The organism is Paenisporosarcina sp. OV554, from assembly GCF_003058165.1.
Taxonomy (GTDB): domain Bacteria; phylum Bacillota; class Bacilli; order Bacillales_A; family Planococcaceae; genus Paenisporosarcina.
Genome location: NZ_QBUC01000002.1, coordinates 1 through 57,671, shown reverse-complemented (window position 1 = coordinate 57,671; position 57,671 = coordinate 1). Strand labels below are relative to the sequence as shown.

The following is a 57,671-nucleotide window of genomic DNA, read 5'->3' as shown; positions in this document are numbered from 1 at the left end:
CTGTATGTGAATGATTCATTTATTGTTCCCCCTCATTTTTTCTATAAATAGTGTTCAGGAAAATCGGCATTTTACTTACCGTCTTCCTTGCAAACCTTATTATGCGCTCAAGGTCAAATAAAGAATAGTACGCACTTTAAAGTACTGTAGGCACTTTTTAGTACCTATATCTATTTAAGAGAGGCGGATGTAAAGTGGTATATGGTAACATACATTTAATTAGTTTTTTAGATGTATTCAAATAGAAACTTTAGAACTCATTGATATAGAGGAGGAAACAATATGGCATACAATATTCCCGTCGAAGCAACTCTTGATGTGATTGGTGGAAAATGGAAAGTAGTCATTATGTGTCATTTGATTAAAGAGGAACGACGCACAAGTGAATTAAAAAAGCTCATGCCGGCCATTACACAAAAGATGCTTACTCAGCAGCTACGAGAGTTAGAGGAAGATGGTGTTGTTAACCGAATGGTATTTGATCAAGTACCACCAAAAGTTATTTATTCTTTAACTGACTATGGTTGGTCACTGCGTCCTATTTTGGATGCCATGTGCGCTTGGGGAGAACATCATATGGAGATAGCTGAGGAAGTAGAAAAGATTTAAAAAATAACCAAAACCCCCGGAGTGAAAAATCACTACGGGGGTTTTCCTATATATTTATTTACCAATGGCACCTGACACTTCGTATAAATCCAAATCGATATCAAGATTTTCATTAAGTGCCAGCTTCGCCAGTTGGGTTCCTAAAAAAGGTCCTACTGTTAAACCAGAAGCACCAAGTCCGTTTGCTAGAAGGAGTCCTTCGTAGCCAGGTACTTCTCCGATGATAGGAAGAAAGTTCGGAGTAAATGGTCGGAAACCTACACGTGTTTCAACAAACGTACTGTCCCTTAAACCAGGAGCAATTAACAATGCCTTGCTAAACACTTCATGTACACCTCCTGCAGTGACTCGTAAATCAAACTTTTTGTCATCTTCATGAGTAGCTCCAATTACAACTTGACCGTTATCAAAAGCAAGTATGTACTGATCATTCGGCGGCATCACTACCGGCCAATTTTCCGTTTGTACATCTTGTAAATGAAGGTGCACAATTTGTGCTTTCTGAGCAGTCAATTGCAAATCAATACCAAGTGGTGATAAAAGTACATCTGCCCATGCTCCTGCCGTGACAATCACACAGTCCGCATCGTAACTCTCTTGATTGACTCGGATTCCTGTAACTTTCGAATCGTCATGTTCAATTTCAGCGGATCCGTAAATGAAAGTAGCCCCATGCTTTTTCGCGGCATTGACCAATGCTTGTCGAAGGTCCCTCCCATTTACTCGCGCAGCTCCACTTACAAAAACTGAAGCGAATTCTTCAGAAAGCGGAGGAAATAATGAAACTGTTTCAGACGGTGTGACTTGTCTTACTGTACCGATTTCCGGAGCATCTTGACTCCTTAACACTGCGCGCTCTTCCATCTTCAAAAGTTTCTCATGATCTGTATGGAGACTAATGGCCCCTACTCGCTTATACCCCGTATTCGTCTCTCCATCCTCTTCAAGAAGTCGAATCAGAGTTTCATAATAAGCAGCCCCACTTTTCGCAAGAGAATACCATGCTTTATTGCGTCTTTGCGAGAGCCACGGGCAAATAATGCCTGCAGCAGCATCTGTAGCCTGTCCTGGATCTTGTCGATCCACAACAGTTACTTGTGCACCAGCTTTCGCTAAATGATAGGCTGTCGAAGCTCCTAGAATCCCAGCACCAATTACTATTATTTCTTTCATATAAGCACCTTTTTCAAATAGATTTCTACCTCTATTTTACACAATAAAAGCTTGCTGATTCAAAATGAAGGGTGCGTCAATTGAAAAGCTATAAATCCAATGAAAAAATAGCACAACAAAAACCCAGTGTTACGAATCGTTACACTGGGTTAATTATTGGTGAAAATGAAGACAAATAAGGTAGTCTAGACGTGTAGAACAAGTTAGTTATCCACAAACAACATAGTTGTCTTAAATTACCCTACTTCATCGTACGGAAATATGCCTTGATAATGATTCAATAACTTATCAAGTTCTTGGCTCGACGCCACGACTTTAGCGTGTGTATAACCTAATTGTTTTGCTTTTTTATACATGTCCTTCTTTTTCAAATTAATTTGTTTTAGCAATAAATGTTGTTTATAGACCAACTTTATTCTCATCATGTGTTTGACCTCCAAAGCTTTATAGTTAAGTTAATACATTTATTTGATTTCATTTTTTAGTTAATTCACTCATCTGAAAAAGTTCTTTCCAGATATAAGTATTAACTATTTATCCAGAGATTTACTCCATTAAACATGGTTTTTTAAAAAATATTTATTCTACATGAAAAATATTGGATGATTATATGTACATTGATAGATTAAAAAACAGGCGACTCTGGATATAGGAAGCGGTGTCTTTCTCCGGAGGATTGGTGTCCATCTCCAAGCGAATGGTCGGAAACGTTACACGAGTGGATAGAAACTCAAATTGAATGGATGAAAACCTATAGTAAGTGGACGAAAACCATTCTCAAAGTTCAAAGGTAGCTCTAATAAACAAATACAATAACAGCAAAAAACAGGCAGAGAATATATCTCGGCCTGTTCATTTTATCTATTACAGCTCAGCTATTGCTTCTTTCAGTATTTCATACGAGCGTTTTCTAGCCGTTTGATCGTAAATATACGTCACCGCGATTAATTCATCCAATTGGAATTTATCGAAGAACTTTTTCGCTTGTCCTTGAATTGCTTGTTTATTACCTTTAAATGAATAGACAGACATTCCGCGAACAGCGCTTTCTTCAAAGGGACTCCATAAGCCATCCATCGAATCTACTGGAGGTTGCAAGAAATTCTCTGATCGTCTTACCACATTTAAATAAAATCGATTAGTTGTAGTAGAAAGTTTTTCAGCTTCTTCATTCGTATCCGCCGCAACAACATTTACACAAACCATTACATACGGCTCAGCTAAATACTCAGATGGTGTAAATTGATTGTGGTAGATTTGTAATGCTTCTTCTAATTGAGTAGGTGCAAAGTGAGCAGCAAAAACATAAGGCAAGCCTAATCGCGCGGCTAACGAAGCACTAGAAGTACTTGACCCTAAAATGTAGATTGGTACTTGAGCATCTACACCTGGAAAAGCACGAACCGCTCCTTGTTGATCAAGTGCTTTAAAATAATTTTGTAACTCTACAACATCTTGTGGAAAAGCAAAAGCTGTTTCTTGCGTTGTTCGACGTAAAGCATGCGCAGTTCTCATATCCGTCCCCGGTGCACGCCCTAAACCTAAATCAACTCGCTTCGGATACATCGCTTCTAATGTACCAAACTGTTCGGCTACTACAAGAGGTGCGTGATTCGGCAACATAATTCCTCCTGAACCTACTCTAATCGATTGTGTATTTTCCAACACATGTCCAATTAAAATAGATGTGGCAGAACTAATAACTGTTGGCATATTATGATGCTCAGTTAACCAGTAACGAAGATAACCTAATTTTTCTGTATGTTGAGCTAAATTGACCATATCGCCAATCGCTTCTTTATGAGTATCACCTTCGCGTACTGCGACTAAATCCAGTACGGAAACAGGAATGGAGTTATATTCTTTTGTCATAGTATTATTCCTTTCGTAAATCAAAGTATCTACTCTTGATGGTATAGACCTCAAACCGGATCTTCAAGATATCTGCTTACGAAAAGAGTCCTTTTATAACAAATTTACTCGTTGCTTCAATTCATCTGTCCATTGCCAGTCACTTATTTTAGCGGCATCAGTTACGTGATAAGATTTGCTAGCTCCAACAATTGCAGATGTTACAGCTGGTTGATTTAAAATCCAAGCTAAAGAAAATTGTGATAAATTCACATCATGTTCTTCTGCAGCTTGTTTATATGCTTCCACCTTTGAAAAATTTTCATCCTTGAAATAGTTCTGAATGAGCCTTTCACCTCTAGCAGCTCGACTTCCCTCAGGCACGTCGTCGCGAGATGTATATTTTCCAGATAACATTCCGCGAGCCATTGGACTATACACAAGCAATCCCACATTTTCAGATAAGCAGTACGGTACCACTTCGTTTTCCAATTCTCGTGATAACAAATTATATTGAGATTGAGATGAAACAAAGTGCTCAAGGCCATGCAAATTGCTTATTCCATTTGCTTTAGCTATTTGCCAAGCGGCATAATTGGAACACCCGATATAACGTACCTTTCCTTGGTTAACCAAGGCTGTTAAAGTAGACAACGTTTCGTCAAGTGGTGTTTGGTCATCAAATCGGTGAACTTGATATAAATCTATGTAATCCGTTTGAAGCCTTTGCAATGAATACTCGAGCTCTCGCAAGATATGAAATTTTGACAATCCAGCATCATTCGGATCTTTCCCCATTGGCAACCCAACTTTTGTTGCTAAAACGACTTTATCGCGTCTTCCTTTTAAAGCTCTGCCAATAATTTCTTCAGATTCTCCAGTGCCATATAAAAATTGTTCATCTTGACCCTTGCCATAAAAATTAGCTGTATCTATTAAGTTAATCCCTGCATCCAGTGCGGTATCCAAAATCTGAACAGAGGCTTTTTCATCAATCCATCTCCCGAATGCCATTGTTCCAAGACTCAAATTTGAAACACGTAAACCACTATATCCTAAATTCGAATAAATCATCTAACTCCTCCTTCTAATGTGAACTTTCTATTCGTGTATTATTCAATATTCAGTATGGTAGTCCCTTTAATTGCAGAGCATAAAAATATTCATAATTATACAATTATTTTAGTTAAAACAAGAAAAATATTCCTTAATTGCATATGAAAATTCAGTACTTTCAGATTTCAGCTTATATCTAGACCATTATTGGGAAGAATAACACTTTAATGAAACAATTTCCGTACATTATCGCCTCAATTAGTAGGCATGTTCGTCAAAAAGAATTATAATAAAATGTAATCATGATTCACATGATACTATTTAGTGATTCTTATTATTTAAGCAGGATATAAGATAACATAGAATGAACCACTTTCAGGAGGAAAAATCATGTTAAAAGATGTATTTATGGCTTTATCAAAAAATCAATTGTTGACGAGTGCAGCAAAAAAATACGGTTTGAAGTTAGGTGCACAAACAGTAGTAGCTGGAACAAATGTCGAAGATACAATTAAAAGCATTCGTGAATTGAATGCAAAAGGCATTAGTGCTACCGTTGATAACTTAGGCGAATTCGTTTTTGAAAGATCTGAAGCGTTAAAGGCTAAAGGAAGCATTCTTGAAGTAATTGAAGCTATTCATGCAAATGGTGTAGATGCTCATATTTCATTGAAACCTACACAACTTGGTCTCGATATCGATTATGATTTCTGTTATGAAAACTTACTTGAAATCGTAGCTGCTGCAAGTAAATACGATATGCACATCAATCTTGATATGGAGGATTATGGTCATTTACAACCTTCATTTGATTTAATGGATAAACTTACTGAGAACTACAGCAATGTAGGTACTGTGATTCAAGCTTACTTCTACCGTGCACAGGACGACATTGAGAAATACAAAGATATGCGATTACGCATCGTAAAAGGCGCTTACAAAGAAGCAGTTGAAAATGCGTACCAAACGAAAGAAGAAATTGATGCAAACTACATCAAACTAATTGAGTATCATTTACTAAATGGTAAATTCTCTTCAATCGCAACACACGATCATCATGTAATCAACCACGTGAAGAAATTTGTAGAAGAAAACCAAATTTCAAACGATAAATTCGAGTTCCAAATGCTTTATGGTTTCCGTAAAGATATGCAAGTTGATTTAGCAAAACAAGGCTATAATTTCTGCACATACGTACCGTTTGGCGACGACTGGTACGGATACTTTATGAGAAGATTAGCTGAACGCCCACAAAACTTGAACCTTGTTGTAAAACAAATCTTCAATAAACGTACTAACACTGCAATTGGGGTCTTTGCAGGTGCATTTGCACTAAGCCGTTTGACTTCTAAAAAGAAAAAATAATGTGAAATGCTGTTCTCTTCTGAGGACAGCATTTTTTTCTTTCATTATTTGAAACACAAAGAAGCATGCATCTTCCCTTTCAGGAAATACTGTCTGAAAGAGGAGGAAATGATTGTGGCCAGAAAGAATAAAATTTTAGTTCCTGAAGCAAGACAAGGTTTGGATCAATTAAAAAATCGAGTTATGGAGTCTCAAGGATACGGTTTGAACTCATCTCTAAGTGAGGATGTAAAATACGAAATCGCTGATGAACTCGGGATTCCTTTAAATAGAGAGTATAACGGAAACCTCACATCCAAACAGGCTGGAACAATTGGCGGTCCGATTGGTGGCAATATGGTGAAAGAGATGATAAAGCTGGCGCAAGAACAATTGGCCAGAAAATGAAGGTCTGTTAAAATCTCCATAGTAAATTGAGAATAACCATCATGCCCAGTCAATAGTTGTTTTGGCTGGGATTGTTATTTACATACATAGAAATCAACACAGGTTGTATAATCAAACAAAAATAGAATTCTTCAGGATTGAGCATCCTAACAACATTTACTTTACAGACATATCATTAAAACATGACACTTAAAGGAGAAGATATTTAATGGGAATCCATAGATTTTTCACAAGCATGAATGACTTAGAACGAATTATTCGTTGTCCCGGTAAATTTAAGTTTGAGGAACATAATGTAGCCGCACATAGTTGGAAAGTTTCCCAATACGCCATGTTTTTTGCAACCATAGAAGAAAGAAACGGGGAAACCGTTGATTGGAAATCACTATATGAAAAGACCATCAATCACGATTTCGCGGAAGTGTTCATTGGAGATATTAAAACGCCTGTCAAACACGCATCTCCCGAACTAAAACAAATGATTGCCCATGTCGAAGAAAAAATGATGGAGAAATTTATTTTAGAAGAAATACCTGAAGACTTTCAACCTATCTTCTTTCATCGAATGAAGGAAGGTAAAGACGCTTCCATCGAAGGACGTTTATTAGAATTTGCAGATAAACTCGATCAGTTTTACGAATCCTTTTCTGAATTAAAACGAGGCAATACAGACCCCGAATTCGTTTTAATGTATCAAGAAGCTTTAACGAAATTATTGAATTTGCCCTTGCCTGCAAGTGTGGCATATTTCCGAAATGTTATGTTAGAAGATGTGAAACGTGAAGAGACAGCACTTGATGTAAAGGCATTTACACAAAAAGTACTGAATAGTTAACCGCTCCGGTATTAACTATCGAGATGCTCGATAAAGATCGTACAGACGAAAAAAGACATTCTGCTGACGATTTTTTTCCTATGCACGGTTTTAGTGGTTTGCCATTTCTATGAGCGGTTCTGTGTCGTCTATTCTCGAATTTTTGTCGACTATACGCGGTTTGGTCGCTTCTATTTGCGAGAAAAACTACCATGATCACTGGGTTAGCAGTAGTCTCAAAGTTTATACTTTCTTTTGAAAAAAGCCCAGTTTCCTGAGCTTTTTTTGCATGCAATTAAATTACCGTTACTCTGGATTGTATTCCTTCAGATGTAGGTCTCAATACGACACATTTGTAGTGAGGGAACTGGTCACTCAATCGAGCAGCCACTCCCTCTTCATCCCCTTTTTTCGTCGCGATGAAAAGAGAAGGTCCTGCACCACTAATAGTAGAACCGTAAGCCCCCGCTTCCATACATGCTTGGCGAACGGCTTCAAAATCCGGGAACTTATTTTTTCGGTAAGGTTCATGAAGTGTATCTTTTTCCATCAAGCGTCCTGCAGTTTCCCAGTTACCGCTCACAAGTGCTGCGGATAATACATTTCCAGCTGCACTCCCTCGCGTCGCAACACTATGCTCGAGCGATTGCGGCAACATTCCTCTTGACTCCGTTGTAAGAAATTCCGTCGGCGGCACTAGTATAACCACACCTATTTCCACTTGCGGTACATGGATTACTTCAAGCTCATTCCCGTCAAAATAGGAAATCGTCAAACCACCTAAAAAAGAAGCCGAAACATTATCGGGATGGCCTTCCATTGCGCTACCGATTTTCACTTTTTCTGTCATAGACAAGTCCAATCCAAGTAACCAGTCAGCAATTTCGATGCCCCCAGCAATTGCTGCAGCGCTACTTCCAAGTCCTCTGCCTAGTGGAATATCCGTTTCCACTCGCAGTTTCGCAGGTGAGAGTGAACGATTAAACATTTCAGCAACTGCCAGTGCAGTAGACACGATTAAATTATCTATTCCACTAGTTAAATGTTGATATCCATCATCGCTATATTCAACTGTCCATTCAGAAGCCGGTGAAACGCAAATCGATAAATGAAGGTCCAAAGCCAAACCAATCGAATCGAACCCTGGCCCAAGATTTGCAGTCGATGCAGGAACAGTTACTGAAAATTCTTTCCAACTCATACCTTCACACCCTTTTTCAAATCCTCCCAAAAACGTTCCATATCTTCAGGTACGAGAAATGCTTTGTGCTCATTTACTGCAATCGCAGTTTCTGGATCTTTCAACCCATTTCCAGTTAATATCGCAACGACTGTCGAATCTTTTTGGAGCATTCCGTTCTCCACTTGCTTTTTAATTCCTGCGATTGACGCACATGACGCCGGTTCTGCAAAGATGCCTTCTGTTGAAGCGAGCAGTTGATACGCTTCTAGAATTTCTTCATCCGTTACGGCCAAAATCGTGCCGTTTGATTCGTCGAGAGCTTTTAGCGCAAGGTTCCAGCTAGCCGGATTGCCAATTCGAATTGCTGTTGCGATTGTTTCCGGATTGTCCACAATACGATTCTGGACAATTGGAGCCGCCCCAGCTGCCTGAACTCCTAGTAATGACGGACGTTTTGTGCTATTTTTCAATGCGTATTCGCTAAAACCTTTCCAAGAAGCCGATATATTCCCCGCGTTTCCAACAGGTAAAGCTAGAACATCTGGTACTGTTCCTAACTGATCAATAATTTCAAACGCGATTGTTTTCTGTCCTTCTAAACGGTAAGGATTAACTGAATTAACTAGAGCGATGCCATCTTCTTGACCCACTTCGCGAACCATTTCAAGTGCTTCGTCAAAATTTCCTTTAATCGCCAGAATTTTAGCGCCATACATTTTTGCCTGGGCAAGTTTTCCGAGTGCAATACGACCTTCTGGAATGACCACAATTGTTCTCATGCCAGCTCTCGCTCCGTATGCAGCGGCTGACGCAGAAGTATTACCAGTTGATGCGCAAATAAGAACGGTTTTCCCTTCTTCTTTCGCTTTCGCCACTGCCATGACCATGCCTCGGTCTTTGAAAGAACCGGTTGGGTTAGCACCTTCTAATTTCACATGAAGATCAATTCCCCATTTCTCAGACAAATTTCCGAGATGAACTAAAGGCGTATTGCCTTCCTGCAATGTTAGCTTTGGCGTATCTTCTGTTACCGGAAGCCATTCTTTATATTGTTCAATCAATCCTGGCCAATTCATTCTGATTCATCTCCCTCGATGCGGTAATGGCTAATGACACTTGCCAAACCTTTTAAATCTTCAATCACGTCCAAATGTTGCTGTCTAGAAATTTTATGAGTGACAAGGATAATTTCAGCCATTCCCTCATTTCCCGCTGGATGCTGCTTAACTGATTGAAGGCTTGCATTATGATTGCTGTAAATGGCTGTCAAATTCGATAAAACTCCTACTTCATCTTTAACAAGTAAACGATGGAAGTACTTCGCATAACGACGATTGGCCGATTTGATTACCCGTTCATGCTGAGCAGCGTGCAGTCGTTTACCATTTACTTCAAGAAGCAAATTACGACATGCAGCGATAATATCCGAGACGACTGAAGTTGCGGTCGGTAGAGAACCAGCGCCTGGTCCATAAAGCATCGTTTCGCCAACTGCATCACCATATATGTATACGGCATTAAATTCGTTGTTTACAGAAGCGAGCAAATGCGAATTTGCCAAGAATACTGGTTCCACTGCCACTTCGATCCCACCTTCATTTTTTTTCGATGAGCCAACCATCTTCATTGTATAGCCAAAGCCCTCTGATAGTTCCATATCTCCGTCTCTTATGTCTTTCATCCCTCTAACTAATACGTCGCTAAGATGAACTTCTGTTGAAAATGCGAGAGAAGATAAAATGACCATTTTCCGTGCAGCATCCACTCCGTCGACGTCCGCTGAAGGATCAACTTCCGCGTAGCCAAGTCTCGTTGCTTCTGCCAAAGCGACTTCATAGCTCATATTTTCTTGTCTCATTTTCGTTAAAATGAAATTAGTTGTTCCGTTCACGATTCCCATCAAACTTGAAATCCTGTCTGAAGCTAGTCCGTCTTCTAATGTACGAATTATTGGGATGCCCCCTGCAACACTCGCTTCATAAAATAAATCGCATTTTTTTGCATCTGCCAACTTCAATAATTCGTGTCCATATTCCGCCATGACATCTTTATTGGCTGTCACAACTTGCTTTCCTGCACGAAGCGCGTTTTCAATTGCCTGCTTCGCTTCTTCAATGCCACCCATTACTTCAACAATAATATCAATAGTGGGGTCGTTTAATATCTCATGGACATCCGTTGTAAAAACGTTTGAATCCAGAGTTGTGAATCTTTCCTTATTTTCATCTTTAATCAATACCTTTTTAATGGAAACTGGAACACCCAATTTGTGATGCATATCCTGTTGGTGTTGTTGTAAGATCGTTGCTACTCCACTCCCAACTGTTCCTAGTCCTAATAAACCAATCGAAATTTCATTTTTCATTGATAATTCCCCCCACTATGTGTACACCCTAAAAAAACAATTGTGTTTCCCATAAGTACATTATAGTATTATACTATAAATTAAAACAACCCTTTAAATGAAAGAAAGATGGGAGTTGATAACGATGAAAGTATGTAAATTTGGAGGTACATCTCTAGCAAGTGCACAACAAATCAAAAAAGTGGCGGCCATTCTAAAAGCAGACCCTTCAAGAAAAATTGTCGTGGTTTCAGCTCCTGGCAAAAGGTATGACAACGATGTAAAAGTAACCGATATGCTTATTAGTCTGTCACAAGCTGCACTTTGTAACGAAGATGTCGAAGATTACTTGAGCAACGTAATCGATCGATACGCTCAAATTGCTAATGGTCTTGAGTTGGGTAAGGAAATTCTCGACATTATTGAATTGGATCTGCGCAACCGACTCGCATCGGATAAAGGCAATCCAGGATTATTCTTCGATCAATTAAAAGCGAGTGGTGAAGATAATTTAGCAAAGCTTGTCGCTGTTTATTTAACTTCCATTGGCTTACTTGCAGAATACATAAATCCAAAAGATGCGGGCTTGCTGGTTAATGATTTCCCAGAACGCGTACAGGCGCTACCAGAATCCTACAACAGATTATCGGCTTTAAAGGATAAGTCGGCGATTAGCGTCTTTCCCGGATTCTTTGGTTATACAAGTAAAGACGAACTGCGGACATTTGAGCGAGGAGGCTCTGACATTACCGGCTCGATTTTAGCAGCTGCGATAAAAGCCGACCTATATGAAAACTTCACAGATGTAGATTGTGTGTTTGCGGCCAATCCTAGTATTGTTGAAAACCCTGAAGAAATTCACAAAATGACATACCGTGAAATGCGAGAGTTGTCCTACGCAGGATTCGCGGTTCTTCACGATGAAGCGCTGATGCCTGCATTTAAAGAGTCAGTTCCAGTTTGCATAAAAAACACCAACAATCCGCTAGCTGCGGGAACGATGATTGTCGCAAAGCGAGAGCATTCTTTCCGACCGGTTACCGGCATATCTGCAGACAGTGGGTTCTCCACACTTTTTGTCAGCAAATATTTAATGAATCGGGAAATCGGGTTTGGACGAAAACTGTTGCAAATTCTTGAAGATGAAGAGATTTCATATGAACATACCCCTTCTGGAATCGATAACCTATCCGTCATCTTGCGCAGCCACCAGTTAAACACTGAAAAAGAAGCTCGCGTAGTTCATCGTATAAAAAACGAATTGCATGCAGACGAGGTCAATATCCACAGCAATTTCTCTATGGTCGTTCTCGTTGGTGAAGGCATGAAAAACACAACCGGATTGGCCGCTAGAGCCACAGCAGCTATTTCCCGTACTGGTGCCAATATCGAAATGATCAATCAAGGTTCCTCCGAAGTTAGTCTTGTATTCGGGGTCCTTAAAAAAGACGAAACGAAAATACTAAAAGAGCTTTATAAGGAGTTTTTCTCACCCGTTTTAGTTCAATAAAAGCACCCCACTAGTAGTTATCTCTAGTGGGGTGTTGGTTTTATGTTATATGGGAAGTTATTTGGTGCTCTATGCGCGAATTTTTGTCGACTATGAGCGTTTCTTTGTCGACTATGAGCGAATCACCCAAAAATGTCCTTCTTATTATCACTTATTCACACATGTTGATCCACAAGAATAGAATTACCATCTGGATCTTCAATTGTAAAACTTGCAGGACCTACACTTGATTCATCTGCTTCAGTCAGCATTTGAATTCCTTTTGCTTTAAGCTGCTTTTGAAGGTCTCGAATGTCCGTAAACGAATCGAGATTGTCGGCATTTTGATTCCACCCTGGATTAAAAGTCAGAATGTTATTTTCAAACATCCCTTGGAATAGTCCAATTACGCAACTTTCATTCTTCATAATAAGCCAATTTTGAGTAATTTCCCCTCCAAAGACTTGAAATCCTAGGTCTTCGTAAAATGATTTTGATTTATTAATGTCTTTTACACTTAAACTTACAGAAAATGCTCCTAGTTTCATATTTCCCTCTCCTATCAATTCATAATATTCAGATATTTAATTTTGTGGGTATAGAAAACTTCACACTATTCAAGTATAAATATGTAATTTGAAATACACAACATTCACTAATGATAGCGTCAATACTTGTTTTGATGAAGAATTTAATATGGCAACAATCCGATGATTGACCTGACATGTATTACCACAGAAGTCGTAGAAACTACATCGAAATAACTTAGTGATTAGACGTAAATAAAAAACAAATCTCTGGATGGTTCGGTATTCAAACAGCCGTGTACCTATTTTCACACCATCTCTTTTTTCATTCGAGGAGATGCTGCGAGCACCACACTACCTTTTTGTTCTAATTTTTTTAATGATGCCGATTGCTTCTTTCATCACCTCTAATCCAAGGTCAGCTGCCGCACAACTTGCATAGAAACTTCGCATATCCAGACAAATAAGTTTAAGTAAGGATATGTAATGCTTCCAATGCTACAAAAAAGAAAAAATCTTCCTGGTAACTGCTTATCTTCGAATGGTAAAAAATGAACTTGATTCACTTTTAGGTAGTTAACTCAGCTATTGTTCCTAATACACTTCCTAAAACTTGGCCTTTAAAAGCATCTGGTACAGATTCATTTGTTGGATTTCTATAAACGTATTGATTTAGGTCAGCGTCATAACTAAATCCACTGCTGAGTAATTTTTGTTTTAAAGACTCAGGGAACTGTTTTGACCCAGAAGTTACCTCAAAATAGTCAGTTGTAGCTATATAAAGCTCTACATCATCTAGACTTGAAGATACAATTAATAGATCCGTGTCTCCTTGTAAAATCCATTGTCCTTTAGAATAAATGGATACCTTTGAATGTTCTAAACTAGAAATCCCGTCCAAATTTACTCCGAATATTTGATTGATTAGGACTCTACTCTGAGCTCCTGTTAGAGAATAATCATGAACCTCAATGTAACGATCCATTACTTCATTTTTTGTCATAGCCATAATTTGAGTATCTAATTCGGATGAATTAGAATCAACATTTAATGAAGTACGTAGACTCTCCATGACAGAGGTATTATAGTTGGACAATTGGCTACCATAATTTTTTTCTGATGTGTAATTTAAATCAGCACCAAAAACTTCTTTTACAGCTGCACGTATTTCTTCTCCTCTTACCTTGTTACCAAATGATTTTATATACTTATCCATTACTTCTACTTTATGCATATTTTCTAGTACGCTAGTTATTTTTTCTTCACGGCTCAATCTAATCCCCTCCGTTAATTTATTGGCTATGTTAAAAGATAGTATATCAAATATACTTTCATAATAATTTTCGGAATCGATTAATCATTATTGCCTATCTATCTGGTTATATTTGAGCAAAAAACAAAAGACGATTTGCCCTTTTTTTCAGGCTAAATCGTCTTTTGTTCATCTTTGATTGTTTCGATAAGGCTTAAACTTTCGACTTTGGTAACAATACTTCAACGCTAGTTCCAGAGTTAACCTGGCTCGTTATGTGGATAGAACCTTTGTGTGTTTCAATAATGCTAAAACAAACTGTCATTCCTAAGCCAGTCCCGTTTTCTTTTACACTATAAAAAGGCTCACCAATGTGTTTTAAATGGTTTTCTGCGATTCCGCAACCATTATCCTCAAAATTAATGGAGAAATAGTCCTCATTTTCATCAGCTATTGTAATCGTTATCTCACCATCACTTGAGATTGCTTCTAGAGCGTTTTTCACTATATTGATAAACACTTGTTTTAACTTACTCTCATTACAATATGTATTGAATTGATCTTTATCAATCACGTTTAATTGAATATTATTTAACGATGCTTCAATCGATAACATTTCAACGACGTCTCTCACAACTGTATTTATTTTGTGGTTAGTAAATATAACATCTGTAGGATTTGCTATAACCAAAAGTTCGTTAACAATATTATTAATTCGATTAATTTCATCAACCAACACGTCAATATGTTGATCCAATTTAATTGTTTTCACTTGACCCATTTGTAAAAAACCTTTAATAGTCGTAAGAGGGTTTCGTATTTCGTGAGCAATACCCGCTGCTAGTTCACCTAAAACAGACATCTTTTCTGATTGCCTTAACTTACGCTCAGTTTCTTTTAAAGCAGTAATTTCTCTTCCGATAACTACTAACCCTTTTCTGGAACCATCATCATTAAAAAGAGGCATTTTGAATGAATCAAAAATTTTGCTTGAACCATCTCTCAAAGGAATTGTTTCTTCACAACGACTAACCTTCCCTGCTTTCCACGCTTCTTCGTCTGATTCAATACAGTAAATCAACGCATCGTGATAAAAATCTGTGTATTTCGCCACTTCTCTGTCTGTTTTCCCTTTGTAATCGACGCCTTCTAATTCAAATAACTGAGCACCAAATTTATTTATTTGGAGCCACCTTCCTTCTCCATCCTTGAATGAAATACAGTCGGGCATTGTATCGATTAATAAAGTAAGCTTCTCTTTTTCTTCTTCAATTTGGTTTGAATTTTTTAAATTTCTTAATAAAATAAATATCAAAATAGCAGTGAAGAAAACGAACAATAGGTTTTTGAATATATCCAAGAAAAGCACCTTTTCAGTAGAAAAGTTTGAAATGCTTAATAAATAATCTAAACCAATAAACCAAATTGGACCAATCATTAAATATAAAAACGGCAAAACACGGTATAAACCAATGTGAATTTTCATTGTTCTTCCCCTTAAAAAAAGTCTAATTGGTTATATTGTCACACAATAAACAAATTTCAGCAATATTTTCCAAAAAGTGCAGAAAGTAAAAAAGAATTGGATTTCAACTAATTAGTATACTTCAAGTATTCACTTACGTATATGTCATAATTTCTTAATGGTAAAAGCCGATGATTCCCTACGATAAGGAATTCATCGGCTTTTACTTTGTAGTCTAGAATTTTATATCCTCAGATGTCTCAATGACGTGACCAATCGTTGATTCTAATTGATTGATTGGGTCGTTATTACGTAAACAACCAAAATCAAGCCCTGTTATCGCTTCAATTTTTGTTATTGGTACTTGATAAGTTTTATATTCACCATAGGCAAATTCCAGATTCTCGATAAGATTTTTTTGAGTCTGCAAATAAGCAGTTGCGGATAGGTTGCCATCTTCTTTAACCATAATAGCAATTTTCCAAAACTCAGCAGGTATTTGAACTCCTCTGTAAACAATGTCATCCACCCTAAAAACCGGACCTGTATACACTGTCACTTTAAGATTCCAGTTTTCAGCATTGTCTAAAATATAGTTCTCCAACTCCAACCAGTTTTTTTGATTTAGATTACTGTGCTGGGGAGCACAATTTGTAAAATGGAAGGTATTCCTATTCGCTTTTTCAGCTGTATCTCCCCAAACAGGATCTCTCCTGCGGACAAGATGTCCCCGATCAAGATCATTATTTTTATATAATTCAGGACCACACTGGTACTCAGTTTCGATTCGAGGATCGAGATACCATTTATCATTACGTTCAATGTCTATTAATTGGTTTCCGTCAATATTTACTACCGTAAAATAGGCTAATCGGCGTGACTTGCTCATGACGATGGAAAAATGCGTATAATGGAGCACATTGCTGCCGTCTTTTAACTGAGCAATATCCTGTTCAATATCAGAGCGGAATGTCGGAAGCGGAATTTCATGATTATCACCAAGAAACTTAGTATCATAACCGGTCGAACCTTCATACCATGAGTCGCTTAACTCCTCCACTATCATCTCATCAGATTTTTCTTTGGTCACATCCCGCGCCTGCACAAGGTCATTAATTAACAATTTCTGCTCATCATTTAAACTTTCGCCTTTCTTTACAACAAACTGGACAATCGCACTGATGCGAATTCCTTCATTGGCAATAAATTCAGTCTGATTTTTAGGATCTGGAACTCCAGCATGGTGGAGGGCAATTACAATCCATTCGTCATTGTATACAGGTGAACCGGAGGATCCAGGCATAGTATCTGTCGAATAGTGAATATAATCGTCAAATACATCCAAAATTTGATTCTCTCTAATTGCTACAGCTTTGTATTCACCCGAAGGATGTTGAATAATTGATACACATTCACCAACCAATACTTTGCCCGTTTGCGAGATGAGAGGCAAGAACCCAAAATCACTCACTTTTGTGCCATCTTCAGACACTTCCTCTATAGCGACTAATGTGAAATCAAGCTTCTGATCTGTTATAAAGAAACGCTCTGGCGTTAATCGAAAGCTTTTCTTCAAACGTTCATTTAAATCAAGATCCACTTCGTAGTTGAATTGCGCAACACTGAAATGAGCCGTATCGTAGTTTTCCAAGACATGATTATTTGTAAGTAATAAAGAAGGTGAGACAAGAAATCCTGTTCCATATCCGAGAACTCTACCTATAGAATTTCGAATCTCGATTCTACAAACAGAAGTGGCTGCTTTTAGACCTGCTTCAAGATAAGAAATAGGAAATAGATCTTCTCGACCAATAATACGCTCAATTGCAAGGCTATCACGGGGATCAATAATCGCTTTACGCAGTGCCACTCGCTCAGGAGTATCTACTTCAAAAGGATTTTTACCTTGCAGTTCACTAGCAATTCGTTCACGTTCAACCGAACGTTCAATGTAACGCTTTAAAGCTTGTTGTTGTTGCAAATCTACAAGATTCATATTAAATTTTCGATATTCATCAAGTCGCTTAATAGTCATATTAACCTCCTTAAAATTTCCACTCCATTATTTCATTGGAGAAGTGTATTTCATTAGGTATTCTACAACTACTGCGCAAATCCTTCTTATATAAAATGCACCGATTTATGTTTTGAGTAAAATAGATAGACTAAACCCAGTGATAGATACTACCACTGGGTTTTTTAAAACTTATTTGAGTGTAACGTTAAGTAGATAATTTGGTTTAAATCAGCTGATGATTAACTAAGCAAGTTTGCCGTCGATCTATTTATATTAGTTATTTTTGCTCTTCAAATGAAATAACATCAATTATATGTTTTTTTGCGAATCGGACGGTTAGGAAAATAATATGTTGAACGATTTTGTGTGCTTTCTTTTCGTTTTAGCTCAGAAAATTCTTCTAGAACACTTACTACCTAATCGACATACATAGTAACATTCCTTGTTGGCACTTAATGGAAAAATCGCTAATAGTATATCATTTCCATTTTTCAGTTAGTAATTATTTGCTGACAACTTTCATATACTATTTCTAAAAAACTATATCGAGGAGAGTTTGACGATGAAACCTGAACATGTGGACCCAAAGGAAATGGAATTGCGTCAAAACAAGGATTTTAATGCTTCTCTAGATATGGTCGGTGAAGGTGCACCCATTTATCACCTGGATAAAGAAGAAACTGAAGTTGACAAAGAAGATACACGTTAATTCTCAAGCACCATAAAATCATGAATAAAAAAATACTCAAAAAATCCAGTAACTCTAAGAGTCGCTGGATTTCTTTTTTCTTATTCATAGGCACTATTTCAATTGAAAGTTTGTTTAAGGAGCCCAGCCCTTCTCAAATCCATTCAACTCGGCATACTCATACAACTTCACAAATTGATGGAAGTCGTAAGTTTCCATGTATTGTTTAACATAAACGTCACCTGTTTTCTTAAACCATTGATTTCGCTCATCCAATTTATTGAGAAAGCGCTCAGCTGGTAATTCGCTGCCTTTGCTGGAATTGAGTGATGAAGATGTCAGGACAAAATTCCACAATTCGTCACTGTGGACAAAACTCCAGGGAACAAAATGATCCACTGCAATTGAACGTTTTGCAACGTGTAATGGTCTATCTGTATAAAAACATGTAGCTCCTGAATGCGTCACAATCATTTGTTGGAATTGCTGCAACGATTCACGTTGTGTAATGTTTTCAATTTCTTCTAGTAGTATCCCATGCGTTAAGCTAGGATTCTTTTTTTGCAAAAACTTTGCTAATTCATAGTTAATTAACTTAAAAATATTCGTTTGATATTTCAATAAAAATTCATAACAAGATGGTGTCAACGTGAGTTTGCGTTCTTTCTTTGAGAACCCGTAAACAAGACCTTCTGTATCCGCAAATAACGCTCCGACTACGTACCTTCTAATTACTTTACTCTCAATACGCTTGATCAAGTCGCGCTGTCGATTTTCTTGAATCGAATCAAATGACACTCCACTTGGAATCTGGTATTCATATTGAAATTCCTTTAACTCTTTTTCAATTTGGGCTTGATGCCCTTGAGAATACCCATTACGAATGACTAAATTCCAGTATAGCTTCGCAAATGATTCCGCTAGTTGATTGAAATTCAATTCTTGCTCATCATTCGTTTTGTAAAGATTCTCTAAAATCCCTCGCAACACGGCGAACTTATAGGAGGTCGTCTTCATTGATTGAGAAGAGAGAGTTTTCATGAAAACTGACCACAGCTGATCTTCTGAAACAGGATGATAACTGACTGTTCCTTCGTTTAGTTTCCATCCTTCTGTCATCATAATCATCTCTCTTCATACCAGCTGTCGTTACATCTGCGCATCTACCAATTGCTCTAATGGTAACATATTACATAAACTGATGGATGAATATTATAAGACTCTCTGTGCCCACATAAAGTGTTGTTGTGTCCATGGTCCCCAGATAGAAAAAGTTTGCACACTCTTTGCCGTGTTTAGATTGCTAATCCACATCCCATTCCCCATATAGATTCCTACGTGTGTAATAGTTTTACCACTACTCGCAAAGAACATTAAATCCCCTTTTTTCATATCCTTGAATTTTATGGATCTTCCAATGTGTGATTGCTCACGGCTAGTTCTAGGTAATTTCACGCCGAATTTAGCATAAATATGCTTCGTCCAACTACTACAATCTGCCTTGTAAGGCGCAAGGCTATAGTCTGCTCCATACACGTATTTCGTTTGTGTTTTAAGAACCTTTGCATAGTCTACAAGATCTGAAGCTTTATTCGGAGTTCTAACAACAATAGATTGTCCGATATATAATTGATTAGGATTTTTGATTTGCGGATTTAGTGATCGCAAATCCTGATAGCCCATTCTGTATTTATAAGCAATGCCATTTAATGTATCACCTTTATGTACTGGATATGTTGCTCCTGCGACGCCTGAAAAAGAAAGCACGAAAATAAATGATAGAACCAAAATCTTTGTAAGTTTCTTAATGATAGTTCATCTCCTCACGATTAATTGATTGGTATATTTTACTTGCACTTGTTACAAAATCTGAAATATTTTTTGGTAAGGTCTACTATGTAAAAATATGTAAAATTATCAACTCATTTATTATATTAACGGCTACGAAGGGGCAGTTAAGTATTTTGTTTAACATTTTTCGAGTATAGCATGCTTACTATACAGGAAATGGTGGTAATTATTACCGATATTTATTTCATCTACAACTGCCATAACTTCCAATTATTACAAGTACAAGGACTTAATAACCACTAAAGTCGTCATGTGTAAAATTGCCTAGAAAACGAATTGTCATTAATACATCAAGCAAATATGCATACAAAAAACCAGTACCTCTAAGAGATACTGGTTTATATTTGCCGTAACTTTCAAGCTTGTTGTGCTAATAATCGAAACACTACCATCCGTAATACCTGGTTATTCATATCTCCGGCTTCTTCAACTCTAGTAACCTCAACGAATTTACAAGACTCCAAGAGTTTAATGGATTTATCATTGCGCTCTTCTGTATACGCTTCCAGTACTTTTAACTTCATCTCTTCAAAACCATATGCGATAACACTAACTAATGACTCTTTCATTAAACCTTGACCTTGATAATCGGGGATAATTCCATAACCCACTTCTCCACTTTCCTCATCCTTGTTAATATTCCAGATACAAATAGTTCCAATCACTTTGTTTGATTGTTTATGTTCAATTGCCCAGATAGCCCATTTATCTTCATCGATTCCTAGGTTCATTTTATCAATATAAGCTTTTGTTTCTTCAGTATTTCGATCTACTTTAGTACTTAAATATTCATACATCCTGGGATCTCTTCGCATCTCAAACATATCATTCGTATCACCATGTGTAATTCTTCTTAATAGTAAATGCTTAGTTTCAATAATCGGAAATGGCGTGAAATTCGTCAACGATGCCACCTGCTTTCTCCTAGAAATCCGGCCCGAGTCTATTTACTTAATAATAAATCGAGTCTCGCTATAGCCTTCTTTCGATTTTGTCACTTCTAAAATCGCTGGGATAGCAGTTTTTAATTCTTGAACATGAGAAATAACACCAATCATACGGCCTGATTTTTGAAGGTCAATCAGGGTATCAATTGATTTATTTAAAGATTCCTCGTCCAATGAACCAAAACCTTCATCAATAAACATGGTGTCGATTGAAACATTGCCTTGGAAGCTTTGAATAACATCCGCCATGCCGAGTGCCAAGCACAATGAAGCATTAAATTTCTCTCCACCTGAAAGCGTTTTGACGTCGCGTGTTTGACCGGTATAAGCATCATATACGTCTAATCCTAATCCACTTTGTTTCCCTCTAGATTCTTGACGTTCACTTCGAATTAAATGGAACTGGCCATTTGATAAATTCTTTAATCGTTCGTTCGCCGAGACAATAATTTGTTCGAGGTATTCAATCTGCAAGTATCGCTCGAATGAAATCTTCAAGCTATTCTGTCCTCTAATCACATCATACAAGTCGGTGATTTGATTGAATTCTTGTTCCTTCGCAATTGCCTTTTTACTAGATGCCAGTATGTTCGTGATTAGATTACTCGCTGCTTTTTTGTAATCATTTGATTGATTTACTTCCTGTAACGCCTTCTCATATATAAGCTTCAATGTAGCCAGTTCATTCTGCAAATCGTTTAAATCAACTTTCGTTTTGTTTGCAAGTCTCACTGCCAAGTCACCAACTTGTTCAATCAGTGTATGTCGAGCTTGTTTAAACGCCATAATTTGCTCTTTTAAAGTGGCTCTTTCTGAATCTCTTAACTTCGCTTGTTGGTAAATTTCTTCTGATTCAAAAGCCGAGGACTCGAGTGCCGTCCTAAATGCAACATCAGCTTTTTCTTGTTTAGCCTTTGTTTCTTGAAGAGCATGTTCAGTGTGCGCTATGGTCAACACTGATGAAGAGTGTTGTTCTCTAGCTTCTTGAAGTTGCTGTTGCACCGCTTTCCAAGCATTCTCCAGATTGATTTTACGTTCAGTTGTCTCGCGAATTTGTTGTTCTAATTGCGATAAAACGCGAACTTCGGTTGGAATGGATTGTAGCTTATCTTCGAAAATGGCTTTGCTTTTTTCGTAAGTTGATTGCGCTTCTTGGTAAGTAGCCGTTGTTTCTACTTTTTTGGCATCTAGCTCTTGTACCATAAGCATTTGATCTTGGTGTTGTTGTTTTATTTTACGAAGTAAATCTTTATCTTTTCGCATTTGGTTGACCTCAACATCAAGTTTAAGACGACATTCGTCCAATGTTTTATAGACCTCACCCGCCTGCTCTACAACTACTCCGAATCCCGCTATTTCTTCACCTTTGCTCGAGAGTTGAGCCATCAAAGCGTGTTGTTTTGCTAAAGTATTTCGATAGTCATTGTCAACAAGATTCAATGTCGATTTCACTTGCTCCAGTTGTTCTTTTGAAGGAGCCACGGTTTGATCTTGCTCGTTCTTATTTGGATGCTCCACACTACCACATACCGGACAAGCTTCTCCGTCATGTAAATGGGCCGCTAAAACACGTGCTTGATTTGCAAACCACTCATTTTCAAGCGTCGTGTACTCTTTTTTCACCACATTATAATGTTGTTCTTTTTCAAGTGTTTCAGCACCTAGTGCGCGCATCGATTGCTGAATTGAAAGAAACTCTTTTAACACTCTGCATCTTTCATTTAACTCACTTAGTTCTTGGAACTTATCATCAAACGGGATCAACTGATTATCGAGCATATCCAGATCCAACCTCAACGCAGTAACGGAGTCATTTTTAGCGATTACTTGTTGCTCGATTGTCTGAAGGTTTGCAGATAATTTGACCACTTCACGTTCTAATACTTTTAACTCAGACTCTTTTAAGGTCATATCCTTCACAATTGGCAAGAAATCGATCAAACGAACGAGCGACTCGCTTAATTTTTCACGCTCTATGTGCTTATTCTCTTGTTGAATATAGTGAATGTTCACCTGCTCCAGATTCGCCTTCGCTTTCGCCTCGGATGTGACCGCTCCATTCCAAAGCTGCTGTTTTTCAAATACTTCTTTTTGAAGTTCTTTATAGTGTCGTTCGATTCCTTCGATTACGCTTGCACGCTCCGCTTTTTCAAGCTGCTTCTCTTTGCCTTCGAATAAAGGCACCTGCTCAGTCAGAGTATGCAGTTTCTGTTCCTTCGTTTCCCATTCATCAAATCGTTCATTTAAGCTCTTGGCTTGATGGAATTCACCTGACTTGCTTGTGTGTTTCTGGTAAGCTTCTTCGTATTTATTGTGATCTTGGCGAATTTTCTCTTCATAATAAGTAGCTTCTTCTTCCAATCCCGCAATGACTTGGTGAATATTGTAATGATCTTGAGCTAGCACCTCAAAAATGGCAGATTCTCGTTGCGGAAACGATGCACCGATATTTTGAATGTAACTATTAGTCGTCCGTTGCTCAATTTTCAGTTCCTCTTCAACAAGTGTTTTCTTTTTCTTAAGACGCTCACTAATCATTTTATAGGGCTCTGTTTTAAAGATTTTCCGTAGTATATCTTCTTTGTTTTCTGTCTCAGAAGTTAACAGCTTTCGAAATTCACCTTGTGGAAGCATGACAATTTGAATAAATTGATTTTGTGTTAGGCCAATAATTTCTTCGACTTTTACATTTATTTCTGACACGATTTGTCGTTCAACACACGGAACTTCACGGTCTATTAATTTTTCATAAAACTCATATTTTTCGCCCGTCGCTCCTTTATTGCCTTTTTTCACATGCCCCATTTGGCGCAGGATTCGAAACGTCCGATGATGAATTTCAAATTCTAGTTCGACAGATGTATGGACATTATCCTCTGCAAAGTCACTACGCATGATACGTGATTCACTACGGTCTGAACCACTTGCGGATCCATATAAGGCAAAGCAAATTCCATCAAAAATGGTTGTTTTCCCAGCTCCGGTACTGCCGGATACGACAAATAATTGATTGCCCTGAAGTTCATTGAAATCTATGATTTCTGTATGTTTATAAGGACCAAAAGCGGTCATTTTCAAGGAAATGGGTCTCATATTTTCAACCCTTCTTTCTTATGAGGGCTAGTGATTTCTTGTTGTTCTAACAAAAACTCTTGAAGCACTTCTTTAAAAATGAGCTCTGTTTCCTCAGAAGCCTGTACCCCTTTTACTTCTTCATAGAAAGCGTTAAATAGCGCTAAGTCGTCCATTTTACTGCGTGAACCTACAGTGCTTTCTTCATTGTCTTTGGTAGCAGACAAAATTTTACGTTCTACATGCATCGCATTTGGATAAACGGAACGTATCTTTTCCATTGGAAATAAAATCGGCGTTTCATCCAACAGTTTCACAAAGACATAATCGTGATTCATCTCTTGAAGTAAAATGTCTTCCATTTTCCCTTCAACCGTTCGAATATCTCGATTAGGTATCAGTAAACGCTTTTCTACACTGACGTTTCCGAGCTCGTCCATTTGAACGATATGGAATCCTTTTTGATGATGCTCTTCTGAAATTGAATATTTTAAGGGAGAGCCCGAATAGCGAACGGTCTCATTCAATACATAATGCGCTTGATGCAAGTGTCCGAGTGCCGTATAGTGGAAGTTTTTAAAATGTGATGCACTTACATACTCAGCTCCACCAATTGCGAGCGGACGCTCCGAATCACTCGTGTTTTCCTCTTCTTCACCGTGAGGTGTCACAAACGCGTGTCCTACCAACACATGTCTTTTAGTAGAATCCATAGAAGACTCGATATGTGCGACCATTTTCTTCATTGCATCATCATGCGTGCGAATCTGTTCATCATCTAAAACATGACGAACTTGAGACGGATCAGCGTAAGGAACTAAATGGAAATGAACCTCTCCAAATTCATCTTGTATCACAATTGGTTCCATATCCTTTTTCAGTTGACCCGTAATATAAAGTCCATTCGATTTCATCAATCGGCTACCAAAATTCAAACGACCTGGGCTATCATGATTTCCCGAAACCGCGATGACTGGCGTTTTTAATTTCAAGACAATCGTTTCAAGTACTTCATCTAACAAATTCACCGCGTCCGTAGGCGGCACTGCTCGATCATATAAATCTCCCGCAATGATGACTACATCTGGTTTTTCCTCAGCAATCGCCTCAATAAATTGTTGCAACACAAATCGTTGTTCTTCTGTCATTGAAACACCTTGAACAAGCTTTCCTAAATGCCAATCGGCAGTGTGAAATAACTTCATAATAAGCTCCTCTCGTCATTCATTCGGTCCATGTATTTTAATAGATTTCTTACGTATATTTTACTATTATTTTAAGCTAAAAGAGATTTCCAAATTAAGTATAAGTATACATGATAAATTCCATGGACGAAGGAATATGGTCATGAAATAGGTGGTTTTGGTTTCATAAAATGCAGATAAAAAAACCATTCCTAATTTTCAATTCAAACTAGGAATGGCTTTTATTAGATTATTTTAACTTCCTCATTCTTATTGCAAATTTCAACGTTTTGAGAATGATTAATAATGGTGAGAGCAGCGAAAGAATTAATATCACCACAATAAACTTATCGAATAATCCCCAACCATATTCTTGTTGAAAGTTTAATTTTAAATATAAAATATAAGCAATAAATGCAAATGTATAAACGACAATCCCTATACTAGATAGCGTAGCCTTTCGAACTTGAGATTTCTGCTCTTTAGAGTCATACGGAAATCTCGGTATCTCTTCTCCCTTAGCATACTCTTGCGCCCATAAAGAGTATTTCGTAAACGAATAAGGTGATTTGTACTTCAGTTGCCAACCTGCACTTTTATGAATACCAGCATATGATGGCGTTGTTTTTATTTGAAAATCTAATACATAGGATACCTGTTTCGGAACACCTTTTTCAAAAATGAATCTGGTAGCTGGATTCCCGACTCGGATCAAATGATTGCCTTCGGCAGCCATCTCCGATAACCACTTTTCCAACTTGTCTGGCTCATACATCCAGCCAAATTTCCACTTCGTAAATGTTTTTCCTGAAGCTTCATTATCATCTACAGCTGAATTGAAGTATTTCCGTTCAAACGCCTTTAACTTAATTGTAATAATAATAGCAAGGGACAACACTAATAGGATCAGCAAGAAATAAAAGCCCGTTATCCACCAATAAGGGCTCGGTTCAACAGAATTGATATCTGTTAATAAGGTCCATATCAACATGAGCATCATTAAGAATGGCATTACACAAAACATTGCAAGTCCAGCCAATGCATAGAATTGAATCCTGTTCCTCTTCAGAAGTCCTTCACGTGAAGGGTATATAGTAATTTCTTTACTTTCGTTTTTCAAAAATCTCCAATTGCCTGTCGAGTGTACATCTACCCAGTTTGATTCCGTCATAATTTTAGACAAGGTTTTTCTGGATTTATCGTAAACAACTTGAAATTGAACATCTTCAGCAGGACCTTGTTCAAAGGTAAACATTCGAGTGATTCGATTGACGCTAATCAATCGATTGCCTTGTGCTGAGAGTTTCGATAACCAGGGCTCCGTCTTCTCTGTATCATAACTCCACAACGGTCTCCACTTCTTTGTTGTCATTTGAATTCCCCCTCATACATCAAAGCATTCACATGCAATTCTTTTAATCGAGTTATCTCATGGCGCATTAACTCTTTTCCTACATCTGTAATTTCATAAATTGTTTTTCTCTTTTCATCTGCATAGACCGTTATGATTTCATCACGCTGCATCTTCGTCAATGTACCGTAAATCGTTCCCGATCCAAGAACTAACCGTCCAACCGTTAATTCTTCTACATGTTTAATAATGCCGTAACCATGGCGAGGGATAGTTAGAGACAATAAAATATAAAATGCCGTCTCCGTCATTGGAATATATTTTTTTGATATTTTTTCAATTTTCATCTGTGTCACCACTCACTATTTTTTTACTATGTCACAACATGACTATATCACGTCGTGATATATACAGTCAATTGGTATTCAGAATATTTAACGAACAACATAATAGACACACAACCCCCCCTCAATATCTTCTAATATTCTGGGGAGGTTATTCATATGCACTTAAATTGATAATAACCAAGGTATGAATAGATCAATAAGGATCTGCTTCGTGTCTCTCTTTTTGTGCTTTATCTGTTGCCTTATCTGCTTTGTAACTGCCTGTGTGATTCTTTTCTTCGTTCATCATGACTTTTTTCGAAAAAGGATGAAATGTTCCATTCAGTAGTAGAAACTTGTGAGATGATATATACAAAAAAAACACCCATAGGAAAAGAAATCCTAAGGTGTTCAGACGGTTTTTAATTTTTTTAGTTTGCGATCGAACAGAATATTCCCAAATGGGATGAAAGCGACTATGACTGCAATGACACTATACAAAAACGGCCATCTTACGATAAAAGTCATATAGGCAATGAATAAACAATAACTTACAAATAAAAATCCATGAATCGAACCAACGACTCTCACTGCTTCCGGAAATCCAAAGAAATATTTTAATGGCATGGCCAAGAATAATAAGATTAAAAGTGAACTACCTTCCAATAATCCCATGAAACGAAACCGTTTTAGTGGTATTTCAGACATTATAACCCCTCCTGATCTCTACCTTTTTATTATAGAGAGCCAAAGGGTAAGGTGTACAGACATACCGTCTTGTACAAGTGATTTTATTGATAGAGTCTTCAAAGATTTGTCACAGTTAGCTTTCTACTTATTGACGATAGGAATCCAAATCTCTGAATAATAATCGGCCTTAGTGGCATCGTCATGCGTATAGACTTCCATTTCAGCCGATCCACTTGGACGATATGAACTTGAAGGGAACCATTCACTGTAGATTTTTTCCCACATCGATTGTATTGCTTCAGGCATTGGACCTACTACCTCAAAAATCGCATAAGTCGCAGCTGGAATTTCCAAACGTTCATAGCGCTCAGATACTTCGTCTCCTTCATAGGCAGTGGCAATCCAATACTCCATGGTACTTGTAGAAGAATCCATCATACGACAGACTCCAAGCATTCCATTCACTTCGCCATTGTTCATCGATTCCAATTCGTCATTCACACCGTTTTGATGTACCTCTTCCCACATTTTTGGAATCTCACGCGTATTTTCTCCATTTTCAAACGAGAAAGTTCTTTTAACACCAATAATTTGTAATGCTTGTTTTTCATCAATTCGTACCTTCATAGGTAACGCCCCTTTCAATTGTACAGAGATGACCAAACGATTATAGGTAGTGAACCCTTTTTGTGAAGTGCGTGCTTCCGAAGGCGACATGCCATGCTGCCGCTTGAACGCCTTCGCAAAAGCTTCCGGTGTCTCATACCCGAATTTCAATGCGACTTCAATCACACGCACGTTCGTCAATGCAAGTTCTTGTGCAGCCAAAGTCAATCGCCTGCGACGTACATATTCCATCACACTCATGTCCGTCAGAACCAGAAAAATCCGTTGAAAATGAAATACAGATACGTTGGCTTCCGCTGCGGCATCCTCCATTTTGAAAGGAGATTCCAAATGATTCTCCAGGTAATCAATCGATCGTTGCAATGCATCTATCCAGTTCATCCCATCACCTCGTAAATCTACTTTACATCTATTTCGACACTGAATCCTGTCTTTTCCTGCTCGTTGCAGACAGATGGACGAGTTTCGCCATGATGAGCGGACGCTCAGTCTGACTTTTTGGCGTTGACGTCTGAAAAATAGCGGTTCACGTCTGACTTTTGAACGTTGACGTCTGAAAACCCTATTTAGGTGGTGTGACACATTGTTAAAATTATGGTTAAATGACATCAACACCGTTAAAAGGAGATTACCCAATGCTCATTCATGGACACCTCGTAAAAGGAAACGATACCGATCAAGAAACTCGTTGCTTTCATTATCATACTGAAATCGATCGTATTGCGATCAAGTTTTATTGTTGCGATACGTATTTTCCTTGCTTCTCTTGTCATGAAGAATTAGGCTGCAGCTCTCCACAAGTTTGGCCAATTGCTCAATTTCATCAAAAGGCAGTTTTATGCGGTTTTTGTGGAACTGAACTTACTGTAAATGAATATTTATCTTGTAATTCTTCATGTCCTTCTTGTCAGAGTTCATTTAATCCAGCCTGCAGCAATCATAAGCATTTATATTTTGAAGTTTAATAGGAACACAACTAGCTTTTAGTAACGTCACTTTAACTTTGAATTTCATACACTTTTATTTCACACCAATTTGAGAGACCTTCCGTAAGTTGACTAACATATGGGAGGTCCTTTCTTTCATATATGTAGATCTTCTCATCATGTTAAACTTTCTTTTATCTCGTTTGTGTTAACTTAAATAATATTTATGTTGACACAAAACATTAGAGGCACTTACACTAAGTGTTGACTAACCGAGACATATAATTGGAGGCATCACATGAATATTCGTGAAATGACACAAGTTGCATTATTTGCAGCAATTATGGGGGCATTAGGTTTAATTCCCCCTATATTTCTATCGTTTACACCAGTTCCAATCACACTCCAGACCCTTGGCATACTTCTCGCCGGCGGAATTTTAGGGGCTCGTTTAGGTGCAATGAGTCAAATCGTCTTCCTACTACTTGTTGCTACAGGACTCCCACTTTTGTCAGGAGGAAGAGGCGGACTAGGTGTATTTGTAGGCCCAAGTGGAGGATTCTTGTTAGCGTACCCATTAGCTGCATTCTTCATTGGTTATTTCCTTTCCCGTTTCAAGAAATTAAGCTTCCGAAATATTTTTATCACAAACTTGGTTGTAAGCATTGTCGTTCTTTACACGGTTGGTATACCGGTACAGGCTTACGTTATGAATATCGATTTATTGCTTGCTGCTAAAATGTCTCTTGTTTATTTGCCTGGAGATACATTAAAAGCAATTTTAGCTTCTTTGATTGTTTTGAAACTCCAGAATTATCCTGTCTTCACTAGACCAGTAGTTGTTAAATAATGGACAAAAGAATGCCGTCCTTTTTCTAAAAAAGGAGAATTGCCGTGACGACGATTACAAGCACTTATAAAATTCAAGCAATGTTGAATCCTGATAAAATTGCGATTCAGACAACATCCCATGCGATTAGTAACATAGAGTGGCATAAGATTGTTTGTAGGACGGCAAATTGGCTGGACTCGATTACCGATTCAAATAAAACAGTTGGTATTTTCATGCCTAGCAGTGTCGCTTTTCTACAACTATTTACAGGGGCGGCTATGTCGGGGTGTGTAGCTGCAACGTTTGATGCCAAATGGAAAACCGCTGAACTTGATCGACGTTTAGCGGTTTCTTCCCCGTCTGTTTTAATTACAACTCAAAAATTGGCCAAACGTCTGAGTAACATGGATTTAAACATCATCATTTGGGAAGATGCTCAAAGACAAATCCAAGAAAATGATTCTTCATGGAACAAAGAAATTGATGGAGAAACGCCCTTTTATATGGGCTTCACATCGGGCTCAACTGGTGTTCCGAAAGCTTTTATTCGCTCCCATAATTCATGGGTTGCTAGTTTTTCATGTACCCTCAATGACTTTCACGTGGACGAAACGGATTATGTAATTATTCCAGGTGCTCTTATTCATTCTCATTTTCTTTATGGTGCGGTGAGTTCCTTGTATTTGGGTGGGACGATTTATTTAATGGAAGATTTTTCAGCTGTTCGAGTATTGGATTATATTGAAACCTTCCCTGTTACGGTTTTATATGTCGTACCAACGATGATCGAAGCAATGCTTTCCGAAAAAAGGCTTGTTAACAAACCGCTGAAGATTATATCATCTGGAGCGAAGTGGGAAGAAAGTTCAAAGCGAAAAATCCGCGAACAATTCCTTTATTTATCGATGTTTGAGTTTTACGGTGCAAGCGAACTAAGTTATGTAACGGTCTTAAGTGATGAGGAAAATAAAATACATCCTGGGTCGGTAGGTAAACCTTGCCATAATGTAGAAATTGAAATTAGAAATGACAATATAAAGGCTATCGAAACTGGACAAATCGGGAAAATATTTGTCAGAAGTTCCATGGTTTTTTTGGGTTACATTCATCCACATTCAAGAGATATTCAATCCATACACGATAAAAACGGTTGGGTGACCGTGGATGACATGGGATATATGGATGACTTGGGTTTTCTACACATAGTTGGCAGAGAAAAGAATATGATTTTATTCGGTGCGGTTAATATTTTCCCTGAAGAAATCGAAACGGTTTTGATGGCTCACCCGGAGGTAGAGGAAGTTGCAGTCTTGGGTGTAAGCGATCCGTACTGGGGACAAATACCGATAGCCGTTATTAAAGGAAATGCTCCCAAAAAGGAGTTAAAAAAACTTTGCCGCGTAAATTTATCTGTTTATAAACAACCGCGTAAATGGTATTTCGTTGACATGTTGCCACACACGACAAGCGGAAAAATTGCACGAGTACAAACCCGACAGTTAATTGAAAACGAGGTGGAAAGGAATTAAGAGAGCAGTTATTGTACAAGCGAAACGGACACCAATCGGGAAAAAAGACGGCATGTTTGGAAGTGTTGAGCCTCATGATCTCGCAGCTCCCCTTCTTCGACATCTGGCATTGGGAATTGAAAATGAACTTAATGAAGTTATTTTAGGAAATGTTGTAGGACCTGGAGGAAATATAGCCCGTTTGTCCGCACTCCAAGCAGGACTTCCTTTATCAGTAACAGGGATTACGATTGACAGACAATGCAGCTCGGGTCTCGAAGCAATTCGCACAGCTTGTCATTATATTCAAGGCGGGGCAGGAATTTGTTATATCGCAGGAGGGGTAGAAAGTACAAGCACTTCCCCCTACCCTAAGAGAGCTCGATTTTCTCCTGACCACATAGGTGATCCTGATATGGGCGTAGCCGCAGAAAATGTGGCTCAAAAATATAAGATTACTAAAAAAATGCAGAATGACTATGCACTTTTAAGCTATAAACGAAGTTGGGCAGCTTATCGAGAAGGTTTATACAATCAAGAAATCATTCAATTCAACGGTGTAAATACTGATGAGGGATTTCATAAAGAACGGAATATGGAAACTTTGTTAAACCGTGCGAAACCACTTTTCGTAAAAGAGCACGGTACGGTTACAGCTGCAAATAGCTGTGGTATTCACGATGGGGCTGCAGCAGTTGTAGTTATGGAAGAAGAAGTTGCCAACGAACTCAACTTGAAACCCGTTCTGCGTTTTATTGATAGTGAAGTTAGCGGAATACACCCAGATTATCCTGGAATCTCCCCTGTTCCTGCAATAAAGAATCTGTTACTCCGCAATAGTTTAACGATTAAGGATATCGACCTTTTTGAAATAAACGAAGCATTCGCTTCAAAAATGGTAGCCTGCGCACGAGAACTTTCAATTCCCTACGAAAAACTAAATATATCCGGCGGTGCTTTGACAACAGGGCATCCTTACGGGGCATCTGGTGCAATTCTAGTTACCCGGCTATTTTACGAAGCACAAAGAAGAAAAAGCGCGACCTATGTACTTGCTTCTGTTGGGAGTGCAGGCGGGCTAGGTGTTGCGGTATTATTTGAGGTGATTAAATGAAAACGAAAGAAACTTCATTCATTTTTCATAAAGAACAAGTACAAAAATATATCCGAATCCTAGGTGACTCTAATCCCATATATGAAAGTGAAGAGTCTGCGCGGAAATTCGGTTTACAAACGATTCCGATTCCCCCAGCAATGCCAATGACTGTTTATCAGTCATTCGAAATTCCGTGGTTGATGAAACCTCCGGTTATTCATAGGAAGCAACAGTGTATTAACCATCAGCAAATGTTTATCAACGAAACTTATACGGGAGTTATTTCACTTACAGATGTGGTTGTGCGTAAAAAGTATACATTCAGTAAGCAAACGCTTCTCTTATATGATACGACCGGAAATCTTTGTTTTAGTGGCATTTCACATATAGTGTCAGGTGAAATTTTATGAAAGAACTTCAATTTTTTATAACAGAACAAGAAGTTAAAAGATACGCTGAATTGTCAGGCGATCATAATCCGATCCATTTGGATGAAAATTATGCGAAAAAGTATGGTTTTTCTGGTAAAGTCGTTCACGGAATGCTGACTACTGCAAAAGTGTGGAGTGTCTTATCAAACGGACTGTTAACATCGACCAATTTCCCAAAAGAATATGAACTTGCGTTTTTATCGCCTGTCTACGTTGGAGAGTTAGTCACTTTACACATTGAACATGAAACAAATGGATTTAAAGTTGAGGGAATGTGCGAAGGAAAGATGGTTGTCAAAGGATATATTATGGTGTGAACTCTTTTCGAAAGCACGTTCAATCACCCGAATCATTCAGTCGTTCCATTGATTCAGCAGTAAATAGCTCATTTGGAATCTCATTTAGTTGAGTGTATCCAAATGAGTTATTTTTATTTTAAAATACATCTTCTTAAAAATAGTTTCTTATCTTGTCTCCTTTTTTCCACGTCCTTTCTATATAAGCAATGAAAGGAGGTGGTAAACATGGCAATCATCGACTTTAAGCAAGCCGTGGTTCGTTTGACGTTTGATGCAGGTTTGACACTTGATGGTAAGGTGATCAAGAAATCTTCAACGTACCGAAACGTGAAGCAAAGCGCAACTGGTGATCAATTGTGGGAGATCGTAAATATTTTGTCTGGATTCTCTTCCCGACCAATACTTGCTGCTGAAAAGCTTGAAACTGGAAACATCCAAAACTAATTAGAAAGGGGAAATAACCAATGGCAAAAGTATTAGAAATGCTGTTTGATACAGCTCAAGGTAAAAAGTACACAATTTCTGTTGATGAGCCTCGCGCGGACTTAACTGCTGCTGAAGTTAACAATGGCATGCAAGCATTACTCGCAAGCAACACGTTCTTCGTAGATGGTGCGAATCTTGTCTCTGCTTACCAATCTCGTATTGTTGAACGTACCGTAACTGAATTATAAGGAGAAAAGCGGAAAGCGCCACTCTAGCTCGACACTGGCACTGGAAAGGTTCCCTTTGCGACGAGTAACCGCAGGAGCATGGTTCCCTTTGCGACGAGTAACCGCAGGAGCAAGGTTCTCTTTGCGACGAGTAACCGCAGGAGCAAGGTTCCCTTTGCGACGAGTAACCGCAGGAGCAAGGTTCTCTTTGCGACGAGTAACCGCAGGAGCATGGTTCCCTTTGCGACGAGTAACCGCAGGAGCATGGTTCCCTTTGCGACGAGTAACCGCAGGAGCATGGTTCCCTTTGCGACGAGTAACCGCAGGAGCATGGTTCTCTTTGCGACGAGTAACCGCAGGAGCATGGTTCCCTTTGCGACGAGTAACCGCAGGAGCATGGTTCCCTTTGCGACGAGTAACCGCAGGAGCATGGTTCCCTTTGCGACGAGTAACCGCAGGAGCAAGAAACGATGCGAAAGCCTACTTTCGCGTGGTTATGGAAGGAAGGCTATGTTCGCGACGTCCTGTCGCAACGCTTTCATGACCCAAACCCTGTGGACCCAAGCTGAGGTGCGAGCTGGCGCTTGGAGCTAGACAGGTACTTTAATCGTTAGTCGATACATTTTTATAATTTTTAAAATGGCTGCCACAAGTTACATTGTGCGCAGCCATTTTTGGAAAGGAGGAACCACTTATGAACGAATGGTTGACCGTAATCCAAGAAGTAGGATTTCCGATTTTCGTGTCATTCTATTTAATGCATCGCGTCGAAACAAAACTTCAAATGATTCACGAGGCCTTGATTTCGTTGAAGACCACATAACTGAAAGGACCTCTCCTCAGCGGGAAGGTCCTTTTCTTTGCACTTCCCTCAATCTATAAACGGATTTCTCCATTCCATCAACAACCCATAATTCAATGACTCTTCATCCTCCAAATAATTCGGTACCAACGCGACTGGTGTTCGACCGCATCGTAGTAAGAATGAAATGACCGGGTCTCGTAACTCTCCCGCCACGACTGCTTCCACATAACTCTCTGGCGAAAGTTCATCTGCATGCAGATGATATCCAGACATTCGTCCTCCCCCTAGCACACGGTCTAACCTATCCTCAACCACTCTCTCATACATTGACTGAATCAAAAGCTTTCCAAGATCCAACTTACGAAAAGCAGGCTTAACGCTAACATCGACAATATACAAAGTCTTACCTTCTGGCCGATGCGTACGAATATATCCTGAATCCGTTACTTCTTCCCATGTATGCAAGGGATTTTCCGAATCGAAATCCACCAATAACCCTGTTATTGACCCCACAAGCTCACCATCAATTTCTACACAAATAGCCCCTTTCGGATAGTGCTTCACATGACTCAACAGTTGTTCCCGATTCCACCACAACTCGGAAGGAAAAGGTGGCGGGAAACTTTCCCGTTGAATCTCAATCAAGCCATCAAAATCATCCACACCATAATTACGTACAATCGCTAAAACTGGCTTACCTTCCTGAAAAACATACTGAGATTTTGAATACATCGACTTTCCTCCCTCAATATCCTTATGCAATAAACCTACTATAAAACAGCAACGAACTAAATCCCAAATGCCACACCCTGCAAGAAGCGTCATCTTGATTTACATATAAAGCGGCTGAAGATGCAATTTCATCTCCATTTTCCATAATTTATTAAATTCAAGTGTAACTCTTCTCCACATTAAACGGTCTAATTGGTATAAATGAAGGGTGGTCTATAGGATGAAAAAGATTGTGAAAGTGCTATCGACAGCGGTTATCGCTATCGCTTTAGCAGGTTGTGGAACAGCGGCAAACACAACTGAAAATGAAGATGCCAACACAGGCTCTGAGAATGAAAATAATGGAATTGTAGCTGGCTCTATTGTTCCGGCGCTTACAAAAGAAGTGAATGGAAATCATCAATATATATTTCAACTTAAAAACGATAAAACAGAAGATGTTACCTTGTCGATGAATAGTTCAATGTTTTTCGATTATCAACTAATTGATAGTGAAGGAACGGTTGTTTATCAAGATTCAAAAAACAAGATGTATACACAAATGTTACAAGAAAAAACACTAAAACCCGGCGAAATCTTAGAGATGGAAATTGACGCAACAGAAGGTCTATCTAAATTACCAGCAGGAACTTATACGCTTAATGCATGGTCAACTGCCAATGAGGCAGAGGATTGGAAAGCATCTACGAAAGTGATATGGGACGGACCGGTAAATGATGATTCAAGCTCAACAAATGGTAAATTAAAAGTGGAGGAAGCTACTGTTACCTATGTAGGACTTCAGGATTTAAACTCAATTGAAGTGACAAATGAACAAAATGAACCGGAAGCCATGAGATTATCTGAAGTAGTAAAACCTGATTTTGAAGACTTAAAAGAAGGCACAAAAATCACTATTTCTTATGTCATCATCGACGGACAAAAAGTTATTCAATCTGTGACAAGTGAATAAGCTTACTGTAAAAATTGTATATTACATGTATAAAAATAAGGACCAATCAGTTATTTTAACTGAATTGGTCCTTTTTCTTATATTCATTGAGATATTGTATGACACACTCTTTCAATTGGATCTCAAACTAAACAGAATGAGCAAGATTCCACTAAAGAGACAAATCATTTTTGTTAATGGGATTTTATCAGCTAGGCCTACTAATCCGATTCCAGTTGTAAGGATTAATATACAAGGACCTACTAAGGCTAGTAACGTATTGATATAAAAAGCTTTTTCTAAATCATTAAATTTCAGCATTAATAACGCAGCTGTTACCTCGAGACTACCTCCAAAAAGTCGTAACACAATCATAAACAGAAGTGCCTTTTCAATATTAAAGACTTATATCATCCTCTACCATTTATTCGATATTTCTATGTAACTAAACCTTATATCCTTCTACCCCTATCCCCCTTTAGAGTGCTTCTTCCTAAAGTGTATGTCTAATCCCGTAATATCAGTAGTTATTCAACGCCATATTCATTGAACATTGAAAGATCGTTCTCTATTGAGAGTGTGTTTATGGAGAAGAAGAAGTGTCCGTCTCCAGGCGAATGGGTGGAAACATCACTTGAACGGTCTAAAATACTTTTGAATGGGCGAAAATGTTAAAAGAATGGGCAGAAACAATGAATGAATGATCGAAAACATCACTTGAATGGGCATAATATATTTGATCAATATATATTTGTCTTCACACCACTACATTAGTACAATAAAACTAATTCCATCAAACCTTTCATATGCATAAAAACTCAAAAGAATTCAGAAAATTACAACTTTTATTTTTTGTATAAAAATGCTTCACACCTTATAAAAATAGTGATACACTTCCCTTAACGCATAAACATACACTCTGGGGAGGAATTATACACAATGAAGAAATGGAATTTAATTGGATCTCTTGCATTAGCAACGATGTTACTTGCTGCATGTGGAGATAATAACGCACAAGACAAAGATACAGCAGATACTGGTGACAAAAAAGTGTTAGAAATGGCTACTTCGGCAGACTTCCCGCCATTTGAATCGAGAGACACTGCTGGTGAATTTGAAGGTTTTGATATTGATCTAGCCAACTACATTGCAGATGAATTAGGATACGAACTTAAAATTAATGATATGAAATTTGATGGTTTAATTGGCGCTTTGCAAAATGATCGAGTTGATATGGTTCTTTCCGGTATGTCCGCTACAGATAAACGTAAGGAGAACGTTGATTTCTCCACTGAATATAACCATTCTGGGGAAATGTTAATTACATTAAAAGATTCAAAGCTTAAATCAATTGAAGATTTAAAAGGTAAAACGATTGGCGTTCAACTTGGGACTATTCAAGAAGATGGTGCTAAAAAAATTAAGGCTGAAACCGTTGATATTGAAATCAAAGCTGTTGATAACGCAAACGTATTAATCCAAGAGTTACTGTCAAACCGCATTGATGCTGCTTATATGGATAAAGCTGTTGCAAAAGGATATATCGCTGAACAAGATTTAGAAGGATTTGATGATCCGACTACAAGTTCACCAGGAATGGGTATTGCATTCCCTAAAGGCAGTGATTTAGTAGAAAAGGTTAATGCTGTCTTGAAAGAAGCAGAAGAAAATGGAAAACTTCAAGAAATGAAAGACAAATGGTTAAGCGAAGAGTAAGAAGTCATAAGTTTCCGTTTATATGATTGAGAATACAAATTGATAGAAAAATATAGAAATGAGGTGTAAGGCATGAATTTAGACTTTAGTCAAATCACGCCTTATATTCCTTTTATGTTAGAAGGAATTTGGGTAACGTTAAAATTTGTTGCAGTTGCATTAATCGTAGGATTTATTTTAGGGACACTTTTGGCCTTATGTAAGATTAGTAATATAAAACCTTTAAATTGGTTTGCTATTGCCTATACTTCCATTTTTCGAGGGACACCATTAATTCTTCAGTTAATGACCTTCTATTTCGCCATCCCTCAACTGACCGGCTATGATATATCACCATTCCTATCAGCTGTTCTAGCTTTTGGTTTGAACTCTGCTGCCTACATTTCCGAAATTATTCGCGCTGGGATTCAAGCTGTGGATAAAGGGCAAACAGAAGCGGCCATGGCATTGGGTGTTCCTTATAGACAAATGATGAAAGACATCATTTTACCGCAAGCTTTAAAAAATATTCTACCATCACTAATGAATGAAGTGATTACACTAACAAAAGAGTCGGCACTTGTTTCAACCATCTCCGTGTTAGATCTAATGCGTCGTGCACAAGTGGTCGGTGCGGATATTTATCGAAATTTTGAACCATTGCTTTTCGTCGGTTTAATCTATTGGATTATGGTCTTTGGTCTTTCCACGATTGGTAAAGTGCTTGAAAGGAGGTTGAAGGTTAGTGATCAAAGTTGATAATCTCACCAAAAAATTTGGCAACAACGAAGTATTACGTAATATTTCTACAGAAATTGCCCAAGGTGAAGTCGTTTCTATCATTGGTCCTTCAGGCTCTGGAAAATCTACGTTTCTCCGTTGCATGAATATGTTGGAAACACCGACCTCTGGAAAAATAGTGTTTGATCAACAGGACTTAACCGATTCAAAAACACCCGTAAACAAAATGCGTCAACGTATAGGAATGGTATTTCAACATTTTCATCTGTTCCCTCACTTAACAGTACTTGAAAACTTAACATATGCGCCTTTGAAAGCGAAGGGTGTGAATAAACAAGTTGCTCAGGAAAAAGCTCGTGAATTGCTAAAAAGAGTTGGCTTATCAGAGAAAGAAGCAGCTTATCCAAATAGTTTATCTGGTGGCCAAAAGCAACGTGTCGCAATCGCTCGTGCGCTTGCGATGGAACCTGAACTCATGTTGTTTGACGAACCAACTTCAGCCCTAGATCCTGAGATGGTAAAAGAGGTTTTGGACGTCATGAAAGATCTCGCAAAATCCGGTATGACAATGGTCGTGGTAACCCACGAAATGGGCTTTGCTCGTGAAGTTGCAGACCGCATTCTGTTCCTCGATCACGGTGTTTTACTAGAAGAAGGCAACCCAGTTGAATTTTTTAGCCAACCTAAAACAGCTAGAGCCAAAGACTTCCTTGATAAAATATTATAACTTCACAAAATAAGATTTCATTGAATAAAAGTAGGATGGGAGAAATGACGTTGTCACTTCCCCATTCTTCTTTTTTTTGATTACTCTTCCAAAACTTCTTTAAGGTACATCTAATATGAGAATTTCCCCATACTTATTTGGATATTTATGTTAAAATAATGAAAAGATTAACTCGGAAAATCAGGAGTTGCTAAGAGGTAGGTGTGGTTTTGAAAAAAATGGTTTTGTATTGGAGACTCTTCTTTTTAGTTGTATTGCTTTGTTTATTTATAACAAATGTCATTGGAATATCTATATTACTAGCCGTTATTCTAGGTATCATTTTCTTTCAAGGTATACCTTGGCTATACGAAAAAATGAAAAGCAAGAGTAGTAATTCTTATTGAACTAACGAGACACGATGGGATAGCCTTGAATTTCAAGAACTTGTCAAAACCTTCAAAAGGTAAACTTGATTAGGGTGATATAAAATGATTTACTATGAAGCTATTTATTGTAGTTGTATAAAACTCTCGCGGGCTCGTTATTGATAAATACTCTTTATTAGGTAAGATGCAGCACAGTGCTTTCCAAAGCTCCCCGAAACCCATTGGGCACAGGATAATTTATAGGTAAGTACGCAGCACAAGATGTTTTTTAAAATATTTCTGATACCTAAGAGATAAAGTTATTCATTTGTATTAATCTGCACCAAAAATATACGTTTTAAAATATTTGACTCCATAATAAAAAACTACCATGAACACTGTTCACGGTAGTCCCAAATATTATTCTTTCTTATCTTTTAACAAATTCCAGTGTTGCCACTAGGTTTAGTCATGATCTAATACTTTAGCACTTGAGTTTTCATCCCGCTTCAGTTGCCGCTACTTCCTCATGCTGAAACTGTTCTGCTTCAGTTGAACCAGATAAGGCCGTCGTAGATGACGTTCCGCCTGAAATAACAAGTGAAACTTCATCAAAGTAACCCGTTCCAACCTCACGTTGATGTCGAGTCGCTGTGTAGCCATCTTGTTCAGCTGCGAACTCGGCTTCTTGTAGCTCAGAATAAGCCGCCATGCCTCGCTCTTTATAGCCTTTCGCAAGTTCGAACATCCCGTAATTCAGTACATGGAAACCTGCAAGTGTAACGAATTGGAATTTATAACCCATCTTCCCAAGCTCTTGTTGGAAGCTTGCAATCGTTTTTTCATCCAGTTTCTTTTTCCAATTGAATGATGGAGAACAGTTATAAGCAAGCAGTTTACCAGGGAATTTCTCGTGAATGGCTTCAGCAAACTTTCTAGCTTCATCAATATTCGGTTCAGAAGTTTCACACCAAATCAAATCTGCATATGGTGCATATGCAAGACCTCGGGCAATTGCTTGATCGATACCATCATTAGTATGATAAAAACCTTCCGGCGTTCGTTCTCCCGTAATAAATTGATGATCATACGGATCCACATCGCTTGTAATTAGATTAGCTGCATTTGCATCTGTACGAGCAATAAGCACAGTAGGTACATCCATTACGTCAGCTGCTAATCGTGCAGCGATTAGATTACGCACTGCAGTTTGAGTAGGAAGCAAAACTTTTCCTCCTAAGTGACCACATTTCTTTTCAGAAGAAAGTTGGTCTTCTAAATGCACCCCTCCTGCACCAGCTTCAATCATCGACTTGGTTAATTCAAATACATTCAGTGTTCCACCAAACCCAGCTTCCATATCCGCTACAATGGGGGCATACCAATATGTATCGCCCTTACCTTCCGCTTGCTGAATTTGATCAGCACGTTGCAACGTTTGATTAATTCTTTTCACCACTTGTGGTACGCTATTGCTTGGATACAAGCTTTGGTCTGGGTACATATGTCCTGATAGATTAGCATCCGCAGCTACTTGCCAACCACTCAAATAGATTGCTTTTAATCCCGCTTTTACTTGTTGCATCGCTTGATTTCCTGTCAGTGCGCCAAGAGCATTTACATAGTCTTCTGTATTCACAAGATTCCAAAGTCGCTTAGCACCTAAAGTCGCAAGTGTTTGTTCGATGACGATTGAACCTCTTAATTTAATAACGTCTTCAGCTGAATATGGTCGTTCGACACCTTTCCAACGATCTTCACTCCAACTTTTCGTTAATTCCTCTGCTTGCTGTTTACGATTTGTCATTTTATAATTTCCCTCTTTTCTAATTTGATATAATACACATTATTTTTATATATTTGTTATATAACAGATTGATCAAAAAAATTAATCGAGCTCTGCACAGCACTGGATGCACTCTTTAAAACTAGCAAAATCTTGACCGCATGTAAGGCACGTATTCAGTTGTCTTATGTCATTCTTCGAATTGAAAAATACGCCTTGAGAATCATCTTTTGAATTATATTCTCTTTGTTGTTCCTGCATGTAAATCCCTCCAATTTTTAATATACTTTTTTATTAAATGATCCATGGTCTAATTTTTCGCATACAAACGATTCTTATACTCTTGGCGACGACGATGGAGAATAGGCTCAGTGTAGCCACTTGGTTGATTTTTCCCTTGAAAAATAAGTTCACATGCAGCTTGGAATGCAATAGATCGTTCAAAATCTGAAGACATTGGGTGATACGCTGGGTCTTCACTGTTTTGTTCGTCCACGACTTTGGCCATTCTCTTTAATGTTTCCAATAGTTGATTTTCTGTGCAAATCCCGTGATGAAGCCAATTTGTCATATGCTGGCTTGAAATCCGTAGCGTTGCTCGATCTTCCATTAACCCTACGTTGTGAATATCAGGCACTTTTGAACAGCCAATGCCATGCTCAACCCAACGAACCACGTATCCCAGTAGTCCTTGCGCATTATTGTCGAGCTCTTGTTGGATATCACTTGTAGACCATTTTTCAGTGGATATTGGTAGTGTTAAGATTTCAGTACTTCTGTCTCGAGTTTCCTGTTTCAGAATTTCTTGCACTTTCAAAACAGACAATTGATGGTAATGAAGAGCATGTAAAGTTGCCGCTGTTGGGGATGGTACCCACGCTGTATTTCCGCCTGCTTTCAAATGACCTATTTTTTGCTCCATCATATCCTTCATACGATCCGGCATTGCCCACATACCTTTACCGATTTGAGCAAGACCAGGTAGACCACAAATTAATCCTGTATCAACATTTGATTTTTCATAGGCCTGAAGCCAATTTGAATGTTTCATTTCATTTTTACGAATGACAGGACCTGCTAGCATCGAGGTGTGGATTTCGTCACCTGTTCGGTCTAAAAAGCCTGTATTAATAAAAACAATCCTATCTTTTACTTCCCGAATACAATTTTCAAGATTAAGAGAAGTTCTTCGTTCTTCATCCATGACACCAATTTTCAATGTATAACGTTCGAGTCCAAGTATATCCTCCACTCGGTTAAACAACTCATTAGCAAAAGCTACTTCTACTGAACCATGCATTTTGGGTTTTACAATATATACAGAACCCTTCTCAGAGTTACGTATATTTCCTTTTCCTAAAAGGTCATGCTTTGCAAGTAAACTGGTCATTACTGTATCAATAATTCCTTCTGGTACTTCCTGATTATACTGGTCTATTATCATATTAGATGTCATTAAATGACCAACATTTCGTACAAGTAAAAGCGATCGACCTCGTAAAGTAAGCTCTTCTCCTCTTACCGTTTGATATTTTCTGTCTCTGTTTAACGTTCTTACTACTTCATGTTGACCTTTTTTAAAAGTCGCCTTGAGAGTTCCTTTCATCAAACCAAGCCAATTTCGATAGACGACTACTTTGTCCTCTGCATCAACCGCAGTCACTGAATCCTCGCAATCCATAATCGTCGATAAAGCAGATTCAACAAGTAAGTCTTTTATTCCCGCTAAATCAGTCATGCCAATCGGATGTGTTCGATCAAACTGAATTTCCACATGCAACCCATTGTTTTGAAGGAGAATCGCAGTTGGCGAGGAATGATCTCCAATGAATCCAATAAATTTCGACGGCTCACGCAAAACGGTCTGATTGCTTCCTTGAACGATGATAAGTTGATTTTGTTCAATTCGATATGCAGTCGCAAGAGCATGCGAGCCCAGTTCTAATGGTGCAATTTGATCTAAAAAATTTCGTGCATACTCAACAACCTTGTTCCCTCTTTGCGGATTGTAAGTCGTTCCTCTTTCAGTACCGTGATGTTCTTCGATTACATCTGTACCATAAAGTGCATCATATAAACTTCCCCATCGTGCATTTGCTGCATTAATTGCGTAACGAGCATTATTGACTGGTACGACTAGCTGTGGCCCTGGTTGAATGGCAACTTCATCATCTACATTTGAAGTTGTAATGCTAAAAGGTTCCGCTGTTGGTTCCCTGTAGCCAATGTCTTTTAAAAACGTTTCATATTTCACTCGATTTTCTGACCAGTTGTTCTGTTCATGCCACTGATCAATTATTTCTTGAAGCTGATTTCTTCGGCTTAGCAAATCTCTATTTTTTGGAACCATTACTGAGATCAGTTGACTGAACCCTTTCCAAAAATCCTCACTTGAAACATCACTACCTGGTAAAGCTTCATCTTCAACAAATTGATACAGGTCATTGGCAATTTTCAAACCGTTAAGTTCAATCACTTAATCACCCTTCCGTTGTTATATAACAGTTATTATATTTTATATTGTATTAGAACACAACGTTTTTTGTGTAGCTTTTTTAAAAAAATTTTTTTTAAAAAAACCCTTATATTTTCTGGATTTATTACAGGATTCAAATTAACAAAATTCTCTTATGCAGAATAAAAAAATGAATTAAGTCCATGCTAAATCAATCATCAAAAATTAGGAGGAATTTAAACTAATGAAAAAAATATGGATGTTACTGTCAGCTACGCTTCTATGTATTGCATTAATGGGATGTGGCAATAAAGATGAAAATAATACAGCTACTAACACAGAAAATAATGGAGGCGTAGCTGAAAAAGATGCGGATATAGCAACAGATGATAAGAATTTAGAACTTGCTCAAGATGCTTCGGCTAAGATTGATGAATTAGAAGAAGTGGATAGCTCCACTGTTATAGTTACAGAAAACAACGCCTATGTAGCAATTGTATTAAACAAAAACCCAGACGGATCAGAAATAGCAGAGGGTTCAAAAGAGCTCGAACAAATCGAAGATAAAATTGGAGAAAAAGTAAAAGAGGTAAACGCCGATGTTGATAACGTTTATGTTTCTATAAACCCTGATTTCGTCAGTCGTATGGACGAATATCGTAAGAAGGTTGAACAAGGTAAACCTGTAGAAGGATTATTTGAAGAATTTGGCGAACTAACTCAACGAATATTCCCTGACGCAAAATAATCACACAACGAAAAAACCTACAAATAATTGTAGGTTTTTTCTTCGTTATAATGTTGCTACCTAAGGGAAGTATTCTTCGGTAAGTGAACGAGTCGTTCTTTCATTTGATCTATTTGTTCTGAAAGGTTCACAAAATGGCTACATTATTCAAGTGTACCGAAATCAGTGAATGGGAAATATCGAAACTTAACTTCACCCACTACTTCATCTTCAGTAATACAACCGATGTCCCGGCTATCACTACTTTTCTTCCGATTATCCCCCATCACATATAAAGACCCTTCTGGAACCTTCACTTTAAGATCGTCCGTTAATTGCTCTTGAGTTGAAAGTAATTTTTTATTCGCTTTCAAGTAAGGTTCTTCATAAATAATATTATTAATATGTAACACATCATTTTTCACTTCGACGATATCTCCAGGGAGACCGATGACACGTTTAATATAATCTTCGTTGGATACGGGAGAATGGAACACGATCATATCAAAACGATCAACCTTACTCATTTTGGAAACAATAACGCGATTATTATCTTCAAAAGTAGGCGTCATGGACTTCCCCTCCACCTTAACGGGGGTAACCATAAACTCACGACAAATAAAGACGATGGCTACACCTAATACAATCGCTTTAATCCAAGACCATATTTCTTTTTTAAGGCTTTCATTCATAAGAATATCCCCTCAACTTAAAAAACAAATTCTTGAATATCGTTTATTAAGCTTTTCAATACTTCTATAGATTCGACCATATTGTGGTCGTACTCCAAACTATGGTTAACATTTGGAAGCAACGTTGCCCTAATATTTGGTTTGGCTTTCAATTCGTTAAATCTCTCTTTAACATAACAGCGGTCATTATCTCCAATAATACATAATCCTCGATTTTCACTATTAACCATTGCTGCGAAAACATCATCTCTATGTAGTAATGGGGTTAACCAAATGGTATTAGCCTCTTTAAACATGTTCCGATCTATTATCGAACTCATTGCAATGGTTCCGAGTGACTTACCTACCAAATAAAATTTCTCATATGATGTGTCTTTCAAAGCCTTATCTAACACTGTTTTTATATCGAATTTAATAGCTTCACTTAGCTCTTCCATAGTGAATTCATCATAAACTTTATCGTTATATCGATAATTAACCTGAAGTACATCAAAAGCTTTATCTAAAAAAAGCTTTTGGGAATAATGAAACGCAGGGCTTTGCACGGTATAAGCTGCGCCAGGTAAAAACACAACTAAATTCTTCGAGTCCACTTCTTTACTTACTAAAGTAAACGGAACAGACATATTTTTATATCCCTCAACGCTACCTTTGCTTTCTTTCATTGAAAACCCCTCCATCCACTTAATTATACATAATATCCCAATATTTTAATAGCAAAATAATGGATATATTTAGAATTATTTATTTTCACTTTTACTTTAATATTACTTATTTATAATTGTAATAAATTGGATGAATTAAGCAAGAATTAATTCTTGTTTTGGGAGAACAAAATAATAGCCACCCCCACATAGAAAAGGCGGCTGAAAATACCAAATTTCAGCCGCTCCAACCTTACATTCAATTTTCACTATTTAACCCATACGGACCCTAATGTAAAAGAAGCAAATTCAGGAGGCAATTAAATAGCTTGGAGATACAATTTCAAGGTCAATTTTGAGGCCCCTTAGCTTCTTTTTAATCTCATTCGTCTAAATAAAACATCTTTCCTGGATTCAACAAATTAAGAGGATCTAGTGTCTTTTTCAGCAGCTGCATTACCTGTAGTGATTTTCCATGTTCCATAGATTGATACTTCATTTTGCCTATACCAACACCATGTTCACCTGTACATGATCCACCCTTACTTAAGGCAAATTCTACGATGTGTCTGTTAAAACTCTCCGCTTTCTTCATTTCGTCCTCATCCTCTACATCTACCATTAAAAGAACGTGATAATTACCATCTCCAACATGTCCGACGATACCACCTGGTAATTCAGATTTTTCCATCTCGGATTTTGCAGACTCAATGCCGTTTGCTAACTCAGAAATTGGTAGGCACACATCTGTTACCATCAACTTTTTTCCTGGATGAGCTCGCATAACCGCATACGCTAAATTATGACGTGCTTCCCACAGTTGGTTTCGTGATTCCGAGTCTTTTTCGAATTCAAATTCACTGCACTTGTTATCAGCTAATATCTCTTTTGCAAACTCCATATCTTGCATTAAGCCTGCTTCATTGCCATGGAATTCTAAAAATAGTGTTGGTGCGACAAGATAGTCTGTCCCACTATAGATATTGACCATTGCAATAGAATGCTGGTCCACCAATTCAATACGTGCAACTTGAATGCCAGCAGAAAGAATACCGACTACTGACTCCACTGCTTGTTCAATGGTTTCGAAGGATGCCCTTGCAGCAACAGTCATTTCAGGAATCCCAAACACGCGTAAAGTTAGTTCTGTAAAACATCCTAAAGTCCCTTCCGATCCTACGAATAACCCGTTTAAGTTATATCCTGAAGATGACTTAGCTGCTAAATTCCCAGTATGGATGATAGTTCCATTAGCGAGGACGACTTCCAAATCTCTAACTTGATCTCGCATCACGCCGTATCGTACAGAAGTAGTTCCACTAGCATTTGTCGCCGCCATGCCACCTAGAGTTGCATCCGCTCCTGGATCAACTGAAAAGAATAAGCCATGTTTTTTCAGTTCTTGATTTAACTTGGAGCGAGTAACCCCTGGCTGAACCCTTACTAAAAAATCATTTGGAGAAACTTCTAGAATCTTATCCATTAAAGAGAAATCGACTGTGATTCCCCCACTATAAGGAATCACATGTCCTTCTAAGCTGGTCCCTAATCCAAAAGGAATAATAGGAACCTTGAATTTTTCGGAAATTTTCATAACATGACTAACTTCTTCCGCACTGACTGGGAAAACGACTGCATCTGGTAAAAACGGCTTATGGTAAGATTCGTCTTTACTATGCTGATCCAATATCACTTCATTTGTAGAAACCCTCTCAGGAGAAAGAAATTTTCTTAGTTCATCTAAATAACTCACTTTACTCCCCCACTCTTCATCCCTAATTTATCTATTCAAAAAGTCAGTAACAGCCCCTTTTGATGAACACGAAACATTGTGTGCATATTTCCCAAGCACACCTTTTTTATATAGTGGAGGGGCTACCCACTCTTTCGCTCTCTCTTCAAGTTCTGCATCCGATACATTCATGGAAATCTCTTGTTTTTCAGAATCAATCGTGACGATATCGCCATCTTTCAATAACGCGATAGGTCCGCCAACTTGAGCTTCTGGCGCAATATGGCCTACTACCAGTCCGTGCGTTCCACCAGAAAATCTACCATCGGTTATTAAGGCAACTTTTTCACCCATCCCTTTTCCGACAAGAATGGCGGAAATGGACAGCATTTCAGGCATTCCTGGCCCACCTTTTGGTCCTACGTAGCGGATGACTAACACATCCCCTTCGCTAATTTCATTGGCCATAACCGCAGCAGTTGCTTCTTTTTCTGTATTGAATACTCTAGCTGGTCCCGTATGTTGTTTTACTTTCACACCAGATACTTTTGCAACCGCGCCACTTGGAGATAAATTTCCTTTTATCACAATCAGAGGTCCGTCTGCTCTGTATGGCTTATCAAACGGTAGAATGACTCGTTGTCCTTCTGTCAGGCTTGGTGCATCCTTTAAGTTTTCGGCCATTGTTTTTCCAGTAACAGTCATGCAATCACCGTGTAGATACCCAGCTTCCAACAACATTTTCATCACTGCTTGAACTCCGCCAGCCCTGTGCAAATCTTCCATGACGTATTTACCGCTTGGCTTCAAATCTGCAATATGAGGTATTTTCTTTTGAATACGGTTAAAATCATCGATGTCCAATTCTACTTCAATAGCGTGTGCGATGGACAGAAGATGCAGAACCGCATTTGTTGATCCGCCGAGAGCCATAACAACAGTAATCGCATTTTCAAAAGCTTCTTTTGTCATAATATCTTTCGGATAAATCTCTTTCTCTAGCAAGTTATAAACAGCGGCGCCGGCAGCTGCACAATCTTCTAATTTCAACTCCGACTCTGCAGGATTCGAAGAACTGCCCGGGAGACTAATACCCATTGCCTCAGCAGCCGATGCCATTGTATTTGCCGTATACATACCGCCGCACGAACCTGCTCCAGGACATGCATTACATTCTATTTTTCGAAGCGTATCATCATTTATGTCTCCATTATTGTGACGGCCTACGCCTTCAAATACGGAGACGATATCAATATTTTGTCCATTATGTAATCCTGGAGAAATGGTTCCCCCATAAACAAATACGGACGGTACATCAGCATTCGCAATTGCAATTAAACAGCCTGGAATATTTTTATCACAGCCTCCAATTGCGACGAGCCCATCCAGACTTTCTGCTCCGACTACCGTTTCAATAGAATCTGCGATAACATCTCGACTAGGAAGCGAATAACGCATACCTTCTGTCCCCATCGAAATCCCATCCGATACCGTGATTGTATTAAAGATGAAAGGGACTCCTCCTGCTTCTCTAGCACCTTTTTTCGCACTGACTGCTAAATCATGAATATGTATATTGCACGGTGTTACTTCACTCCAAGTGCTAGCGACACCAATCATCGGTTTCTTAAAATCTTCATCTGTTACGCCAACCGCTCGCAACATGGCCCGATTTGGAGCCTTCATTGCCCCCTCACTAAATACCTTGCTATTAATCCTCAAATCCTTTTTCATTAAGCATCCTGTCCTTTCGTTTTTACCATTATACTGGTATTATTTCATAATTCAATGAATTCTATATTTTATATTCAAATAAATATTTATTAAAAAATGGTACTTTTCGGCTAATTTTAACCAATCTCTCTCCTTTAAACGACTTTTACTAATGATTAATAGGTTAATTTCTACATGGTTAATCAACAAAAGAATCCAGCAAACTATTGTCTACTGGATTCCGGAATTTTTTTTGTGAAATAATTCTGAAAAGATGTATAATACTGTTTATATTATTGTGGGTTATCTAGATCCCCGTAAATATAAAGCAAGGAGATGGAATTATGACGACTTACAATATCGACATTACTTTAAGCACAACGAAGAAGGAAAAACCGCAAGCGGATAAACTACAGTTTGGTAAAACTTTTACTGATCATATGTTTATAATGGATTATGCTTTAGGACATGGATGGCACGACGCTCGTATCATTCCATATCAAAGTCTTTCTTTAGATCCAGCTTCGATGATTTTCCACTACGGACAGTCCGTTTTCGAAGGTTTGAAGGCTTATTTGACAGAAAAAGATCAAGTGCTTTTATTTAGACCCGATCAAAACTTTAAGAGGTTTAATATTTCAAATGACCGTTTATGCATTCCCCATCTCGATGAAGACTTTGCATTAGAGGCACTTAAGCAACTCATCCAAATTGATCGTGAATGGATTCCTACAGCTGCAGGTACATCCTTATATATTCGACCATTTATTATTTCAACTGAACCCTATTTAGGAGTTGCACCTTCTACTAATTATCAATTTATTATCATTTTGTCTCCTGTAGGTTCTTATTACAAAGAGGGACTTGCACCTATTAAGATTTCTGTCGAAAGTGAATATGTTCGCGCCGTTGCTGGAGGCACTGGAACAGCAAAAACGGGTGGTAATTATGCTTCTAGTTTAAAAGCTCAGCAACAATCTGGTGACAAAGGCTATTCCCAAGTCCTATGGCTTGATGGTGTTAACCGTAAATATATTGAAGAAGTTGGCAGTATGAATATCTTCTTTAAAATTGATGGAGAAGTAGTTACTCCTATGGTAAACGGCAGCATTTTAGAAGGAATCACGCGTAAATCCATTCTTCAATTACTCCGATACTGGGATATACCAGTTTCAGAGCGTCTTATTTCAATTGATGAAATTAAACAAGCCTATGCTGATGGAAAACTTGAAGAAGCGTTTGGTACAGGTACCGCAGCAGTGATTGCACCCGTAGGCGAATTATTCTGGAACGATGAAAAAATGACAATTAACAATGGTCAAACTGGCCCAGTCTCACAAAAATTATATGACACGTTAACAGGTATTCAAACAGGTACACTTGAAGATCCATTTGGGTGGGTTGTAGAAGTACCTAGTGAGGTTGAATCTTTGCTCCATTCCAATGTAATCACTCGATAGTAAAGATAAAGGCTCTCTATTTCCAAATGGAAATGGAGAGCCTTTTAGTTTGGGCTAAAGTAAGAATCGCATTATGACGACTTATCCAAATATGATACCTACTTTCATACTTAGATAAAAAAATCTAGCAACTGCTACGTCGCTAGATTCTTCATTTTCATTTATCCCGCCACTTTTTCAGTGAATTGGCTATTATATAGGTCTGCGTAAAAACCATCTTTCTCAATTAGTTCTGAGTGTGTACCTTGCTCAATCACTTGACCTTGATCCATTACAAGAATCAAATCAGCATCTTTGATGGTCGATAGACGATGGGCAATAACAAAACTAGTTCTTCCTTCCATTAAGCGATTCATCGCCTTCTGAATGAATACTTCCGTTCTTGTATCTACGCTAGACGTTGCTTCATCCAAAATCATAATTGGAGGATCTGCTAAAACCGCTCGAGCGATTGTCAGAAGCTGTTTTTGTCCTTGAGAAATATTAGAGGCTTCTTCGTTTAAGATTGTATCGTAACTATCTGGAAGAGTTCGAATGAAATGATCAGCATGAGCCGTGCGAGCAGCTTCGAAAATTTCTTCATCTGTTGCTCCATTTTTCCCATAGGCGATATTGTCTTTAATCGTGCCATTAAAGAGCCAAGTATCTTGAAGTACCATTCCAAAATTCTTTCGAAGATCGCTTCGAGACATATCTCGTGTATCTAGATCATCAATCTTAATTTTCCCTCCATTTAGTTCATAGAATCTCATCAACAGGTTGATCATAGTCGTTTTACCTGCGCCAGTAGGGCCAACAATTGCGACCGTCTGTCCAGGTAAGACGTTTATATTCATATTTTGTATCAACAGATTTTCTTCATAGCCAAAGTCTACTTGTTCGAAAGTGACCGTACCTACTGCTCTATTTAAACTAACTGAAGTATTTTCTTTCATTTCCTCTTCTTCATCAAGTAGTTCAAAGACACGTTCTGCTGCTGCAACTGTTGACTGAATAATATTAGCGATATTCGCAGTTTGTGTAATTGGTTGAGTGAATTGTTTTGAATACGTGATAAATGCTTGAATATCACCTATTGAGATAGCGCGTTGCGTTACTAAGATTCCTCCAACAACACTAATCAGAACATAGCTCAAATTCCCGATAAAGAACATCATCGGCATGATGATTCCCGAAATAAACTGAGCTTTCGTACCAGCATCATACAATTTTTCATTAACCACATCAAACTGAGCGCCAGATTTTTTCTCATGTCCAAAGGCTTTTACAATCTGATGACCTGTATACATTTCTTCAATATGCCCATTTAACTCGCCCAAAGTTCTTTGTTGATCAGCGAAATGTTTTTGAGATCTTTTTAAAATGGGTCCAATAGCAAAAATTGAAACGGGTAAGCTCACAATTGAGATTAGCGTCAATATTGGGCTAATAGAAAGCATCATAATGATGATTCCTACAATTGTAATGATGGATGTGATGAACTGCGTTAAGCTTTGTTGAAGCGTACTACCAATTGTATCGATGTCATTGGTCATCCTGCTAAGTGTATCCCCATTTGAACGACCATCAAAAAATTTCAAAGGCAATTTCTCAAGCTTTTGATTTACATCTTCTCGTAAATCGAACACTGTATCTTGTGCAACACTAGACATAATATATTGTTGGATATAGCTGAAAAGACTGCTTAAGACATACAGTCCTGCAAGTAATAGAAGGATTTGCCCAATTTTATCAAAGTCAATGGCAGCTCCAGGTACTCCTGAAAATTTCCCGTATGCTCCTTCAAATAACTCTGTAATGGCATTTCCCATAATTTTTGGACCAACTATCGTAAAAATAGTACTTAAGATTGCTGCAAAAAACACAGCGATTAATTGGTTCCTACGTGGTTTTAAATAGGATAAAAGGCGTTTCAAAGTTCCATTGAAATCTTTCGCTTTTTGTCCCATCATCATCATGTTACCGCCACCTGGTCCTGGCCCCATCTGCCCAGCATTTTGAGGTGGTTTCTTTTTCTTACTCATGCGATTTCCTCCTCTGAAAGCTGTGATAGGGCGATTTCACGGTATACATCATTAGACTTAAGCAACTCTTGGTGTGTACCCATACCTACAATTTCCCCTTCGTCTAATACGATGATTCTGTCAGCGTCTACAACCGTACTCACACGTTGTGCCACGAGTAAAACAGTCGCATTTTTTGTTTCAGCTTTTAGTGCTGCACGAAGCTTAGCATCTGTCTTGAAATCAAGAGCAGAAAAACTATCATCAAAAATATACACATCAGGCTTTCGAATGAGTGCTCGCGCTATCGAAAGACGTTGTTTTTGCCCTCCAGATAAGTTCGAGCCACCTTGTTCGATTTCAGAATTATAGCCGTCCGTCATTCTATCAATAAAATCTTCTGCTTGAGCAGTACGAGCCGCATGTTCAATTTCACTTTGGGAAGCATCTTGCTTTCCAAAAAGAATATTTTCAGCAATGGTTCCTGTGAAAAGTATGGATTTTTGTGGTACAAAGCCAAGCTTTGAACGAACTTCATCTGCAGGCATTTTACGAATATCAACGCCATTAACACGAATAACACCACTTGAAATATCATAAAAGCGAGGTATCAAATTGACCAGTGTAGATTTCCCAGATCCTGTTCCACCAATAATCGCCGTGATTTCTCCAGGTCTTGCTTTAAAACTAATATCGGATAATGCAGGTTTTTCTGCTCCAGGATAACTAAACGAGACATTTTCAAACTCAAGCGTACCTTGTTCAATATTTGCCTTTTCCGTACCTTCGTCTTGAAATGATGGTTTCATTTCAAGTACTTCATTTATCCGTTTTGCCGAAACGGCTGCACGTGGAACCATCACGAACATCATAGAGGCCATTACAAGAGCAAACATGATTTGCATAACATATTGGATAAAAGCCATTAAGTCACCAATCTGCATGCCTCCGTTATTAATTCGGATACCTCCGAACCAAATAATGCCGACAACCGTCAAGTTCATGACGAGCATCATGACAGGCATTAAAAATGCCATAATTTTATTTACTTTGATCGAGACATCTGTTAATTCTCTATTCGCTTGTTTAAGTCGCACTTTCTCTTCATCTTCACGGTTGAATGCACGAACAACTCGAATTCCTGTAAGATTTTCACGTAGTACAAGATTTAACCGGTCCAATTTGTTTTGAACCGTTTGGAAAAGAGGAACCCCTTTTTTTAGGATTAGTAATATGGTACCAATCAGTATTGGCATCGTAAGGAAAATAACAAGAGATAGTTTGGCATCTTTCGATAGCGCCATGATGAGTCCACCCACTAACATGATAGGTGCGCTAACAACCATACGGAGCATCATAATAACCACTTGTTGAACTTGAGTAATGTCATTAGTAGTCCGTGTAATGAGTGAAGCCGTTCCAACTTCATCAAATTCTTGTAATGAAAACTTCCCTACATGGTTAAAGACTTTTCTACGAATATCGCGTCCAAGGCCCATCGCAGCTTTAGAAGAATAATAGCTGGCAATAATGGAGGCAATCGCGCCAATTACTGAAATCAACAACATAAATCCGCCAAGCTTCCAAATATATGGGACGTCTCCTTTTACAACACCCTTGTCAATAATGTCAGCCATTAGAGTGGGTAGAAAAAGATCAGCCATCGATTGAATAAAAACAAGGCCAATAACTGCTAAAACAAACCACTTATAAACAGATAGGTTTTTCAGTAACTTAATCATTTCATACACTCTCCTATTTCTTGAGCTTCTGTCTCCAAAAAAGTTGTAATTTGAAGATGTCCTCTAAGCAGTTCATCATATTGGCTTTCACTCATGTCTTCAACTACAGATTGAAATACTTGATGAATACCACCTTCTTGCAGATAAATATCTTTTATAAGTGCATCGCCTTTTTCAGTAATTGACAACATGATTTCCCGACGATTGCCTTCTACTTGTTGACGATTAATAATGCCTTCACGAACGAGTCCATCAACTGCTTGGCTAAGGGTACTTTTGGGAAGAAAGGTTACTTCTCCAACATTTTTTTGGATCATTTCCTTATCAAGTTTCATTGCCATCAAAATGGAATACTGTGGAACAGATAAACCATTTTCGACCGCGGACTTTTGAGCGAGTTTAATTAAATTCTTTTGCACGTTCCAAAATGAATGTAATAGTTGTATTGATTTCAACATCTTTTCATTTTCCAATTGCACATCACCGTTTCTTCGTATTAGAACAGTTCTATATTGAACAGTTCCAGCTGAACCTATTTAAAATACAACTTTTCCCCTTCTTTGTCAATCTGGTATTTTGTTGCATAAAAAAAGCATCCATTTCGGATGCTCATTTCTTACTATAGGAAATTTCTTATGAGGGTGAAGGTGGCGTTTCGGTTGCCCCATTATCATAAGCAACAAGTGTAACTCCAATCTTAACTTCAAGTTCACTAATTTCTTGTAACTGTTCACGGTCAAGTTGTGCTAATTTATTTTCATCCATGCTATCAGACATCCTTTCTATAAAGGTTAATATGCCCAGCAGGTAAATGAATATACAAAATTGCATCGTTCAAAACTAGTATTTTTATATCTTCACTTTCTTGATATCACGCACAAAAAGTCACCATTACTTATACATCAAATATTCTTTCCGAACCTCTTTAAATTCATCCTGCTCATTCTGATACTCATACATGATTTCCGCAACAGATGCTCCTTCTAGAATCATAGGTCTGACCCAATCGTTGCCAATCAACAAGCTGAAGTTGTTCGCAGCCAAGAATTGAAAGTCGTTCGGATACATGTCATGAATCGTTTTAATAATGTGAAGACCAGTTGGAACCGCATTAAATTCTTCCCGATCTGTTACATAAACTTCTACCCCATGACTGAGTTTTCCAGTATGCTTTGAGAAAGTTGGCGTAAAGGAAGCTGCTCTGAATTTCACACCAGGCAGGCTGAGTGAGTTCAGTTTTTCTGCAAGGTTTGCACTGTTGATGTATGGTGCACCAATCAGTTCAAACGGTTTGGTTGTTCCTCTTCCTTCTGACACATTCGTCCCTTCAATTAATCCTGTTGCCGGATAGACAAATGTTGTTGAAACTGTCGGCATGTTTGGTGATGCCAGCACAAATGGTAGGCCTGTATCATCATAATCCATGGAACGCTTCCAGCCTTTCATTTTAACCACAGTCAAATCTGCTCCAATTTCAAATTCCTCATTGAAGAACGAAGCAAGCTCTCCTACTGTCATACCATGTTTAAGCGGAATCGGGTACAATCCGACAAATGATGAAAATTCAGGCTCAAGCACTGGTCCGTCTACTGACAGTCCCCCCTGCGGATTTGGACGGTCAAGCACGATAAATGGAATGTCATTTTCTTGTGCTGCTTCCATTGCATATGCCATTGTATAGATGTACGTGTAATAGCGTGTGCCGACGTCCTGGATATCAAATAATAGAACGTCTACATTTTCAAGCATTTCAGGTGTTGGTTTTTTCGTTTTTCCGTATAAGCTGTATACAGGCAAGCCTGTTTTTTCATCGATATAAAATCCAACGCTTGATCCTGCCTGCGCATCTCCGCGAACTCCATGCTCAGGGCCATATAAAGCGCTTAGTTCAATATCCGGATCATCATTCAGCAGGTCGACTATACTATTTAACTCCGAGTCAATGCCTGTTGGATTTGTAATTAAACCCACTTTCTTACCTTTTAAAAGCTCTTTCTGATCTTTTAAAAGAACCTCAACTCCAGGCGACACCGTATTCTTTTTCTTATCCTTGTGTGCAGAAATATCTTTTGCTGCTGGGATTGCGGTTAAAGCAAGCATTAGAATCAAAATAATAAATAGAATTCGTTTCATGATAACTCCTCCCCTTCAGATTATTTAAGCTGCTTGCCGGAACGGATATCTAAACCATGGCCGAATTTATAAAGAATTTCTTCCGGATGTGTAACTGATGGAATGTCTACCGGTAATTTACCTTTTGGCTTTGATTCTCCAAAGATTGTTTTAATGCCAGCCGGTATATTCGGCTGTCTGTAGGCACCGTTTGAATAGCCTTTAAATCCGTAAACAGCAAGGACAGCCTTTGCTTCCTCAAAATTTGCAGCATCATAAGGATTGCGCAAGCTCATTAATACAAACTCTTTATTTTTGGCTTCTGCGTCTTTCATAACAGCTCTCGGGAAGGCAGTTGCCCATTTGCTTGAGTCCTGAACGCTGTCATCAATCACACCATCATTAACCGCTGGATCGTTTTTTACGACATACGAACCAGTGATAACATAATCAGCTTCATCAATCATAGCAGCCACTTCTTCATTAAATGATTTTCCTGAAAAAGCATATCCCGTGACCTGAGGGCACTGCAAAAGGGACTGAAATTCATATTTCTTTCTTGAAAGAGAGAGCTTTATTACGAAAAAAAAACTGATTCTCAAATATCTAAAAAT

57 protein-coding genes (1 of these 57 running past the window's edge) are annotated in these 57,671 nt (G+C 38.2%); 22 read left to right on the top strand and 35 right to left on the bottom strand.

What is annotated here, in order from left to right; translation table 11 throughout:
• Positions 1 to 19 carry the 5' portion of an MFS transporter gene (locus tag C8K15_RS02480; RefSeq protein ID WP_108584851.1) on the bottom strand. Its footprint begins 1,184 nt before the window's first position, so 19 of the gene's 1,203 nt are visible here — the first part of the coding sequence; the start codon lies at positions 17 to 19; the stop codon falls past the left edge of the window.
• A gap of 263 nt (positions 20 to 282) precedes the next feature.
• On the opposite strand from C8K15_RS02480, the gene C8K15_RS02475 reads away from it, so the two are divergent.
• The gene (locus C8K15_RS02475) at positions 283 to 609 is read left to right on the top strand and encodes a winged helix-turn-helix transcriptional regulator (protein ID WP_108584850.1); all 327 of its coding nucleotides are present in this window, start codon (positions 283 to 285) and stop codon (positions 607 to 609) included.
• Between the two features lie 54 nt (positions 610 to 663).
• Here C8K15_RS02475 and C8K15_RS02470 read toward each other — a convergent pair whose 3' ends face one another.
• The 4 genes from C8K15_RS02470 to C8K15_RS02455 form a co-directional block, all read right to left on the bottom strand.
• Entirely contained in the window at positions 664 to 1,782 is a 1,119-nt protein-coding gene (locus C8K15_RS02470) for an NAD(P)/FAD-dependent oxidoreductase (RefSeq protein ID WP_108584849.1), read from the bottom strand.
• A gap of 236 nt (positions 1,783 to 2,018) precedes the next feature.
• Positions 2,019 to 2,207: an aspartyl-phosphate phosphatase Spo0E family protein gene (locus tag C8K15_RS02465; RefSeq protein WP_369973700.1), complete on the bottom strand. Its 189-nt coding sequence runs from the start codon at positions 2,205 to 2,207 to the stop codon at positions 2,019 to 2,021.
• Between the two features lie 439 nt (positions 2,208 to 2,646).
• A complete protein-coding gene (locus C8K15_RS02460; RefSeq protein WP_108584848.1) occupies positions 2,647 to 3,654 on the bottom strand; it encodes an LLM class flavin-dependent oxidoreductase in 1,008 nt (335 codons plus the stop codon).
• 93 nt (positions 3,655 to 3,747) lie between these two features.
• Positions 3,748 to 4,707: an aldo/keto reductase gene (locus C8K15_RS02455; RefSeq protein ID WP_108584847.1), complete on the bottom strand. Its 960-nt coding sequence runs from the start codon at positions 4,705 to 4,707 to the stop codon at positions 3,748 to 3,750.
• Positions 4,708 to 5,079: 372 nt separating this feature from the next.
• Here C8K15_RS02455 and C8K15_RS02450 point away from each other — a divergent pair, with 372 nt between their 5' ends.
• The 3 genes from C8K15_RS02450 to C8K15_RS02440 all read left to right on the top strand — a co-directional run bounded on the left by C8K15_RS02450 (position 5,080) and on the right by C8K15_RS02440 (position 7,276).
• Entirely contained in the window at positions 5,080 to 6,054 is a 975-nt protein-coding gene (locus C8K15_RS02450) for a proline dehydrogenase family protein (protein WP_108584846.1), read from the top strand.
• Positions 6,055 to 6,165: 111 nt separating this feature from the next.
• Positions 6,166 to 6,441, top strand: coding sequence for an alpha/beta-type small acid-soluble spore protein (locus C8K15_RS02445; protein ID WP_108585055.1), 276 nt, complete (start codon positions 6,166 to 6,168; stop codon positions 6,439 to 6,441).
• A 208-nt stretch (positions 6,442 to 6,649) separates the two neighbouring features.
• Positions 6,650 to 7,276: an HD domain-containing protein gene (locus tag C8K15_RS02440; protein ID WP_108584845.1), complete on the top strand. Its 627-nt coding sequence runs from the start codon at positions 6,650 to 6,652 to the stop codon at positions 7,274 to 7,276.
• Positions 7,277 to 7,550: 274 nt separating this feature from the next.
• Here the strand turns inward: C8K15_RS02440 and thrB are convergent, their stop codons facing one another.
• From thrB to C8K15_RS02420, 3 genes are read right to left on the bottom strand one after another with little or no spacing between them, the layout of a single operon-like run.
• Positions 7,551 to 8,456 (bottom strand): homoserine kinase, encoded by a 906-nt coding sequence (thrB, locus tag C8K15_RS02430; RefSeq protein WP_108584843.1) that lies wholly within the window; start codon positions 8,454 to 8,456, stop codon positions 7,551 to 7,553.
• Entirely contained in the window at positions 8,453 to 9,514 is a 1,062-nt protein-coding gene (gene thrC, locus C8K15_RS02425) for a threonine synthase (protein WP_108584842.1), read from the bottom strand. Before thrC ends, thrB begins: the two co-directional genes overlap by 4 nt.
• Positions 9,511 to 10,803, bottom strand: a complete 1,293-nt coding sequence (locus C8K15_RS02420; protein WP_108584841.1) for a homoserine dehydrogenase — start codon at positions 10,801 to 10,803, stop codon at positions 9,511 to 9,513. Before C8K15_RS02420 ends, thrC begins: the two co-directional genes overlap by 4 nt.
• Before the next feature lie 124 nt (positions 10,804 to 10,927).
• On the opposite strand from C8K15_RS02420, the gene C8K15_RS02415 reads away from it, so the two are divergent.
• Positions 10,928 to 12,292, top strand: coding sequence for an aspartate kinase (locus C8K15_RS02415; RefSeq protein WP_108584840.1), 1,365 nt, complete (start codon positions 10,928 to 10,930; stop codon positions 12,290 to 12,292).
• 155 nt (positions 12,293 to 12,447) lie between these two features.
• Here the strand turns inward: C8K15_RS02415 and C8K15_RS02410 are convergent, their stop codons facing one another.
• From C8K15_RS02410 to C8K15_RS02390, 4 genes are all read right to left on the bottom strand, one after another.
• Complete coding sequence (locus C8K15_RS02410; protein WP_108584839.1) at positions 12,448 to 12,819, bottom strand: VOC family protein; 372 nt, start codon at positions 12,817 to 12,819, stop codon at positions 12,448 to 12,450.
• Positions 12,820 to 13,366: 547 nt separating this feature from the next.
• On the bottom strand, positions 13,367 to 14,071 hold the full coding sequence (locus tag C8K15_RS02400; RefSeq protein ID WP_233260359.1) for a hypothetical protein: 705 nt from the start codon (positions 14,069 to 14,071) through the stop codon (positions 13,367 to 13,369).
• A 193-nt stretch (positions 14,072 to 14,264) separates the two neighbouring features.
• Positions 14,265 to 15,536, bottom strand: a complete 1,272-nt coding sequence (locus C8K15_RS02395; protein ID WP_108584837.1) for an ATP-binding protein — start codon at positions 15,534 to 15,536, stop codon at positions 14,265 to 14,267.
• A 214-nt stretch (positions 15,537 to 15,750) separates the two neighbouring features.
• Complete coding sequence (locus tag C8K15_RS02390) at positions 15,751 to 17,550, bottom strand: DNA/RNA non-specific endonuclease (RefSeq protein WP_108584836.1); 1,800 nt, start codon at positions 17,548 to 17,550, stop codon at positions 15,751 to 15,753.
• 544 nt (positions 17,551 to 18,094) lie between these two features.
• Between C8K15_RS02390 and C8K15_RS20525 the strand changes: the two genes are divergently transcribed.
• The gene (locus tag C8K15_RS20525) at positions 18,095 to 18,241 is read left to right on the top strand and encodes a hypothetical protein (protein WP_199224048.1); all 147 of its coding nucleotides are present in this window, start codon (positions 18,095 to 18,097) and stop codon (positions 18,239 to 18,241) included.
• Positions 18,242 to 18,355: 114 nt separating this feature from the next.
• Here the strand turns inward: C8K15_RS20525 and C8K15_RS02385 are convergent, their stop codons facing one another.
• From C8K15_RS02385 to C8K15_RS02345, 9 genes are all read right to left on the bottom strand, one after another.
• The gene (locus C8K15_RS02385; RefSeq protein ID WP_108585054.1) at positions 18,356 to 19,339 is read right to left on the bottom strand and encodes an HNH endonuclease domain-containing protein; all 984 of its coding nucleotides are present in this window, start codon (positions 19,337 to 19,339) and stop codon (positions 18,356 to 18,358) included.
• A 93-nt stretch (positions 19,340 to 19,432) separates the two neighbouring features.
• Positions 19,433 to 20,008 (bottom strand): C40 family peptidase, encoded by a 576-nt coding sequence (locus C8K15_RS02380; protein WP_108584835.1) that lies wholly within the window; start codon positions 20,006 to 20,008, stop codon positions 19,433 to 19,435.
• 419 nt (positions 20,009 to 20,427) lie between these two features.
• Entirely contained in the window at positions 20,428 to 20,985 is a 558-nt protein-coding gene (locus C8K15_RS02375; RefSeq protein WP_233260358.1) for a GNAT family N-acetyltransferase, read from the bottom strand.
• Between the two features lie 33 nt (positions 20,986 to 21,018).
• Positions 21,019 to 24,111, bottom strand: coding sequence for an AAA family ATPase (locus C8K15_RS02370; RefSeq protein ID WP_108584834.1), 3,093 nt, complete (start codon positions 24,109 to 24,111; stop codon positions 21,019 to 21,021).
• Positions 24,108 to 25,295 (bottom strand): exonuclease SbcCD subunit D, encoded by a 1,188-nt coding sequence (locus C8K15_RS02365; protein WP_108584833.1) that lies wholly within the window; start codon positions 25,293 to 25,295, stop codon positions 24,108 to 24,110. Before C8K15_RS02365 ends, C8K15_RS02370 begins: the two co-directional genes overlap by 4 nt.
• Before the next feature lie 229 nt (positions 25,296 to 25,524).
• Positions 25,525 to 26,646 (bottom strand): DUF2812 domain-containing protein, encoded by a 1,122-nt coding sequence (locus C8K15_RS02360; protein ID WP_108584831.1) that lies wholly within the window; start codon positions 26,644 to 26,646, stop codon positions 25,525 to 25,527.
• Entirely contained in the window at positions 26,643 to 26,972 is a 330-nt protein-coding gene (locus C8K15_RS02355; protein ID WP_108584830.1) for a PadR family transcriptional regulator, read from the bottom strand. The genes C8K15_RS02360 and C8K15_RS02355 overlap by 4 nt, the downstream gene beginning before the upstream one ends.
• Positions 26,973 to 27,362: 390 nt before the next feature.
• A complete protein-coding gene (locus tag C8K15_RS02350; protein ID WP_108584828.1) occupies positions 27,363 to 27,659 on the bottom strand; it encodes a DUF3817 domain-containing protein in 297 nt (98 codons plus the stop codon).
• Between the two features lie 123 nt (positions 27,660 to 27,782).
• Entirely contained in the window at positions 27,783 to 28,649 is an 867-nt protein-coding gene (locus C8K15_RS02345) for an AraC family transcriptional regulator (RefSeq protein WP_108584827.1), read from the bottom strand.
• Between the two features lie 221 nt (positions 28,650 to 28,870).
• On the opposite strand from C8K15_RS02345, the gene C8K15_RS02340 reads away from it, so the two are divergent.
• From C8K15_RS02340 to C8K15_RS02295, 10 genes are all read left to right on the top strand, one after another.
• Positions 28,871 to 29,233, top strand: a complete 363-nt coding sequence (locus tag C8K15_RS02340; protein WP_233260357.1) for a CHY zinc finger protein — start codon at positions 28,871 to 28,873, stop codon at positions 29,231 to 29,233.
• Positions 29,234 to 29,492: 259 nt separating this feature from the next.
• The gene (locus C8K15_RS02335) at positions 29,493 to 30,044 is read left to right on the top strand and encodes a biotin transporter BioY (protein WP_108584824.1); all 552 of its coding nucleotides are present in this window, start codon (positions 29,493 to 29,495) and stop codon (positions 30,042 to 30,044) included.
• Between the two features lie 44 nt (positions 30,045 to 30,088).
• Positions 30,089 to 31,555 (top strand): AMP-binding protein, encoded by a 1,467-nt coding sequence (locus C8K15_RS02330; RefSeq protein ID WP_108584822.1) that lies wholly within the window; start codon positions 30,089 to 30,091, stop codon positions 31,553 to 31,555.
• Positions 31,551 to 32,648: an acetyl-CoA C-acyltransferase gene (locus C8K15_RS02325; RefSeq protein WP_108585052.1), complete on the top strand. Its 1,098-nt coding sequence runs from the start codon at positions 31,551 to 31,553 to the stop codon at positions 32,646 to 32,648. The genes C8K15_RS02330 and C8K15_RS02325 overlap by 5 nt, the downstream gene beginning before the upstream one ends.
• On the top strand, positions 32,645 to 33,040 hold the full coding sequence (locus C8K15_RS02320) for an FAS1-like dehydratase domain-containing protein (protein ID WP_108584821.1): 396 nt from the start codon (positions 32,645 to 32,647) through the stop codon (positions 33,038 to 33,040). The genes C8K15_RS02325 and C8K15_RS02320 overlap by 4 nt, the downstream gene beginning before the upstream one ends.
• Complete coding sequence (locus C8K15_RS02315) at positions 33,037 to 33,378, top strand: MaoC/PaaZ C-terminal domain-containing protein (protein WP_108584819.1); 342 nt, start codon at positions 33,037 to 33,039, stop codon at positions 33,376 to 33,378. The genes C8K15_RS02320 and C8K15_RS02315 overlap by 4 nt, the downstream gene beginning before the upstream one ends.
• Before the next feature lie 207 nt (positions 33,379 to 33,585).
• A complete protein-coding gene (locus C8K15_RS02310; RefSeq protein ID WP_108584818.1) occupies positions 33,586 to 33,804 on the top strand; it encodes a DUF1659 domain-containing protein in 219 nt (72 codons plus the stop codon).
• Between the two features lie 20 nt (positions 33,805 to 33,824).
• Positions 33,825 to 34,034 carry a DUF2922 domain-containing protein gene (locus C8K15_RS02305; RefSeq protein WP_108584816.1) on the top strand — a complete coding sequence of 70 codons (210 nt, stop codon included), beginning with the start codon at positions 33,825 to 33,827 and terminating at the stop codon, positions 34,032 to 34,034.
• 55 nt (positions 34,035 to 34,089) lie between these two features.
• Positions 34,090 to 34,557, top strand: a complete 468-nt coding sequence (locus C8K15_RS02300) for a hypothetical protein (protein ID WP_146173632.1) — start codon at positions 34,090 to 34,092, stop codon at positions 34,555 to 34,557.
• Between the two features lie 150 nt (positions 34,558 to 34,707).
• Positions 34,708 to 34,836: a YvrJ family protein gene (locus C8K15_RS02295; protein WP_081697192.1), complete on the top strand. Its 129-nt coding sequence runs from the start codon at positions 34,708 to 34,710 to the stop codon at positions 34,834 to 34,836.
• A gap of 48 nt (positions 34,837 to 34,884) precedes the next feature.
• On the opposite strand, the gene C8K15_RS02290 is transcribed toward C8K15_RS02295, so the two are convergent.
• A complete protein-coding gene (locus C8K15_RS02290) occupies positions 34,885 to 35,550 on the bottom strand; it encodes a GNAT family N-acetyltransferase (protein ID WP_108584813.1) in 666 nt (221 codons plus the stop codon).
• Positions 35,551 to 35,770: 220 nt separating this feature from the next.
• Here C8K15_RS02290 and C8K15_RS02285 point away from each other — a divergent pair, with 220 nt between their 5' ends.
• Positions 35,771 to 36,502 carry a BsuPI-related putative proteinase inhibitor gene (locus C8K15_RS02285; protein WP_108584812.1) on the top strand — a complete coding sequence of 244 codons (732 nt, stop codon included), beginning with the start codon at positions 35,771 to 35,773 and terminating at the stop codon, positions 36,500 to 36,502.
• A gap of 111 nt (positions 36,503 to 36,613) precedes the next feature.
• Here C8K15_RS02285 and C8K15_RS02280 read toward each other — a convergent pair whose 3' ends face one another.
• Complete coding sequence (locus tag C8K15_RS02280; protein WP_108584810.1) at positions 36,614 to 36,877, bottom strand: YqhV family protein; 264 nt, start codon at positions 36,875 to 36,877, stop codon at positions 36,614 to 36,616.
• Between the two features lie 543 nt (positions 36,878 to 37,420).
• Here C8K15_RS02280 and C8K15_RS02275 point away from each other — a divergent pair.
• The 3 genes from C8K15_RS02275 (at position 37,421) to C8K15_RS02265 (ending at position 39,644) form a co-directional block, all read left to right on the top strand.
• Complete coding sequence (locus C8K15_RS02275; RefSeq protein WP_108584808.1) at positions 37,421 to 38,197, top strand: transporter substrate-binding domain-containing protein; 777 nt, start codon at positions 37,421 to 37,423, stop codon at positions 38,195 to 38,197.
• 72 nt (positions 38,198 to 38,269) lie between these two features.
• Positions 38,270 to 38,935, top strand: coding sequence for an amino acid ABC transporter permease (locus tag C8K15_RS02270; protein WP_108584806.1), 666 nt, complete (start codon positions 38,270 to 38,272; stop codon positions 38,933 to 38,935).
• Positions 38,922 to 39,644: an amino acid ABC transporter ATP-binding protein gene (locus tag C8K15_RS02265; RefSeq protein ID WP_108584805.1), complete on the top strand. Its 723-nt coding sequence runs from the start codon at positions 38,922 to 38,924 to the stop codon at positions 39,642 to 39,644. The genes C8K15_RS02270 and C8K15_RS02265 overlap by 14 nt, the downstream gene beginning before the upstream one ends.
• An 846-nt stretch (positions 39,645 to 40,490) precedes the next feature.
• Here the strand turns inward: C8K15_RS02265 and aceA are convergent.
• Complete coding sequence (aceA, locus tag C8K15_RS02255) at positions 40,491 to 41,798, bottom strand: isocitrate lyase (RefSeq protein WP_108584802.1); 1,308 nt, start codon at positions 41,796 to 41,798, stop codon at positions 40,491 to 40,493.
• 289 nt (positions 41,799 to 42,087) lie between these two features.
• The gene (locus tag C8K15_RS02250) at positions 42,088 to 44,253 is read right to left on the bottom strand and encodes a malate synthase G (protein WP_108584800.1); all 2,166 of its coding nucleotides are present in this window, start codon (positions 44,251 to 44,253) and stop codon (positions 42,088 to 42,090) included.
• 223 nt (positions 44,254 to 44,476) lie between these two features.
• Between C8K15_RS02250 and C8K15_RS02245 the strand changes: the two genes are divergently transcribed.
• A complete protein-coding gene (locus C8K15_RS02245) occupies positions 44,477 to 44,980 on the top strand; it encodes a YhcN/YlaJ family sporulation lipoprotein (protein ID WP_108584798.1) in 504 nt (167 codons plus the stop codon).
• A 143-nt stretch (positions 44,981 to 45,123) separates the two neighbouring features.
• Here the strand turns inward: C8K15_RS02245 and lepB are convergent, their stop codons facing one another.
• From lepB to ilvD, 4 genes are all read right to left on the bottom strand, one after another.
• Positions 45,124 to 45,651 (bottom strand): signal peptidase I, encoded by a 528-nt coding sequence (gene lepB, locus C8K15_RS02240; RefSeq protein WP_108584797.1) that lies wholly within the window; start codon positions 45,649 to 45,651, stop codon positions 45,124 to 45,126.
• 17 nt (positions 45,652 to 45,668) lie between these two features.
• Positions 45,669 to 46,316, bottom strand: coding sequence for an alpha/beta hydrolase (locus C8K15_RS02235; protein WP_108584795.1), 648 nt, complete (start codon positions 46,314 to 46,316; stop codon positions 45,669 to 45,671).
• Between the two features lie 361 nt (positions 46,317 to 46,677).
• Entirely contained in the window at positions 46,678 to 48,048 is a 1,371-nt protein-coding gene (locus C8K15_RS02230; RefSeq protein ID WP_108584793.1) for an FAD-binding oxidoreductase, read from the bottom strand.
• Between the two features lie 27 nt (positions 48,049 to 48,075).
• Positions 48,076 to 49,761 carry a dihydroxy-acid dehydratase gene (gene ilvD, locus C8K15_RS02225; RefSeq protein ID WP_108584792.1) on the bottom strand — a complete coding sequence of 562 codons (1,686 nt, stop codon included), beginning with the start codon at positions 49,759 to 49,761 and terminating at the stop codon, positions 48,076 to 48,078.
• Between the two features lie 323 nt (positions 49,762 to 50,084).
• Here ilvD and C8K15_RS02220 point away from each other — a divergent pair, with 323 nt between their 5' ends.
• Positions 50,085 to 51,200: a branched-chain amino acid aminotransferase gene (locus C8K15_RS02220; protein ID WP_108584790.1), complete on the top strand. Its 1,116-nt coding sequence runs from the start codon at positions 50,085 to 50,087 to the stop codon at positions 51,198 to 51,200.
• Between the two features lie 161 nt (positions 51,201 to 51,361).
• On the opposite strand, the gene C8K15_RS02215 is transcribed toward C8K15_RS02220, so the two are convergent.
• The 6 genes from C8K15_RS02215 to C8K15_RS02195 all read right to left on the bottom strand — a co-directional run.
• Positions 51,362 to 53,224 carry an ABC transporter ATP-binding protein gene (locus C8K15_RS02215; RefSeq protein WP_108584789.1) on the bottom strand — a complete coding sequence of 621 codons (1,863 nt, stop codon included), beginning with the start codon at positions 53,222 to 53,224 and terminating at the stop codon, positions 51,362 to 51,364.
• The gene (locus tag C8K15_RS02210) at positions 53,221 to 54,945 is read right to left on the bottom strand and encodes an ABC transporter ATP-binding protein (protein ID WP_108584787.1); all 1,725 of its coding nucleotides are present in this window, start codon (positions 54,943 to 54,945) and stop codon (positions 53,221 to 53,223) included. Before C8K15_RS02210 ends, C8K15_RS02215 begins: the two co-directional genes overlap by 4 nt.
• Entirely contained in the window at positions 54,942 to 55,364 is a 423-nt protein-coding gene (locus C8K15_RS02205; protein WP_369973699.1) for a MarR family winged helix-turn-helix transcriptional regulator, read from the bottom strand. Before C8K15_RS02205 ends, C8K15_RS02210 begins: the two co-directional genes overlap by 4 nt.
• Before the next feature lie 214 nt (positions 55,365 to 55,578).
• Positions 55,579 to 55,710 carry a hypothetical protein gene (locus C8K15_RS21115; protein WP_255421020.1) on the bottom strand — a complete coding sequence of 44 codons (132 nt, stop codon included), beginning with the start codon at positions 55,708 to 55,710 and terminating at the stop codon, positions 55,579 to 55,581.
• A 126-nt stretch (positions 55,711 to 55,836) separates the two neighbouring features.
• A complete protein-coding gene (locus C8K15_RS02200) occupies positions 55,837 to 57,045 on the bottom strand; it encodes an exo-beta-N-acetylmuramidase NamZ family protein (RefSeq protein WP_369973702.1) in 1,209 nt (402 codons plus the stop codon).
• 53 nt (positions 57,046 to 57,098) lie between these two features.
• Positions 57,099 to 57,671: glycoside hydrolase family 3 C-terminal domain-containing protein (locus tag C8K15_RS02195; protein WP_199224046.1), on the bottom strand; the 573-nt coding region annotated here is incomplete at its 5' end.

Coding starts and splice junctions, on each gene's coding strand:
- C8K15_RS02470 (WP_108584849.1), bottom strand. CDS start 1,782: ATGAAAGAAATAATAGTAATTGGTGCTGGGATTCTAGGAGCTTCGACA.
- ilvD (WP_108584792.1), bottom strand. CDS start 49,761: ATGAAAAAGGATTTGAGGATTAATAGCAAGGTATTTAGTGAGGGGGCA.
- C8K15_RS02220 (WP_108584790.1), top strand. CDS start 50,085: ATGACGACTTACAATATCGACATTACTTTAAGCACAACGAAGAAGGAA.
- C8K15_RS02465 (WP_369973700.1), bottom strand. CDS start 2,207: ATGATGAGAATAAAGTTGGTCTATAAACAACATTTATTGCTAAAACAA.
- aceA (WP_108584802.1), bottom strand. CDS start 41,798: ATGACAAATCGTAAACAGCAAGCAGAGGAATTAACGAAAAGTTGGAGT.
- C8K15_RS02335 (WP_108584824.1), top strand. CDS start 29,493: ATGAATATTCGTGAAATGACACAAGTTGCATTATTTGCAGCAATTATG.
- C8K15_RS02285 (WP_108584812.1), top strand. CDS start 35,771: ATGAAAAAGATTGTGAAAGTGCTATCGACAGCGGTTATCGCTATCGCT.
- C8K15_RS02475 (WP_108584850.1), top strand. CDS start 283: ATGGCATACAATATTCCCGTCGAAGCAACTCTTGATGTGATTGGTGGA.
- C8K15_RS02385 (WP_108585054.1), bottom strand. CDS start 19,339: ATGACAGAAGGATGGAAACTAAACGAAGGAACAGTCAGTTATCATCCT.
- C8K15_RS02460 (WP_108584848.1), bottom strand. CDS start 3,654: ATGACAAAAGAATATAACTCCATTCCTGTTTCCGTACTGGATTTAGTC.
- thrB (WP_108584843.1), bottom strand. CDS start 8,456: ATGAGTTGGAAAGAATTTTCAGTAACTGTTCCTGCATCGACTGCAAAT.
- C8K15_RS02305 (WP_108584816.1), top strand. CDS start 33,825: ATGGCAAAAGTATTAGAAATGCTGTTTGATACAGCTCAAGGTAAAAAG.
- C8K15_RS02310 (WP_108584818.1), top strand. CDS start 33,586: ATGGCAATCATCGACTTTAAGCAAGCCGTGGTTCGTTTGACGTTTGAT.
- C8K15_RS02245 (WP_108584798.1), top strand. CDS start 44,477: ATGAAAAAAATATGGATGTTACTGTCAGCTACGCTTCTATGTATTGCA.
- lepB (WP_108584797.1), bottom strand. CDS start 45,651: ATGAATGAAAGCCTTAAAAAAGAAATATGGTCTTGGATTAAAGCGATT.
- C8K15_RS02315 (WP_108584819.1), top strand. CDS start 33,037: ATGAAAGAACTTCAATTTTTTATAACAGAACAAGAAGTTAAAAGATAC.
- C8K15_RS02345 (WP_108584827.1), bottom strand. CDS start 28,649: ATGAACTGGATAGATGCATTGCAACGATCGATTGATTACCTGGAGAAT.
- C8K15_RS02420 (WP_108584841.1), bottom strand. CDS start 10,803: ATGAAAAATGAAATTTCGATTGGTTTATTAGGACTAGGAACAGTTGGG.
- C8K15_RS20525 (WP_199224048.1), top strand. CDS start 18,095: ATGAAACCTGAACATGTGGACCCAAAGGAAATGGAATTGCGTCAAAAC.
- C8K15_RS02270 (WP_108584806.1), top strand. CDS start 38,270: ATGAATTTAGACTTTAGTCAAATCACGCCTTATATTCCTTTTATGTTA.
- C8K15_RS02275 (WP_108584808.1), top strand. CDS start 37,421: ATGAAGAAATGGAATTTAATTGGATCTCTTGCATTAGCAACGATGTTA.
- C8K15_RS02215 (WP_108584789.1), bottom strand. CDS start 53,224: ATGAGTAAGAAAAAGAAACCACCTCAAAATGCTGGGCAGATGGGGCCA.
- C8K15_RS21115 (WP_255421020.1), bottom strand. CDS start 55,710: ATGGATGAAAATAAATTAGCACAACTTGACCGTGAACAGTTACAAGAA.
- C8K15_RS02395 (WP_108584837.1), bottom strand. CDS start 15,536: ATGAAAATTCACATTGGTTTATACCGTGTTTTGCCGTTTTTATATTTA.
- C8K15_RS02450 (WP_108584846.1), top strand. CDS start 5,080: ATGTTAAAAGATGTATTTATGGCTTTATCAAAAAATCAATTGTTGACG.
- C8K15_RS02210 (WP_108584787.1), bottom strand. CDS start 54,945: ATGATTAAGTTACTGAAAAACCTATCTGTTTATAAGTGGTTTGTTTTA.
- C8K15_RS02360 (WP_108584831.1), bottom strand. CDS start 26,646: ATGACAACAAAGAAGTGGAGACCGTTGTGGAGTTATGATACAGAGAAG.
- C8K15_RS02340 (WP_233260357.1), top strand. CDS start 28,871: ATGACATCAACACCGTTAAAAGGAGATTACCCAATGCTCATTCATGGA.
- C8K15_RS02235 (WP_108584795.1), bottom strand. CDS start 46,316: ATGAAAGAAAGCAAAGGTAGCGTTGAGGGATATAAAAATATGTCTGTT.
- C8K15_RS02355 (WP_108584830.1), bottom strand. CDS start 26,972: ATGAAAATTGAAAAAATATCAAAAAAATATATTCCAATGACGGAGACG.
- C8K15_RS02455 (WP_108584847.1), bottom strand. CDS start 4,707: ATGATTTATTCGAATTTAGGATATAGTGGTTTACGTGTTTCAAATTTG.
- C8K15_RS02440 (WP_108584845.1), top strand. CDS start 6,650: ATGGGAATCCATAGATTTTTCACAAGCATGAATGACTTAGAACGAATT.
- C8K15_RS02415 (WP_108584840.1), top strand. CDS start 10,928: ATGAAAGTATGTAAATTTGGAGGTACATCTCTAGCAAGTGCACAACAA.
- C8K15_RS02295 (WP_081697192.1), top strand. CDS start 34,708: ATGAACGAATGGTTGACCGTAATCCAAGAAGTAGGATTTCCGATTTTC.
- C8K15_RS02370 (WP_108584834.1), bottom strand. CDS start 24,111: ATGAGACCCATTTCCTTGAAAATGACCGCTTTTGGTCCTTATAAACAT.
- C8K15_RS02410 (WP_108584839.1), bottom strand. CDS start 12,819: ATGAAACTAGGAGCATTTTCTGTAAGTTTAAGTGTAAAAGACATTAAT.
- C8K15_RS02350 (WP_108584828.1), bottom strand. CDS start 27,659: ATGTCTGAAATACCACTAAAACGGTTTCGTTTCATGGGATTATTGGAA.
- C8K15_RS02200 (WP_369973702.1), bottom strand. CDS start 57,045: ATGCTTGCTTTAACCGCAATCCCAGCAGCAAAAGATATTTCTGCACAC.
- C8K15_RS02365 (WP_108584833.1), bottom strand. CDS start 25,295: ATGAAGTTATTTCACACTGCCGATTGGCATTTAGGAAAGCTTGTTCAA.
- C8K15_RS02290 (WP_108584813.1), bottom strand. CDS start 35,550: ATGTATTCAAAATCTCAGTATGTTTTTCAGGAAGGTAAGCCAGTTTTA.
- thrC (WP_108584842.1), bottom strand. CDS start 9,514: ATGAATTGGCCAGGATTGATTGAACAATATAAAGAATGGCTTCCGGTA.
- C8K15_RS02320 (WP_108584821.1), top strand. CDS start 32,645: ATGAAAACGAAAGAAACTTCATTCATTTTTCATAAAGAACAAGTACAA.
- C8K15_RS02390 (WP_108584836.1), bottom strand. CDS start 17,550: ATGACTATTAAGCGACTTGATGAATATCGAAAATTTAATATGAATCTT.